The sequence below is a fragment of the Streptomyces sp. T39 genome, assembly GCF_008042045.1.
Taxonomy (GTDB): domain Bacteria; phylum Actinomycetota; class Actinomycetes; order Streptomycetales; family Streptomycetaceae; genus Streptomyces.
Window position 1 is genome coordinate 39,670 of record NZ_RDBP01000037.1, and the last position, 41,980, is coordinate 81,649.

At 73.8% G+C, this 41,980-nt stretch carries 30 protein-coding genes; 17 read left to right on the forward strand and 13 right to left on the reverse strand.

The annotated features are described in order from the left end of the window. Positions 1-65 precede the first annotated feature (65 nt). The 3 genes from EAO77_RS22690 to EAO77_RS22700 form a co-directional block, all read right to left on the reverse strand. Positions 66-890 (reverse strand): carbohydrate ABC transporter permease, encoded by an 825-nt coding sequence (locus tag EAO77_RS22690; protein WP_147990968.1) that lies wholly within the window; start codon positions 888-890, stop codon positions 66-68. A gap of 89 nt (positions 891-979) precedes the next feature. Further along, positions 980-1,924, reverse strand: coding sequence for a carbohydrate ABC transporter permease (locus tag EAO77_RS22695; RefSeq protein WP_147990149.1), 945 nt, complete (start codon positions 1,922-1,924; stop codon positions 980-982). Beyond that, positions 1,924-3,273 (reverse strand): ABC transporter substrate-binding protein, encoded by a 1,350-nt coding sequence (locus EAO77_RS22700; RefSeq protein WP_147990150.1) that lies wholly within the window; start codon positions 3,271-3,273, stop codon positions 1,924-1,926. Before EAO77_RS22700 ends, EAO77_RS22695 begins: the two co-directional genes overlap by 1 nt. Between EAO77_RS22700 and EAO77_RS40280 the strand changes: the two genes are divergently transcribed. Further along, positions 3,272-3,403, forward strand: a complete 132-nt coding sequence (locus EAO77_RS40280) for a hypothetical protein (protein WP_261994110.1) — start codon at positions 3,272-3,274, stop codon at positions 3,401-3,403. The genes EAO77_RS22700 and EAO77_RS40280 overlap by 2 nt on opposite strands. A 210-nt stretch (positions 3,404-3,613) precedes the next feature. Then, a complete protein-coding gene (locus EAO77_RS22705) occupies positions 3,614-5,554 on the forward strand; it encodes a DUF2264 domain-containing protein (RefSeq protein ID WP_147990151.1) in 1,941 nt (646 codons plus the stop codon). Between the two features lie 333 nt (positions 5,555-5,887). Here EAO77_RS22705 and EAO77_RS22710 read toward each other — a convergent pair whose 3' ends face one another. The 5 genes from EAO77_RS22710 to EAO77_RS22730 form a co-directional block, all read right to left on the reverse strand. Then, positions 5,888-6,949, reverse strand: coding sequence for a substrate-binding domain-containing protein (locus tag EAO77_RS22710; RefSeq protein ID WP_147990152.1), 1,062 nt, complete (start codon positions 6,947-6,949; stop codon positions 5,888-5,890). A 173-nt stretch (positions 6,950-7,122) separates the two neighbouring features. Next, positions 7,123-8,445, reverse strand: a complete 1,323-nt coding sequence (locus EAO77_RS22715; protein WP_147990969.1) for a serine/threonine-protein kinase — start codon at positions 8,443-8,445, stop codon at positions 7,123-7,125. A gap of 219 nt (positions 8,446-8,664) precedes the next feature. Beyond that, positions 8,665-9,390, reverse strand: a complete 726-nt coding sequence (locus EAO77_RS22720; protein WP_147990153.1) for a class I SAM-dependent methyltransferase — start codon at positions 9,388-9,390, stop codon at positions 8,665-8,667. Positions 9,391-9,993: 603 nt separating this feature from the next. Continuing rightward, complete coding sequence (locus EAO77_RS22725) at positions 9,994-10,425, reverse strand: VOC family protein (protein ID WP_147990154.1); 432 nt, start codon at positions 10,423-10,425, stop codon at positions 9,994-9,996. A gap of 339 nt (positions 10,426-10,764) precedes the next feature. Then, entirely contained in the window at positions 10,765-12,960 is a 2,196-nt protein-coding gene (locus EAO77_RS22730) for a PIG-L family deacetylase (RefSeq protein ID WP_147990155.1), read from the reverse strand. Positions 12,961-13,390: 430 nt separating this feature from the next. Between EAO77_RS22730 and EAO77_RS22735 the strand changes: the two genes are divergently transcribed. Further along, positions 13,391-16,375: a bifunctional [glutamine synthetase] adenylyltransferase/[glutamine synthetase]-adenylyl-L-tyrosine phosphorylase gene (locus EAO77_RS22735; RefSeq protein ID WP_147990156.1), complete on the forward strand. Its 2,985-nt coding sequence runs from the start codon at positions 13,391-13,393 to the stop codon at positions 16,373-16,375. 12 nt (positions 16,376-16,387) lie between these two features. Here EAO77_RS22735 and EAO77_RS22740 read toward each other — a convergent pair whose 3' ends face one another. Both EAO77_RS22740 and EAO77_RS22745 read right to left on the reverse strand, forming a co-directional pair. Then, complete coding sequence (locus EAO77_RS22740; RefSeq protein ID WP_147990157.1) at positions 16,388-17,299, reverse strand: phosphatase PAP2 family protein; 912 nt, start codon at positions 17,297-17,299, stop codon at positions 16,388-16,390. A gap of 74 nt (positions 17,300-17,373) precedes the next feature. Then, complete coding sequence (locus tag EAO77_RS22745) at positions 17,374-18,465, reverse strand: LacI family DNA-binding transcriptional regulator (protein ID WP_147990158.1); 1,092 nt, start codon at positions 18,463-18,465, stop codon at positions 17,374-17,376. 251 nt (positions 18,466-18,716) lie between these two features. On the opposite strand from EAO77_RS22745, the gene EAO77_RS22750 reads away from it, so the two are divergent. The 3 genes from EAO77_RS22750 (at position 18,717) to EAO77_RS22760 (ending at position 22,175) form a co-directional block, all read left to right on the forward strand. Next, the gene (locus EAO77_RS22750; protein WP_261994111.1) at positions 18,717-19,571 is read left to right on the forward strand and encodes a hypothetical protein; all 855 of its coding nucleotides are present in this window, start codon (positions 18,717-18,719) and stop codon (positions 19,569-19,571) included. A gap of 5 nt (positions 19,572-19,576) precedes the next feature. Next, complete coding sequence (locus EAO77_RS22755) at positions 19,577-21,715, forward strand: bifunctional serine/threonine-protein kinase/ABC transporter substrate-binding protein (RefSeq protein ID WP_410088720.1); 2,139 nt, start codon at positions 19,577-19,579, stop codon at positions 21,713-21,715. A gap of 109 nt (positions 21,716-21,824) precedes the next feature. Further along, the gene (locus tag EAO77_RS22760; protein WP_147990160.1) at positions 21,825-22,175 is read left to right on the forward strand and encodes a 5-carboxymethyl-2-hydroxymuconate Delta-isomerase; all 351 of its coding nucleotides are present in this window, start codon (positions 21,825-21,827) and stop codon (positions 22,173-22,175) included. On the opposite strand, the gene EAO77_RS22765 is transcribed toward EAO77_RS22760, so the two are convergent. Next, positions 22,160-22,876, reverse strand: a complete 717-nt coding sequence (locus tag EAO77_RS22765) for a TetR/AcrR family transcriptional regulator (RefSeq protein WP_147990161.1) — start codon at positions 22,874-22,876, stop codon at positions 22,160-22,162. The genes EAO77_RS22760 and EAO77_RS22765 overlap by 16 nt on opposite strands. Positions 22,877-22,937: 61 nt before the next feature. Continuing rightward, a complete protein-coding gene (locus tag EAO77_RS22770) occupies positions 22,938-24,539 on the reverse strand; it encodes a phosphodiester glycosidase family protein (protein WP_187283367.1) in 1,602 nt (533 codons plus the stop codon). Positions 24,540-24,938: 399 nt separating this feature from the next. Here EAO77_RS22770 and EAO77_RS22775 point away from each other — a divergent pair, with 399 nt between their 5' ends. The 4 genes from EAO77_RS22775 to EAO77_RS22790 are packed head-to-tail and all read left to right on the forward strand — an operon-like array spanning position 24,939 to position 31,739. Beyond that, a complete protein-coding gene (locus tag EAO77_RS22775; RefSeq protein ID WP_147990971.1) occupies positions 24,939-26,360 on the forward strand; it encodes a hypothetical protein in 1,422 nt (473 codons plus the stop codon). Beyond that, positions 26,357-27,760 (forward strand): VWA domain-containing protein, encoded by a 1,404-nt coding sequence (locus tag EAO77_RS22780; RefSeq protein WP_147990163.1) that lies wholly within the window; start codon positions 26,357-26,359, stop codon positions 27,758-27,760. Before EAO77_RS22775 ends, EAO77_RS22780 begins: the two co-directional genes overlap by 4 nt. Positions 27,761-27,783: 23 nt before the next feature. Next, on the forward strand, positions 27,784-28,905 hold the full coding sequence (locus tag EAO77_RS22785) for an ATP-binding protein (RefSeq protein ID WP_147990164.1): 1,122 nt from the start codon (positions 27,784-27,786) through the stop codon (positions 28,903-28,905). Then, positions 28,902-31,739, forward strand: a complete 2,838-nt coding sequence (locus tag EAO77_RS22790) for a hypothetical protein (protein WP_147990165.1) — start codon at positions 28,902-28,904, stop codon at positions 31,737-31,739. The genes EAO77_RS22785 and EAO77_RS22790 overlap by 4 nt, the downstream gene beginning before the upstream one ends. A gap of 340 nt (positions 31,740-32,079) precedes the next feature. Here EAO77_RS22790 and EAO77_RS22795 read toward each other — a convergent pair whose 3' ends face one another. Continuing rightward, complete coding sequence (locus tag EAO77_RS22795; protein WP_147990166.1) at positions 32,080-33,114, reverse strand: LacI family DNA-binding transcriptional regulator; 1,035 nt, start codon at positions 33,112-33,114, stop codon at positions 32,080-32,082. A 350-nt stretch (positions 33,115-33,464) separates the two neighbouring features. On the opposite strand from EAO77_RS22795, the gene EAO77_RS22800 reads away from it, so the two are divergent. The 7 genes from EAO77_RS22800 to EAO77_RS38790 form a co-directional block, all read left to right on the forward strand. Beyond that, positions 33,465-34,739 (forward strand): extracellular solute-binding protein, encoded by a 1,275-nt coding sequence (locus EAO77_RS22800; RefSeq protein WP_147990167.1) that lies wholly within the window; start codon positions 33,465-33,467, stop codon positions 34,737-34,739. 21 nt (positions 34,740-34,760) lie between these two features. After that, positions 34,761-35,771, forward strand: a complete 1,011-nt coding sequence (locus EAO77_RS22805; RefSeq protein ID WP_147990168.1) for a carbohydrate ABC transporter permease — start codon at positions 34,761-34,763, stop codon at positions 35,769-35,771. Then, positions 35,768-36,631: a sugar ABC transporter permease gene (locus EAO77_RS22810; protein ID WP_187283368.1), complete on the forward strand. Its 864-nt coding sequence runs from the start codon at positions 35,768-35,770 to the stop codon at positions 36,629-36,631. The genes EAO77_RS22805 and EAO77_RS22810 overlap by 4 nt, the downstream gene beginning before the upstream one ends. Positions 36,632-36,717: 86 nt before the next feature. Next, complete coding sequence (locus EAO77_RS22815; RefSeq protein ID WP_147990169.1) at positions 36,718-38,367, forward strand: glycoside hydrolase family 13 protein; 1,650 nt, start codon at positions 36,718-36,720, stop codon at positions 38,365-38,367. After that, positions 38,355-39,422, forward strand: a complete 1,068-nt coding sequence (locus EAO77_RS22820) for a LacI family DNA-binding transcriptional regulator (protein WP_147990170.1) — start codon at positions 38,355-38,357, stop codon at positions 39,420-39,422. Before EAO77_RS22815 ends, EAO77_RS22820 begins: the two co-directional genes overlap by 13 nt. A gap of 472 nt (positions 39,423-39,894) precedes the next feature. After that, positions 39,895-41,598, forward strand: a complete 1,704-nt coding sequence (locus EAO77_RS22825) for a carbohydrate-binding module family 20 domain-containing protein (RefSeq protein WP_147990171.1) — start codon at positions 39,895-39,897, stop codon at positions 41,596-41,598. A gap of 112 nt (positions 41,599-41,710) precedes the next feature. Beyond that, positions 41,711-41,980, forward strand: a 270-nt coding sequence (locus EAO77_RS38790; RefSeq protein WP_187283369.1) for a hypothetical protein, incomplete at its 3' end; no start/stop codon positions are given.

Genomic DNA, 41,980 nt, shown 5'->3' on the forward strand with positions numbered 1-41,980 from the left:
GGGCACGGGCTGCTCCCGGAGGGGGTTGTGCGCTGCGCGCGGCTGGGGTGCGCGGACGACGGGGGTCACTTGACCGCTCCGGCGGTCATGCCCGCCTTCCAGAAGCGCTGGAGCGCGACGAAGGCGACGACCAGCGGCACGACGGCGAGCAGCGATCCGGTCACCACCATGGGGTAGTACTCGGGGAAGGCGCGGGTCTGGGTGTTCCAGGCGTACAGGCCGAGGCTCACCGGGAAGAGCTCGGTGTCGGAGAGCATCACCAGCGGCAGGAAGAAGTTGTTCCAGATGGCCGTGAACTGGAACAGGCAGATGGTGACGAAGCCCGGCATCACCATCCGCAGCCCGATCGACCAGAAGGTGCGCAGTTCGCCGGCCCCGTCCACCCGCGCGGCCTCCAGCACCTCCCCGGGGATGTAGCCGCGGCAGAAGACCCGGGCGAGATAGACCCCGAAGGGATTGACCAGCGACGGCACGAAGACGGCCCAGAAGCTGTTGACGACACCGGCCTTGGAGGCGAGCAGGTACATCGGCAGCGCGAGCGCCGTCGTCGGCACGAGCACGCCCAGCAGGACCAGGCCGAACAGCTTCTCCTTGCCGGGGAAGCGGTACACGTGGAACGCGTAGCCGGCGGCGACGCAGACGAAGGCGCAGAGCACGGCGCCGACTCCGGCGTACAGCAGCGAGTTGAGGTACCAGCGGAAGTAGATCCCGTCGCCGGTGGCGGCCAGGTCGGCGAGGTTCCGCCCCAGATTCCAGCGGTCGGGGGTGAGGGTGCGGCCGCCGAGCAGGTCGCCGGTGTTCTTGGCGGCGGCGGTCAGCAGCCAGAGCAGCGGCAGGACCGTGTACAGCGTGGCCAGCAGCAGGACGCCGTTGACGGCGGCCTTCGACATGGACCGGTGGGAGCGCCGGCCGGTGTCGAGCGGGGGCGGGGGCGCGGCCCTGCGCTGCGGCCGGCGGGGCCTGGCGGGCGCGGCGGTGCTCATGCGTGTTCTCCCTTCGCGGAGCCGGAACGGCCGCCGGAGAACCGGGTGACCAGGAACGAGAGGGCGGCCGCGGCCAGCGCGAGCAGTACGGAGGAGGCCGCGGCGAGCCCGTAGTCGTTGCGTTCGAACGCGGCGTTGTAGGCGTACATGGTGGGCGTCCAGGTGGTGACGACGCCGGGGGCCGCGCCGTGCAGGATCATCGGTTCGGTGAACAGCTGGAGCGAGCCGATCACGGTGAAGAGGCCGACCATGGCCAACGACGGCCGGATCAGCGGCACTTTGATGTTCCAGGCGGTGCGCAGCGGTCCGGCGCCGTCGATGACGGACGCCTCCAGCACCTCGCGCGGGATCGCCTGGAGGGCGGCGAAGAAGATGATCACGTTGTAGCCGGTCCACTCCCACAGCGCGATGTTGACCACGGCGGGCACGGGGGTGCCGAGCATGTCGGCCTGGACGCCGGCCGCGTCCAGCGCCCCGATCACCGGGCTGACGCCCGGGGTGTAGAGGTACATCCAGATCAGCGCGGCGATGATGCCGGGCACCGCGTGCGGCAGGAAGAGCCCCAGCTGGAAGAAGCGCTTCGCGCGGGCGAGGGTGGAGTCGAGCAGCAGGGCCAGCAGCAGCGACAGTCCGGTCATCAGGGGGATGTAGAGCAGGCAGTACAGCGCGAGGTTGAGGAAGCCGTCGCGGAAGGCCGGGTCGCCGAGCGCGGCCGTGTAGTTGCCGAGTCCGCTGAAGATGCGTTCCACGCCGCCGAAGCCGAGCCCCGACCGCTGCTCGCTGTAGAGGCTGAGGCGGACGGCGTTGCCGAGGGGGATCAGCGTGCAGACGGTGAACAGGACGAGGAACGGGAGCAGCAGCACGGCCGGGGCCCCCGGCCGCCGGCGCCGCCGGGGGGCGGGGCGGGCGGCCGGGGAGCCGGTGCTCAGGGGCACGGACATCAGCGGGTCACCTTGATCCCGCGGTTCTCCAGTTCCTTCACCGTGGCGGCCTCGGCGCCGCGGACGGCGGTCATGATGTCGGCACCGCCGCTGTGGACCTCGGCGAAGGAGTCCTTCAGCGCGTTGTTGGTGGTGCCCATGACGGGGCCCCAGGTCCAGTCGGCGCGGATGGACCCGGCGGCGTCCGCGAAGAGGCCGTAGAGGTCCTGGTCGCCGAAGAGGGTGCTCTTGAAGGAGCTCTCGGCCACCGGGACCAGGGCGGGCGCGGCCGGGTAGGCCGACGACGTGCCGCTCCCGATACGGGCCTTCATGCCGTCCTCGGTGGTGGTCGCCCACCGGGCGAACGCCACGGCCGCCTCGGCCTTGTCGCTGTCCTTGGACACGGCGAACGTGGTGCCGCCGAGCATGCCGCTGGCGGGCTCGCCGTCGAAGGTGGGCATCGGCGCGGCCGCCCAGGTGCCGCTCTGGTCGGGAAGCGTGCCGCCGAGCACGCCGGCGCCCCAGCTGGCGCCCAGGTAACCGACGGTCCCACCCTTCTGGAGGGAGGCGGTCCACTGCTGCGAGAAGGACGGCGCGACCTGCACCAGGTCGTCGTCGATCATGCCCTGCCAGTAGTCGGCGGCCTTCTGCGTGCCCTCGTCCCGGAAGGCGACCTTCCAGGCGTCGTCCCCGGCCTTGAACCACTGGGCGCCGGCCTGCCAGGCCATGGCCTCGAAGGTGTTCGGGTCGTCGGGGAAGAAGGTCGCGATGCGTGCCCGGGGGTCGGCCTTCCGTATCTTCTCGGCGTCCGCACGGAACGCCTCCCAGGTCTTCGGCGGGGTGGTGATCCCGGCCTTCGCGAAGACGTCCTTGCGGTAGTAGAAGACCTGCGGCGCGGCGTCCAGCGGGAGGGCCCAGGTGGATCCGCCGAGGGTCGTCATCCGTATCGCCTGCGGCAGGTACTGCGCCTTCAGGTCGTCGGAGACGTGCTCGCCGATGTCCTGGACGGCTCCCCGGCTGACGAAGTCGGGGAGCTGCGGGTACTCGACGTTGAAGACGTCGGGGGCGTTGCCCGCCTTCACGGCGTTGGAGATCTTGGCGTAGCCGCCCGCGTTGCCGGAGGGGATCTCCTGGAAGGTGACGCGGATGTCCTGCTGGGAGGCGTTGAAGGCGTCCACGACCTCCTGGGTCCCCTTGGCCCAGCCCCAGAACGTGAGGGTGACGGGGCCGTCCTTCGCGGAGGCGTCGGCGCCCTGGCCGGACCCGCAGGCGGAGAGCGTGGCCAGGCACAGCGCGGTCGCCGCCGCGATCAGGCCCGAACCGTACGTTCTGCGGCGGGCGGCCCGGCGGGGGAGGGAGGAGGAAGGCATGGCGCGGCTCCTTGGAGAGGTCACGGGCACCGGAGTCCGCCCGGCGCTGCGAGGTCACGCTGAATCGACGGCCATCCTGAGCGGCGGTTCGATCGACGTCAAGACCTTTCGATCGAATGATCTGATGTGATCGAGTCGGCCTGCGGGTGCCGCCGCACCTAGCGTGCGTTCTGGACATGCGAAATGCGGCTCTTCCGTCCGCAGGTGCGGCCCTGCTACCGTGCGATCGATGTGATTACTTGATCAGAGCGGCGTCGTGTGCTGTCATCCGCGCGCCGCGCTCCGCATGTACGGCAGCCCGTCCGCCGCCTCCGGGCAGCCGCCGACGAAGGGCCCCGCCATGCAGCTCCCCGACGAGGACCGCACCCGCAGCCCCCGGACCGGCTGGACCAGGAGCCACTGGGAGGCGGCCGCCGACGCCCTGCTCGCGGCGGTGCGGCCCCACGCCGGTCCCCGCCACGCGCTGATCGACCTCCCCGGCCCCCGCCCCAGCGTCTCCGGCCGCCGCTCCGACGGCCTGGAGGGCTACGCCAGGACGTTCCAGCTCGCCGCCCTCCGAGTCGCCGGCGCCGACGGCGTCGACCCCCACGGCCTCATGGAGCGCTACGCCGAGGGGTTGGACGCGGGCACCCGCACCCCCACCGCCGAACGCGACCTCGCCGACGGCGACACCACCTCGTGGAGCGTCGTCACCGACCGCGGCCAGGCCATGGTCGAGGCGTCGTCCGTCGCCCTGAGCCTGCGCCTCACGCGCCCCTGGCTGTGGGACAGGCTCGACGACGACGTCCGCGAGCGGGCCGGGCGCTGGCTCGCGGGAGCCCTCCACCACCGGCCGCACGACAACAACTGGTGGCTCTTCCCCCTGACCGTCGGCGGCTTCCTCGCGGAGGCCGGCATCGAGACCGAGGCCGCCGGGGCCGCCGTCGACCGGGGGCTCGCCGCGATCGAGACGTGGTACCTCGGCGACGGCTGGTACACCGACGGGCGCCCGCGCGCCTTCGACCACTACAACGGCTGGGCCCTGCACCTCCTGCCCGTCCTCCACGCCCACCTCTCCGGCGACGCGGAGCTGACCGCCCGGTACGGCGACCGCCTCGCGGCCCATCTGGACGGCTACGCCTCGATGTTCGGCGGCGACGGGGCCCCGGTCCACCAGGGCCGCTCCCTGAGCTACCGGTTCGGCGCCGCCGCCGCCGTCTGGGCCGGCGCCCTCACCGGCCGCACCCCCCTGACACCCGGCACCACACGCCGGATCGCCTCCGGGGCACTGCGCTACTTCCTCGACCGGGGCGCTCTCGACGACCGGGGACTGCTCACCCTCGGCTGGCACGGCCCGTACGCCCCGCTGGTGCAGCCCTACTCGGGCCCGGCCTCCCCCTACTGGTCGGCCTGCGGCTTCCTCGGCCTCCTGCTGCCGCCGGACCACCCCGTCTGGACGGCCACCGAGGAGCCGGCGCCGGCCGAACGAAACGACCGCGTACGGGAGTTGCCGGGGCCCGGCTGGCTGCTCCAGACCACCGTGGCGGACGGCGTCGTACGCCTCCACAACCACGGCAGCGACGACCAGCCCCGCGACGAGGTCACGCCCGACGATCCGCTGTACGCGGCCCTCGCCCACTCCACGGTGACCGGCCCGACGGCCGATCTGCCGGACAACCGCTTCGGACTGGAGACGGGGCCGGACGGCGCGATCAGCGAACGCGGCCGGATCGAACCCCTCGGCGCGGGCCCGGGCTGGGCCGCCTCGGTCCACCGCCCCCGCACCGGCGGCCGCCCGGTGCCCGGCGTCACCGTCACCGCGCTGACCCTCGCCCACGGGGCCGACGAACTGCGCTTCCACGCCGTCTCGGGCGCCGCGCCGGGGACCGCCGTCGTGCACGGCGGCTGGGCGGTGACCGGCGAGAGCGTGGACACCCGGGTGGACACCGGCGACGAGCCCGCGGGGCTCGCCGTCACGGGCGCCGGACTGCGCTCCGAGGCCCGGTGCCTGTGGGGGCTCACCGAGGCGGCGGTGCGCCGCTCCGGCGCGGCCACGGCCTTCGGCCCGGTCGCGGCCGCGCCGGTGCTGCGGGGCGTCACGACGGACGGCGTCTGCCTGTTCGCCGGCGCGTTCCGCCTGGACGGGCCGGGCGCGACCCCCGGCGACGGCCGCGCCCGGGCCCGCGTCGCACCGCTCCCGGACGACGGCTGGTCCCTCACGGTGACCTGGCCGGACGGATCCGCCCACCACGCGGAACTGCGCCCGGAGCGGGTACGCGTGACGGCGTCGCCGCACGGGTGAGGGGCGTCGCGGCGGCCCCTCCGCGGGCGAGGCATGGGGCGGCGGCCGGGGCGGGTCCGGCGTGTCCGCGGGGGAGGCCGGCGGTSCGWCGCGGGCCGACGCGCCCGTTCCGTGGGCGCCCGGGCGGGGCCGCGCGCCGCCGGGGCCTGGTCGCCGGACACCCGCGCGCCCCCGGCGCCGCCCGTGCGGCTGCTCCCAGGGGCTCGGACGCCGGGCCGGAGAGTGGGCCCGCGTGTCCCGGCGGCGCGTCCCACGGGGCCGGGAGGGAAACCCGCCGGGGCGGGTCGCCGGGCCGGGCGAGGTCCGTTCCGGACGCTGCCCGTGCTGCCCGACTCAGGCGATCGGCTCGCCGCAGGACTTGCGGATCTTGAGCGTGGGGAGCAGCTCGGTCCGGTGGACCGGCAGGGTGTCGCCCTCCGACAGACGGCGCAGCAGCAGGCCCAGCGCCTCCGAGCCGACGGCCCGCTTCGGCGGGGCCACCGCGGTCAGCGGGGGTTCCGACAGGGCGGCGTACACGTCGTCGTAGGAGATCAGCGCCATGTCCTCGGGCACCGTGAGGCCGTGCGCGCGCAGCAGCGGCGGCAGCTGGATGGCGTCCTGGTCGTTGTGCACCAGCACCGCCCGCACCCCCGAGCGGGCGGCCTCGGCGATCCGCGCGGCCAGGTCTCCGTCGTCCCCGGGGGAGCGCGGGCCGGCGGGGGAGGGCACGTCGACCACGGGCAGCTCCGCGAGTCCGAGCTGCCCCACCGCCGCCGCGTATCCCGCGCGGACCTCGTGCGCGGTGCGGGTGTCGGCGCGGGCGGCGAGGAGCACCGACGTGTGGCCCAGCCCGGCGAAGTGGCGCAGGGCGAGCAGCACTCCGTGGCGGTGGTCGGAGCAGACCGCGTCCAGGCGGGCCGCCGGGCTCGCCGGGGCGGCCCGGCGCTCGGCCAGGACGGCCGGCACGGGCAGTCCGCCGAGCCAGTCGCTGCCCACCAGCCCTTCACCGGGCGTCCAGTTGGGGGTGAGCAGCAGCCCGTCGACGTCCGACTCCAGCAGCCGCTCGACCTGGGCGCGGTCGCTGTCGGCCCCGTACGGGGCGATGCCGAGGATCACCCGCGCCCCGGCCGCCGTCGCCGCGGCACTGGCGCCGGCCACGACCTCGTCGAAGTACTGGCCGACGGTCGGCACCAGCATGCCGATCAGCCGGCCCTGCCCGCCGCCGGCTCCGCCGGGCAGCGCGACCGAGCCGTGGGTGCGCTCCAGCCTGCCGTCGTCGGCGAGCGCGGCGACGTCGCGCCGGACGGTGACGGCAGGGATGCCGAGGCGCTCGGCGAGTTCCACGACCCGGATCGACCCGGCCTCGCGCACCACGTCGAGGATGCGGGTGCGCCGTTCCTGTGCCGAAGCGGCCATGGCTTCTCCTCTGGTGGATGTCGGGCGCCGGGAGGCCGACGGGACGCGGCCGTCCCGCCCGGTCGGAGCCGCCGGGGGCGGGCACCCCTCGGTCCGAACGTATCTGATCACGGGCAGGTCATCTGATCAAACCTGTGCACCGGGGAAGGCGGCCTCCGGTGCGACGGGACCTTCTACGCGAAGCACTCCAGGATCAGCGGCAGGTCCTCCAGCCACTCCTGGAGGCGTGATCGGCGGCGGGCGGCCAGCAGGCAGTGGTGGACGGCGCCGTTCCGGAGGCGGACCACGATCCGCAGGTGCTTGGGTCCCTCGGCCGCGTACTCGACGGTGCCGATCTCGGCCCAGGAGACCTGCAGATGCCAGTCGTCCGATCCCAGGGCGACGCCCGCGGAGTCGATCAGCACGGACGCCCTCGGGTCGGCAGCCGCGAACACGGGCTCCGCGCCGGCGGCCGCGTCGCCCAGGGGCGCCGGGGAGGTGGGCGCCTGATGGAGCGGCGCCGCCCCGTACGGCCCGCCGAACGGCGGTGTCCCGTACGCCGCGGGACCGGGAGGCGGCGTTCCGTACGCCGTGGCCCCGTACGGCGGAGTCCCGGCCGGCGGAGGCCCGAACTGCGGAGGCCCGAACTGCGGGGCCGCCGAGGGCGCGTAGGAGGGCGGCGGCGGTGCCGCCACCGTGGGCGGGTGCGCGGCGGGGCCGGGCAGGAACAGGTCCAGCAGGGCCTGAGGCGTGGGCCGCCGGCCCGGCTCCTTCTCCAGGCACGACGCCACGGCCGGCCGCAGTCCCGCCGGCACCGCGGCGAGGTCCGGCGGCTCGTGCACCGACCGGTACATCAGTCCCATCGGCGTCCCCGCGCCGAACGCGCTGCCGCCCGCCGCCGCCACGAGCACGGCGCCCAGCGCGAAGACGTCGGCGGCGCCGTCGACCTCCTCCCCCTGGGCCTGCTCGGGAGCCAGGAAACCCGGTGTCCCGAAGGCCGTCCCGGTCGCCGTCAGCCGGGTCGACTCCAGCGCCCGCGCGATGCCGAAGTCCAGGACCCGCGGGCCGTCCGCGGCCATGATGATGTTGCCGGGCTTCAGGTCGCGGTGCACCAGCCCGCAGGCGTGGATGGCCGCCAGCGCCTCCGCGAGGGCCGCGCCCAGCTGCCGCAGCCGTGCCTCGTCCATCGCCCCCTCGGCGGCGATCAGGGCGGACAGCGTCGGCCCGGGAATGTACGCCGTGGCCAGCCAGGGGGCCGCCGCCGCAGGGTCCGCGTCCACCACCGGGGCCGTGTGGAAGCCGCCCACGCTGCGCGCGGCGGCGACCTCGGCACGGAACCGCTCACGGAAGTGGGGGTCGGAGGCGAGCTCCGGCCGGGCCACCTTCACGGCCACGGCCCGCCCGCCGCGCGACCGCGCCAGATAGACGGTGCCCATCCCGCCGGCGCCCAACTCCCGCTCCACGGCGTACCCGCCGATACGCTCCGGCAGCCCCGCGCCGTCCGCCCCGTGCACCATCCGCTGCATGCCCCCTCGCACTGTGGCGCACAGTATGACGCACCGGCCGCCCCCGTCCGGCGGCCGTGCCGCGACCTCGCCGGGCGGGCGGCGTCGCAACGGCGTCCCCGCGGACCGCCCTGCGCGCCGCCGGGCATCACGGCCGCGAGGGCGGCGGGCCGTCCCGGAGCGGGACGGCCCGGAGCGCCCGGAGCGGGACGGCCCGCGGACGCCCGCCGCTCAGGCGGCCCTGCGGAACAGCGCCGTCCAGAGGAAGGGTTCGCCGAAGTGCGGCGATGCGTCGGACTCGTCGTGCATGCGCCGCAGCTCGACCTCCTGGAGGTCGCGGAAGATCCCGCGCAGCGACTCGGGGGTGTAGGCGAGACCGCCCTGGAGACGGCCCTCGCGGTAGAACTCCCGGTCCGGCAGCTCGGATCCCATGCCGCCGGCCGCGAAGCACGTCAGCGCGAGGTGACCGCCGGGGGCCAGGACCCGGTCGAGCAGCGAGAGGTAGCTGATCCGCCGGTGCGGCGGCAGATGGTGGAAGCAGCCCGAGTCGAGGACCAGGTCGTACGGGCCGTCGAGACCGGCCTCGAAGACGTCGGCGCGCAGGAAGCGGACGTCCGCCCCCGCCTGCCGGGCCCGCTCCCCGGCCCAGGCGATCGCCGTGGGGGAGAGGTCGACGGCGTCCACCGTGAACCCCGCCTCGGCGAGCCGGATCGCGTTGCGCCCCGGCCCGCAGCCGAGATCGAGCGCCCGGCCACGGGACGGGACGAGCCCCCGGTCCAGGTACGAGACCAGGCTCTCGTCCGGCTTCGAGACGAAGAACGGCACCGGTGTGTCGCGGTCGGCGTAGAAGCCGTCCCACCAGTCGGCCCCGCCCTCGCTCCACCGGTCGGCGTCGGGCGCGAACAAGCCGTCGAGAAGCGCGAGCACGTCCTCGACGGTGCGGATGCTGCGGTCCATCAGATCCCCTTCCCTCAGAGCGCAACGCTATGGTCCGAGGGATGGAAAGACCAGGTCAGAGGCCCATTGCTCCGGCCGTGGGCGCCTGCGCACGGGCCTGCGGCACTCCTGTCGAGGTCCCGCCTCCCCCCTGCCGGGCACGCCCGCCCACACCGCCCCCGAAGGCCCTCCCGGGGCCGTTCCGGGCGGGGCCGGAGCAGGTTTTCCCGCGAGTTCCGGCGACGCCCGCCCGGCCGCTGCCGCGGGCCTCCGGCGAGTTGGCGGCGACGGGGCCGGCCCGGGATCGCCGCGCCACCGCGAACGCAGCGGACTCCTTAGGGCCGAGCGCGACGTCGACGGCTGCCGCCGCTTCGCCGACGGCGGCGTCGTCACCGTGCACCGCGTCCGGCACCGGCCGGCGCTGCGGCCGAACGTCAGGACCGCGGCGGAACTCCTGCCGTGCGTGGGCGGGAACACGACCTGCGACGAGGCGCGCCCAGTGGTGCGGGAACAACTGGCGCGCCTCGACGAGCAGATCGGGCTGCTCAGCCGGCAGCGGTCGGGCCGGAGGTGCTCGCCCGGGGACGCGAGCCAGGGAGCGCCTGCCGCCTCCCCGGGAGCTCGTCAGCGCTCCGACAGGGGCGCGGGCGCCTCCTGGACGCACCAGGAGTTGCCGTCGGGGTCCTGGAAGAACATGAACGAGTTCCACTCCTGCCCCGGCCCGTCCTCCCACCCGGTCGCCCCCACGTGCTGGACCGCCGAGACCGGCACTCCGCGCGAGCTCAGCTCGGCGTGGGCAGCGGCGATGTCCGTGACGCACAGCTGGAGCGCGTGCAGCGATCCGGGCGCCATCTCGGGCTGTCCCGGATTGCGCGGCATGCCGCTCATCAGGACGACGGAACAGCGTGACCCCGGCGGGGTCAGCTGCACGATGCGCATGCCGGGGGCCACCTCCTGGTCGAGGTCGGCCTTGAAGCCCACGGCGTCGGCGTAGAAGGCCTTCGCGCGGTCCAGGTCGGTGACCGGGATCGTCACCACTTCGAGCGTCATGTCCACAGCGTCCTGCTCTCGGGTCGGTCGTGCTCGGGTCGGTCGTGCGCGCGGTTCGGCCGCCCGCCGCCGTGCGGGAACGCCGGCGGGTCCGGCCGAAGGGGCCGCCCTTCACGCTGCCGGAGGCCGTCCGCGGCGCCACCCGGAATACCAGGGCCGCGCCTCCGTCGCGGGAGAACACGCCGTCACCGGCCCCGAACGTCCAGCCCGCCCCGTACCGTTCGGCGTAGACCGACGCCGAGATCCTCACGGGGCCGGGCGCCTGCTGCGCCCGCGAGGACCCGGCGCCGGTGACGCGCTCGCCCCCGGGCCCCCGTGCCGTCGCCCGTGCCCGGCCCGGCGGGCTCAGCCGACCGCCGTCCAGGTGCCCGGCGCGCCCGGTGACGACCAGTACAGCCTGCCGTCCTGGCCCACCGCCCCGAGGCCCGTCCCCGCCCCCGAGGGGGCGCCGACGAACAGCGGACCGCCGGCGTGCCACTGCCCCGCGCCGCSSGCGGCGCGGCCCGCCGTCCCCACGCCACCGCTCCTGCCGCTCCCGCCGGTCTTGCCGGTCCCCGCCACGGGCAGGGACGACAGACCGGGGACGCCCGTTCCCGAGCGGGCGGCCAGCAGCGTGTGGCCGGGACCGGACGCGCTGACGGGGCCGAAGCCCGCGGGCCCGCCGAGCTCGGTCACGCCCGAGGCCACCGGGCCCGAGAAGCGGGCGGTGCGGACCGCTCCGGAGGCGGGCTTGCGGAACCAGAGACGCACGCCGTCGCCGTCCCCGGCCGCGCTCAGCGCGAGCGTCGTCGGCGGCAGCCCGGTCGCCGCGGGGCCGGTCAGCGGGGCGCCGGGTGCGGCCTGGGTCCAGGACCAGACCGTCGCGGGCGCGGCCGCGAAGACGTGCTGGCGGCCGGTCGCGTCCGAGGCCACCGCCGGATCGCCGTGCAGGTCACGGCCGCCCCGGTCGCGCCACGCGGTCCAGGTGCCGTCGGTGCGCTGGGCGAGGGAGCTCAGGGTGCAGCGGCTGGTGCGCAGGTAGACCGTGACCCGGCCCGCCCGGTCGACGGCCGCCGCGGGCGCGCTGATGTCGGACAGGCCGCTCGCGTCGTCGCGTTCCGGCGTGCCGAGGGACCGCCACGGGCCGAACGGCCCGTCCGGTGTGCGCTGGACGGCCGTGACCACGTCGCGGCCGTAGTCGCCGGGGCGCTCGCCCAGCGTGGTCCGGGTGGCGAAGACCGCGACGCGGCCGTCCTTCAGCCGCACGGAGGTCACCCCGCTGTCGAGGCCGGTGCCGGGCAGGAGCTCCGGACCGCTCCAGGCGCCCTGCGCGCCCGGCGCCCGGTGCCAGACCGCGAGGCGGGTGTCGAGCACGGAGAACGCCCACAGCCCGCCGTCGCGGCCCGGCTGCACCCAGGACGTCGACTCGCCGCGGGTGTAGCGGACGGAGTCGGTCCAGCCGTGGCCCCCGGGCCTCGCCGCCACCTTGCGGTCGCCGCAGCCGGCCGGCGACCCGCAGTAGTTCTCCTCGTCCATCCAGGCGTAGGTGTGCATGGTCCGCAGCTTCGCCGCGGCGGTCGCCGGGTCCAGGGTGTGCGGCAGCCCGCCGGTGGAGTACCCGAGGTAGTTCTGCACGCCGAACGCGGGACGGTCCGGCGTCCGCGCGTACCGGGCGAGGGCGGCCTGGGCGAAGCGCGCGCCGTAGAGGTGGTCCTGGTGGTCGGTGTACGGGCCGGTGCCGCCGACCCGTCCGGGCGTCGGGTCCTGCATCCGCACATGGGTGGGCCGGAACCGCTCCAGCAGCCCGGACACCGTCGCGACGACCTCCTCCTTGCGGTACGCGAAGTCCTGCCGCACAGGGGAACCGGAGGCGAGCTGCGAGGGGAGGGCCGCTACCCGGCCGTCCCAGAGCCCGTGCAGGCTGACGGGCCGGTCGCCGGTGATCGACCCCGCCTCCCGCAGCTGCACCCACACGAGCGCGATCTCCGGGCGGGCGGCGAGCCGGTCCAGCTCGGCGGTGGCGCCGCCGGCGGTGGGTATCTCGGTGCGCCGCCACGGGCTGGTGCGGTCGCCCGTCGCCATCTCGGCGTAGGCGGCCCGTATGCCGTTCTGCCGGGCCTCCGCGTAGGCGGCCTTGTCGGCGGCGGGTCGTTCGGCGGGGCGGTACGCGCCGCTGCGGGCCGCGTTGACGCCGTCCGACTCGCCCGCGGTGAGGTAGACGGAGGTCAGGCGGGAGCCGGAGACGACGGACTGCCGGGTGTCGGGGTTCATGAAGAACAGGTCGTCGTCGGGGTGGGCGACGATCTGCACCACCGACGACGGGCCGTGGGAGGCGCGCACGGGAGTTCCGCCGGTCGCCTCCTCGGGCGCCGAGGAGCGCGCCGGGGGCCGCGGCGCACTGTGCGCGGTCACCGTGTCCCCGGCCGGACGGGGGCCGGGCGACACGCCGCCGGCGGTGCCGGCGAACCAGCCGGCCACCGCGACCGGGGCGATCAGGAGTGCTGCCGTCGGGCCACGACGGGACAGCAGGGCGGAGCGGAGGCGGGGCCCGGACGAGCGCATGGCGGTGGTGCTTTCGGTGTTCAGGTGGAAACAGGTACGCGTCCCCGGCCGTGTGCGGCCGGCCGGACCGGGAAGGCGCCGGGAGCCGGTGCCGGGGCGCCCGGCTCCGGGGGACGCCGGACGGAGCCGGGCGGCACCGGGGTGCCGCGGCGGTCCGAAGGCCCCGAAAGGCGGCGAACGGCACTGTTCGCCACCGACCGGTCAGGAGGACGGAAACACCGATCATGCGGTTCACCGAGGCGTTTGTGCCAGGAACATGGCATATCTCACGCGCCGCGCACGTCACTCCCGCCCCATCGATGATCATGGGCCTGCCCTCGGGGGCTCCCGTCCGGATCGTGCACGGGCTCACGTGCTCGTCCCGGACGAAAGGCCCTAGTCTCGAACCGGAACCCGGTCCACGCGGGCAGGGCGGAACAGGAGTGACGGGATGACCCCGGGGCGCAGGAGCAGCACCTTCAGCCGGCTTCTCCGGCACGGCTTCACCGACCCGTCCGCCGCCGAGCGGCTCCTGGACCTCCCCGAGATGTCGACCGTCCGCGGCGACGCCGCGCTGCTCGACGCGCTGGGGGCCACCGCCGACCCCGACCTGGCGCTGCGTTCCCTCGTCCGGATCGCCGAGGCCCACGGGGACGCCGAACGCCGGCGGTTCCTCGACACCCTGATCACCGCCAAGCCGCTGCGCGACCGGCTGCTCGGCGTCCTCGGCGCGTCCGAGGCCCTCGGCGACCACCTGGCCCGCCACCCGCACGACTGGCAGTCCCTCTACACCTACGAGTCCACCGACCTGCACCCCGGCGTGGCCGACTTCGAACGCGGCCTCGCCGACGCGGACGACGCCGTCTCGCTGCGCGTCGCCTACCGCCGCTGCCTGCTCGCCATTGCCGCCCGCGACGTGTGCGGCACCACCGACGTGGCCCAGGCGGCCGCCGAACTCGCCGACCTCGCCACCGCCACGCTGCGCGCCGCGCTCGCCATCGCCCGTGCCGCGGCCCCCGAGGACGCCGCCCTGTGCCGGCTGGCCGTGATCGCGATGGGCAAGTGCGGCGGACACGAGCTGAACTACGTCTCGGACGTCGACGTGATCTTCGTCGGCGAGCCGGTCAGCGGCGCCGACGAGGCCAAGGCGATCCAGGCGGCGACCCGGCTCGCCTCCCATCTGATGCGGATCTGCTCCGAGACGACCGTCGAGGGCACCATCTGGCCCGTCGACGCCAACCTGCGGCCGGAGGGACGCAACGGCCCGCTGGTGCGCACCCTCTCCAGCCATCTGGCCTACTACCAGCGCTGGGCCAAGACCTGGGAGTTCCAGGCCCTGCTGAAGGCCAGGGCGGTCGCCGGCGACCTGCCGCTGGGCGAGGAGTACATCGAGGCCGTCTCGCCGCTCGTCTGGCAGGCCGCCGAACGCGAGAACTTCGTCGCCGACGTCCAGAAGATGCGCCGCCGCGTCGTCGACAACATCCCGGCCGCCGAGATCGAGCGCGAACTCAAGCTCGGCCCCGGCGGCCTCAGGGACGTCGAGTTCGCCGTGCAGCTGCTCCAGCTGGTGCACGGCCGCAGCGACGCCGGGCTGCGCAGCGGCACCACCCTGGACGCCCTCCAGGCGCTCGCCGCCGGCGGCTACGTGGGCCGGGCCGACGCCGCCCAGCTCGACGACGCCTACCGCTTCCTGCGCGCCATGGAGCACCGCATCCAGCTGTACCGGCTGCGGCGCACCCACCTGGTGCCCGAGCAGGAGGCCGACCTGCGCCGTCTCGGCCGCTCCCTCGGCCTGCGCACCGACCCGGTCACCGCCCTCAACCGGGAGTGGAAGCGCCACGCGTCGGTCGTGCGCAGGCTGCACGAGAAGATCTTCTACCGCCCGCTGCTCGACGCCGTCGCCCAGCTCGGTCCCGGCGAGGCCCGGCTCAGCGCCAAGGCGGCCGGCCAGCGGCTGGAGGCCCTCGGCTACGCCGACCCGGTGGCCGCCCTGCGGCACCTGGAGGCGCTGTCCTCCGGGGTCAGCCGCAAGGCCGCCATCCAGCGCACGCTGCTGCCCGTGCTGCTCGGCTGGTTCGCCGACTCCGCCGACCCCGACGCGGGCCTCCTCGGCTTCCGCAAGGTCTCCGACGCCCTCGGCAAGACGCCCTGGTATCTGCGGCTGCTCCGCGACGAGGGCGCGGCGGCGGAGAACCTCGCGCGGGTGCTGTCCGCCGGACGCCTCGCCCCCGACCTGCTGCTGCGCGCCCCCGAGGCGGTGGCCATCCTCGGCGACCCCGGCGGGCTGGCACCGCGCGGGCGCGACCACCTGGAGCAGGAGGTGCTCGCCGCCGTCGGCCGCGCCGACACCGCGGAGGCGGCGGTCGCCGCCGCCCGCGGGGTCCGCAGGCGGGAGCTGTTCCGTACCGCCGCCGCCGACCTCATCGGCTCGTACGGCACCGAGGAGAGCCCCGCGGAGGCCGACCCCGGCGCGCTCGTCGACCGGACCGGCACCGCCGTCACCGACCTGACGGCCGCCACGATCGCCGGGGCGCTGCGGGCCGCGGTCCGCGCCCAGTGGGGGGACACCCTGCCCACCCGGTTCGCCGTCATCGGCATGGGCCGCTTCGGCGGCGGGGAGCTGGGCTACGGCTCCGACGCCGACGTCCTGTTCGTGCACGAGGCGCGCGAGGGCGTCGACGAGCAGGAGGCGGCACGCGCCGCGAACACCGTGGTCGCGGAGATGCGGCGGCTGCTCCAGCTGCCGACCGCCGACCCGCCGCTGCTCATCGACGCCGACCTGCGGCCGGAGGGCAAGAGCGGTCCGATGGTCCGCACGCTCCCCTCCTACGAGGCGTACTACCGCCGCTGGTCCCTGGTCTGGGAGAGCCAGGCCCTGCTGCGCGCCCGCCCCATGGCCGGCGACCCCGAGCTGGCCGCCCGCTTCATCGCCCTGGTCGACCCGCTGCGCTACCCCGACCAGGGGCTCGGCGAGGACGGGGAGCGCGAGATCCGCCGGCTCAAGGCCCGGATGGAGTCCGAGCGGCTGCCGCGCGGCGCGGACCCGACCCTCCACGCCAAGCTGGGCAGGGGCGGCCTCAGCGACGTCGAGTGGACGGTGCAGCTGCTGCAGATGCGCCACGCCTGGTCGGTGCCCGCACTGCGCACCACGGGGACCCGCCAGGCGCTGGCGGCGGCCCGGGACGCCGGTCTGCTCGCCGCGGACGACGCGGCGGTCCTCGACGAGGCCTGGGTACTGGCCACCAGGGTGCGGGCGGGCGTGATGCTGGTCCGCGGCCGGGCGGGCGACACCTTCCCCTCCGACGGCCGCGAACTGGCGGCGGTCGGTCGGTACCTGGGCTACGGGCCGGGACACGTGGGGGACATGCTGGACGACTACCGCCGCGTCACGCGCCGGGCACGGGGCGTGGTGGAGGAGGTGTTCTACGGGGGGTGACCCCCGCGGGGCTCAGGCGCGGGTGCGGCGCAGGCGTCCGAGGCGGGTGCCGAGCGGCGTGCGCGGGGTGTTCAGGTCCGCGGGGACGTGCTGCGGCAGCCCCTGGGGGAGGGCCCGGTACCAGGCGTAGGAGACGCCGAAGCCGAACGCCAGGCAGATCATCCCGCCGACGGCGTCGAGCCAGAAGTGGTTCGCGGTCGCCACGATCACGACCAGGGTGAGCGTGGGGTACAGCGCGCCCAGGATCTTCGCCCACGGGGCCGTCGCCAGCGCGCAGATGATCAGACCGCACCACAGCGACCAGCCGATGTGCATCGACGGCATCGCCGCGTACTGGTTGGACATGTTCTTCAGGTTGCCGGAGGCCATCGACCCCCAGGTCTGGTGCACCAGCACGGTGTCGATGAAGTCCTGCCCGTTCATCAGCCGGGGCGGCGCGAGCGGATACAGGTAGTAACCGACCAGTGCCACACCGGTGGTGGCGAACAGGACGAGACGGGCCGCCGCGTAGCGGCCCGGATGCCACCGGTAGAGCCAGACCAGGACACCGATGGTCACCACGAAATGGAGCGTCGCGTAGTAGTAATTCATCGCCACGATCAGCCATGTCACCGAGTTCACGGCATGGTTGACCGACTGCTCCACCGCTATGCCGAGCGTCTTCTCGGCCTCCCAGATCCAGTCCGCGTTGCGCAGGGCCTGCTGCTTCTGCTCGGGCACCGCGTTGCGGATCAGCGAATACGTCCAGTAACTGACCGCGATCAGCAGGACTTCGAACCAGATCCGCGGACGGCGGGGCGCCCGCGGGGTGCGGGAGCGCCGGACGTCGTCCGTGCGCGTGGCGGAGACCGCGGCCTCGTCGTCCACGATGGGTGACGGGGTCGCCGTCCGGCTGTCGAGAGTCTTCACGGTCGCTTCACCCATGGGACGAGAGTCTGCCAGAAACACGGCCCACCCTGATCATCCCTCGGTCGGGTCATCGCCGCACCCGGTCCACCCTACGGACGAGGGGGCACCCGGGGGTCCGGCAGGGTGGCCTGCCGGGGGGCCGACGCGGTGGAACCGCGCACCACCAGCTCCGGCATGAACACGAATTCCCCGTGCACCGGGGCCCTGCGGCCGGCGCCCTCGCCCGAGTGCGCGTCGCCGATCTCCTCCAGCAGCGCGCGGACCGTGGCCTGTCCCATCGCGGGCACCGGCTTGCGCACGGTGGTCAGCGGCGGGTCCGTGAAGGCGATCAGCGGTGAGTCGTCGAAACCGACGACGGAGACGTCGTCCGGCACTTCGAGCCCCCGCTGCCGGGCGGCCCGTATCGCGCCCAGCGCCATCATGTCGCTGGCGCAGACGACGGCCGTGCACCCGCGGTCCATGAGGGCCGAGGCGGCGGCCTGACCGCCCTCCAGGGTGTAGAGCGAGTGCTGTATCAGTTCGTGCTCGACCGTGCGCGGATCGCAGCCGAGCTGATCGCCGACCGCCTGCACGAACCCCTCGATCTTCCGCTGGACCGGCACGAAACGCCTCGGCCCCACGGCCAGTCCGAGCCGTACGTGACCGAGCGACACCAGATGGGTCACCGCCAGATGCATCGCCCCGCGGTCGTCGGGCGAGATGAACGGCGCCCGCACATGCGGCGAGAAACCGTCGACGAGGACGAACGGCACGCCCTGGGCACGCAGCCGCTCGTAGCGCTGGGTGTCCGCGGTGGTGTCGGCGTGCAGACCGGAGACGAAGATGATGCCCGAGACGCCCCGCTCCACCAGCATCTCGGTCAGTTCGTCCTCGGTGGAGCCGCCGGGGCTCTGGGTGGCGAGCACCGGGGTGTACCCCTGGCGGGTCAGCGCCTGCCCGATCACCTGCGCGAGCGCGGGGAAGATCGGGTTCTCCAGCTCGGGCGTGATCAGGCCGACCAGCCCCGCGCTGCGCCGGCGCAGCCGGACGGGACGCTCGTAGCCGAGCACGTCGAGTGCGGCGAGTACGGACTGGCGGGTGGTCGCGGCGACTCCGGGCTTCCCGTTGAGAACCCGGCTCACCGTCGCTTCGCTGACCCCCGCCTGGGCGGCGATGTCGGCCAGGCGTGCGGGTGCGGTCACGATCGGACTGTACCCGCAGGCGCCCGCGGCTGCCCACACCGCCCCGTGCGCCCGGCGCGCCCGCGGCCCGCGGCCGCCGGGCGGTCCGACCGGAGGGCGAAGTGCGCGTCGACAGCGGGTAGTTCATCGGTGCCGTCCCCCGTACGCACACGCGGGCACCGTTCACCCCGGGCGCATACGCTCGCCTCGCACCGGTGCCGCGGGGGCGGCACGGCCGGAGGACCGGCGGGCGGGACCACGGGGGGAATGCCATGTCAGGAACACTGCCGTCACGGCTCGTAGCCGGGAAGCGGTGCCGGGTGCGCCGCGCCGCGAGGGCGGGCTGCGCGGCCGCCGCCGTCACGGCGGTCCTCGCCGGATGCGGCGGACAGGAGCGCACCGCGACCGGGGGCGCCACGCCCACGGCCTCCGCCGCACCGTCCCCGGCCGCCTCGCCGACGCCGTCGCCCACTCCGACGACCGGCGCCCTGCCGGACGCCTACGACTTCGCACCCGACCCGGCACGTGTCCCCAGGACCCCGGAACGGGCCCGCGAACTCACCCGCAACGCCTTGCTGGAGCCCGCCGACTGGACCCCGGGCATGGTCCGCCACGACCCGTACGAGAGCGCCGGGACGAGGCCGTTGCTCCCCGCGTCCTGCGTGTGGACCCGCACCGGGCTGCCGCCCGGGATGCTGGACAGCCGCACCCGGCGCATCGACCTGCCGGCCGAGGACGGCAAGGGCCGTGTCCAGGGCTCCCTCACGGTGACCGTGCACCGCGACGAGACGCTCGCGGACCGCGAGATGAAGGACACCGTGCAGGAGAGCTTCCGCTGCCCCGTGCAGCAACTCGGCGGCGGGCAGCGGCTCGACGGCCTGATGTCCATGCACCTGGACCCCGACGACGTGAAGAACGCCGACGCCACCCTCTTCGAGGCCGGCACCTGGACCGGCCCCGGCTCCGGCGGGCCCCAGGAATACGTCTGGAGCAAGTCCCGGATCGGAACCGTCACCACGGCCGTCTCCGTCAAGGGAGCCGAGGGACACACCGTCAGCGACCTGATCCGCTTCGCCGCGGAGGCGGGCGCCAAGATGCTCTACCGCGTCGAGTTGGAGCTGAGATGAGCCACCTGGAGCCGCCCGGACTGGGCGACCCCGCGCACGTCGCCGGCTACCGCGTCGTCGGCCGCCTCGGCGCCGGCGGCATGGGCGTGGTGCTGCTGGGCCGTTCCCCGGGCGGCGCCCTCGTCGCCATCAAACTGATCCGGGCCGAGTACGCGGGCGACGCCTCCTTCCGCACCCGCTTCCGGCGCGAGGTCGCCGTCGCCCGCCGGGTCACCAACCGGTACGCCGTGCCCGTCGTCGACGCCGACACGGAGGCCGCGGCGCCGTGGCTCGCGACGGAGTTCGTCCCCGGACCGGCGCTCGGCGACGCGATCGCCCGCACCGGACCGCTGCCCGCACCCAGCCTGCGGGCGCTCGGCGCGATGCTCGCCGACGCCCTGGACGCCGTGCACCGGGCGGGCACGGTGCACCGGGACGTGAAGCCGGGCAACGTGCTGCTGGCCCCCGACGGGCCGCGCCTGATCGACTTCGGCATCGCCCGCGCGCTCGACGACACCGTGCTCACGGCGACGGACATGGTCGTCGGCTCGCCCGGCTTCCTCTCGCCCGAGCAGGCCACCGGGGCCCGGGTCGGCCCGCCGAGCGACCTGTTCTCCCTCGGCTGCCTGCTCGTCCACGCGGCGACCGGGCAACGCCCCTTCGGCAGCGGCCCGGTCGAGGCCATGCTCTTCCGCACCGTGCACGACGAGCCGCGGCTCGACGACGTCCCCGACGACATCCGCCCCCTGGTGCGCGCCTGCCTCGACAAGGATCCCGCGCGCCGGCCGGACGCGGCCGCGCTGCGCGCCGCCTGGGCCGCCGACAGCGCGGACGGCGGCTGGCTGCCCGCGTCCGTCAGCCATCTCATCGCCGAGCGGTCCGCGCGGATGCTGGCCCTGCCCGACATCGAGGCCACCCACGTCCCGCCGCCCGMCCCGGACGCACCCCCCGTGACGCCCGCCCGCGGACCCGGATCGCCGCGAAGACGCCGGATGCTGGCCTGGCTCGGCTCCGGCGCGGCGGTCCTCGCGACCGGCGGCACGACGGCCTGGCTCATCGCCAGGGACCGGGACCGCGGCACGGGCGGGACCGCCCCGTCCGCCAGGCCCGTGCTCCGCCTCGGGCTCCAGGCCGACCTCAGCGGACCGGGACGGGCGGCGGGCACGGCCCACGAACGGGGCATGCGGCTCGCGGTCGAGGAGCACAACGCCCGCTCCGGGGAGCCGTTCACGCTCGCCCTCACCGTCGCCGACGACCGCGGCGACCCCGAGGCCGCCCGGAGCGCCGCCGGCCGGCTCGCCGCCGACGAACGGATCGCGGCCGTGGTGGGGGCGACCGGCACCGACGCCGCCGGCGCCGTGCTGGGCGCGTACGACGAGGCGGCGCTCACCCTGGTCAGCGCACTGGACGGCGACACCCGCCACATGAACCGCGTCTTCCTGTGCGCCCGGCCCAGCAACGCCCTGCAGATGTACCCGGTCGCCCAGTACCTCGGGCTGCACGGCCTCGACGACATCGCGCTCGTCGACGACGAGAGCGAGTACGGACGGCAGACCACCCGCTTCCTCGCCGAGGGGCTGCGCGGCGCCGGCGGGCGCACCGTCCTGGCGGAGACCGCCCCCGCGGGGGCCGCCGATCTCGACGCCCGGGCACGCGCCCTGGTCGCGGCACGGCCGGGAGCCGTGGTGCACGGCGGCGGCGCCGAGTCGGCCGCCGCCTTCGCCCGTGCCCTGGCGAGGGCGGGCTACCGCGGGCCGCGCATGGCCGGCCAGGCCGCGCACGATCCGGGCTTCCTCGCGTCGGCGGGGGCCGCGGCCGACGGCTGGATCGTGGTCTCCACCGCCACCGACCCGCTCGCCGCCCCCTCGGCCCGCGCTTTCACCCGCGCGTTCCGCACCCGCTGGGACGGCGCCGCGCCGCCGCCGTTCGCGGCGGAGGCGTACGACACGGTCCATCTGGTCGCCTCCTGCGTCCGCGCCCTGGGCAGGGAGCGCGTCACCCGCGGGGACCTGGTGCCGGTGCTGCGCAGGACCCGCTACGAGGGTGTCTCGAAGACCTACGCCTTCGAACCGGAGAACGGCGCCTTCGTCGGCACCGGCACCTTCTTCTACCGGGCCACCGGCGGCGCGTTCCGCTTCCTCGGCCCGGACCCGAAGGCGGTGTGACCGGCCGCCCGGTGGCCGGAGTGAACCGGTCATGGCAACCGGGCCTTGATGGAAAGGGCTTTCTGAGATCATGGGGGCGTCATCGTCCCCGCAGCCCCGGAGCCGCTCCGTGCCCCAGATCACCGTCGACTGCTCGCCCGGCGCCCGATCCGCCCTCGACCGGCGGAAGTTCGCGCTCGCACTCCACCACCTCGTCGTCGACACCGTCGAGACCCGGCTGGAGGCGTGCAAGACCCGATTCCGTCCCGCGGAGGAGACCGTCGTCGGCGACGGCGGGACGGACGCCCCGCTCGTCCACGTCGGCATCGCCCTGCTGCCCGGCCGCAGCGAGGAGGTCAAGGCGAGGCTGTCACAGGCCGTGGTGGACCTGCTCCTGGAGCACCTCGCCACCGCCGGCGGCGCACCGCCGCACGTCTCCGCCGAGATCCGCGACCTCGAACCGTCCTACCGCAAGCGCTGACCCGGCACCACCAGCGGACCCAGCCGCACCAGCCGGCCGACGAGATCACCGAACGGGCCGTCGGCCGGCTCCCGGGACAGGATGTCCGCCAGCACCCGCGCCATCTCCTCGTCGTACGCGGCGCTCACCGCCGCCAGCGCGGCGAAGTCGTGCACCAGCTGCAACTCCAGCTCGGCGCGCGGGACCAGCCGCCCGTCCAGCCAGATCAGCGCGGTCGACTCGGCGAGCGACACCCAGGAGCGGACCACCAGCGCGAGACGCGGCGAGGGCTCGGCGACGCCGAGGTGCGAGAGTATCTGCTCGTACGCGGCCTGCCGCACCCCGTCGATCATCGCGTGGGTGGTGGACGAACCGACCGCGGGTCCGCCGCGCATCAACGCGGAGAACCCGGGGCCGTGTTCGTCGACGAAGTCGAAGAAGCGCCCCATGACGCGCAGCAGCCGGGCGCCGAGCGGGCCGTCGTGCGGCTCCTCGAAACGCCCGGCGAGCTCCTCCGCCGCCCGGCGCAGCGCCGCCTCGTACAGGCTCTGCTTGCCGGGGAAGTAGTGGTAGACCAGCGGCCGCGAGATGCCGGCGGCGGCCGCGATCTCGTCGATGGAGACGTCGTCGGGGGAGCGGTGGCTGAACAGCTCCAGCGCCACGCCGATCAGCTGCTGCCTGCGTTCCTCGACGCCCATCCTGCGCCGTACCCCGGTCGTCATACGAACACCCTACCGAGTGCCGGCACCCCTCCGACCGGGGCCCGTCCGCGCCCCGGGCCGGTCAGGGGCGCAGCAGCAGCACCGTGCCGAGCGACCGCTGACCGGTCGAGTCGGAGGGGCGGTTGACGATCCCGGTGCGCGCCGTGGCCATGACGCTGGAGCCGCCGCCGTCGAGGTTCATCGCCTCGCGCGCGCCGAGCTGCCGCATCAACTGGGCCGCCTGCGCGACCCCGAGGCCCTCGCTGTACCCCGCCTGGCGGCCGTCGACGACCACGAGCAGCAGACGTCCCCGGTCGTCCACCCCGATCATCGAACGGGGGTTGGCCCGCACCGTCCAGTTGTACGTGAAGGTCTGGTCGGGCCCCTGGCGGACGATGCCGTCGCCCACGGCGTTGACCGACACCCGGCCGTCCCGGACCAGGGACGGCCCGACCTGGAGGATCGTCGTGTCCGGAGTGAGCGCCACCTTGAGGCCCCTGCTGTCCCGCACCTCCTCCGTGACGGTCGCGGTCCCGCCCTGCCGCACGTGCTCCAGCAGCCAGGCGGCGCTCGCACCGGTCGCCTGGATCGTGGAACCGCCCGCCGGGACGCGCGCCCCGCGCGAGGTGTTGACCGCGGTGACCGTGCCGTCGGCGTCCAGGACGGCCTCCGCGCCGGCGCCCGCCGGGGGCTGTCCCCACTCCGGGGTGAACCGCACCAGTTCGCTGTCGTCGGTGCACTTCACGTCGTGCTGCGGCTTCTCGGTCGGCAGGTCGCCGCCCACGCCGCCGCAGTTCCACACGTCGCCGGGCACCCGGTTCACGCCGTCGATCTCGGCGGTCGCGCCCCCCGCGCTCAGGGTCACCCGCGCCCGGAAGGTGTCCACGTCGAAGGTGCGGCCGCCGCCGGAGAAACGGATGCCCGCCCGGCCCTGGGTCGCCGAGCCTATGAGCCGGCCGTCCTTCACGTACAGGCCGCCCGGGGCGTTGTTGTAGAACCACTGGGCGTTGACACCGGCCGTGGCGCCCGCCGCCGCCATGAGGTCGGTGAGCTTCTCGGTGCCGTTCAGCGTGGGCCCGAAGTCCGTGTCGAGCGAGCCGCGGAAGGCCGCGAAGTCCACCCGCATCACATGCACCTTCTGCGGTGCCCGGAAGTCCGTCCCGTCCTGAGGGAGATAGCGCGTGCCGCCGGTGAAACCGGCCGCCTTGACGCGGGCGAGGTCCGCCGACGCGCCGGCTTCCTGCGCGTACCGGCCGATGCGGACGGTCCAGCCGAGCGAACCGGCGCGCAGATCCGCGTACGAGGGCGTCCAGACCTCCTCGACGCGCGGCTCGAACCCCTTGTCCCGCAGGGCGGCCGCCACCCGGTCGGCGGTGGCCCGGGGGCCGAGTGCGGTGTTCGCGGAGGAGAGGGGCCCGTCCGGGTCGACGGGCAGATAGACGTGCACCGTCCACGGGTCGTCGGCGGCCTGGCGGCCGAACGCCATGGAGGTCACCGTGACCCCGTGCGCCACGGTGGTGGTGACCGGCGGTGCGCTCTGCTGGAGCGGGCGGATCGCGGACGGGGGCTGGGGCCGGACGGCGGACGGCGGTTGCGGCACGGCCTGGGCGCCGGGCACGGCAGTCACCGCGCCCAGCACCGTCGCCGCTGCCGCCGCTGCCAGGGAAAGAGACGTGCGCTGCATGAGCGTCCTTCCGTCGTCGGAACGTAAGGCAAGGCAAGGCGCAGTCGATTGCGGGCAGATGTCTCGGAGTACAACAGCCGTGGCAGCCCGGTGGAAGCCTCCGGACCGGCCATGCAGAATGAGCCATTCCTGTCCGTGCGGGGCCGGCTGACGCGGCATCGGCAGCACACCGCCCCCGTGCGGGGCCGGCGCCCCGGGCGCGCCCACCGCGCGGGGGCGGCCGGGCCCAGGCGCGCGGGGCGCGGGAGCGCGGTCGGGTTCGCGCGGGGGAACGGAGCGCGTCGGGCCTCCGGCCGGGGGTCGCGGGGCGCCGGTGCCCGGGTGATGGCCCAGTTCCACCCGCCGGCCGACCGCCCGTCCGCTCCGGGCACGGTCGTGGCACGGGCCGAGGACTCCGCAGTGGTTCCCGCCGACGAGGGCGGTGGCCTGATGCGTGCCGATCTGCTGACCGACGCGGTCGACGGCCTCGACGAGGCGCTCGCGGCCGTCGACGCCTTCGACCGGGCTCTCCGCGGCGGGCTGCTGCGTCCGCAGCCTGCCCAGGCCGAGGGACTGGCCGCGCTCGCCGGCGCCGTCGCGGGGACACCGCTCGCCGAGCGGGTCGCCGAGGCCGCCGCGAAGGCCGGCGCCGGAGCGGCCGGCGAGGACCACCTCACCGCGCTCGCCGCCGCCCGCACCGCCCTGCTCGGCGCCGTGCACGACGCACTGCTCGCCCGCGCCGACGAGGCCACCGGACGGAGCCGGGCCGACGGCACCCCCGCCGCCGCGGCCGGCGCGCACGGGGCCAACCTGCGGGCCGCCGCCCGCGCCTGGCTCTGCGACCTCGCCCGCGCCGGCTGGCACGGCATCGACCACGACCTCGTCTCCCAGGCGGACACGGTCGTCGCCGCGATGCTGCCCGACCCCGCCCTGCGCCGCCTCGCGGCGCTCCTCGACGGCTTCGCCGCCGAACTCGCCGCCTCCTGCCCCGGAGCGAGCCCGGAGCGCGTCCCCGTGCGCCGCTGGGCCGACCTGTGGGCGCGTGCGCTGCTGCTGACACAGCAGGGCGCGCCCGCCGCCCCGGCGGCCGGCACCGCGACCGGGCGGCTGCTGCCGCTCGGCGTCGACCTCCAGGAACACCCGACCGCCGTCCAGGCCCAGGTGCACGCGGTGTTCGAACCGGCGGACGGCACGACGTCCCGCCTGGTGCGCGCCTCGGTGTCGGCGCCCAAGCCCGACACCATTGTGGGCGCGGGTCTGTGGCAGCTGCTCCGTCCCCGCACCGCCCTCCTGGCGGCCGCCGGGGACGGCCGGTCGATGGAGCTCGACGCGATGCCGGTCACCGCAGGCGGCGACCTGATCTGGGACGACGCGCACGCGAAGCCGGGTGGGACCGCCGACCCGTTCGCCACCGCCCGGGTGGCCCTGTCGACCGCCGCCGCAGCGGCGACCGCGCCCCTGGACCGGCATCCGGCCGTCATCGCCGAGCCCGTCCTGCTGGAGGGGTACACCGCCCGGCAGGACGACGACGGCACCCTCGTGTTCGACCTGGCCGGGCACCTCCTCGCCGTCGACGCCGACCGGATCCCGGTCGCCGGTCCGCTCACCCCCGAGGCCGTCGCGGCCTCCGGCGCCTGCATCGGACTGCTCCGCTGGGACGCGGGCGGGTTCCGCGTCCAGCCCCTCGCCGTGGAGACCACCGTGCGCCGCAAGGCGGTCGCGGTCCACGCCGGGGCATGGGCGGCGGGCACCGCGGACAAGGCCGGGGCCAGGGCCGAGAAGGCCGCCACCGACGCCGTCTCCGTGCTGCGCGAACGCGCGGGAAGGCTGCTGCGCGCATGACCGACACCCCGACCGCGCCCGGCACCCCGACCGCGCCCGGCGGCGCCGGGGCGGACGCGCCGACTGCGCCCGACCCGCACGACAGCCGTAGGCAAGTGCTGTACTGGCGCCTGCTCGCCCGCCTCTTCGACCACGAGGAGCAGCCGGCGCTCGAATCGGCGAGCCTCGCCGTCGTCGAGGACATCGGCCTGCCGTCCGCGCTGCTGGACCCCGGGGCGTCCGTCGACTCCGTCGTCCAGCGGCACCCCGGACTCGCCGCCGAGCTGGACGGGCTGATGAGCCCCGGGCCCGACGGCGACGGGACGCGGGACAGGGCCGCCGAGGTGCGCCGTGCCGCGCTCGCCTCGAAGGTGCTGCTCAACGTCTTCGCCACCGGGTCCGGCACGGTCACCGCGGGGCAGCTGGCCCGCTGGCAGTCCGACGCCGGATGGCTGGAGCGCGCGCTCGGCTGTCCGCCCGGCGGCCTGCGCGCCGGACGGTCCGGGGCCGCCGCCGGCGGCGGCGTCGCGGCCCTCGGGCCCGAACTGGGCTCCGTCGAGGCCGGTCTCGTCGCCCGGATGCACCTGCGGGAGGTCCTCGCCGATCCCGCGCTGGCCGCACAGCTGACGCCCAGCATGTCCCTGATCGAGCAGCTGCTGAGGGACAAGGACAACCTCTCCGGCGTCGCCCTGGCCAACGCCAGGTCGCTGATCCGCCGGTACGTCGACGAGGTCGCCGAGGTGCTGCGCACCCAGGTGGAGAAGGCCACGGCCGGCGAACTGGACCGCTCCGTTCCGCCGAAGCGCGTCTTCCGCAACCTCGACCTCGACCGCACCATCTGGAAGAACCTCACCAACTGGAGCCCGGAGGAGGAGCGGCTCTACGTCGACCGCCTCTACTACCGGCACACCGTGCGCCGCACGACACCCCAGCGGCTGATCGTCGTGGTGGACCAGTCGGGCTCCATGGTCGACTCGATGGTCAACTGCACCATCCTGGCCTCGATCTTCGCCGGACTGCCGAAGGTGGACGTCCAGCTGATCGCGTACGACACCCGCGCCGTCGACCTCACGCCCTGGGTGCACGACCCCTTCGACGTGCTCCTGCGCACCAACCTCGGCGGCGGCAACGACGGGCCCGTGGCGATGGCCATGGCCCGTCCGAAGATCGCCGAGCCGCGCAGCACCGTGATGGTGTGGATCTCCGACTTCTACGAGTTCGGCCGTTCCCAGCCCCTCTACGAGGGCATCGAGGCGGTCCACCGCTCCGGGGTGAAGTTCATCCCCGTCGGATCGGTGACCAGCTCCGGACGGCAGGAGGTCAACCCCTGGTTCCGGGAGCGCTTCAAGGCCCTCGGCACCCCGGTGATCTCCGGGCACATCGACAAGCTCGTCCACGAGCTCAAGACCTTCCTCACCTGAGACGTATTCGGAAAGGCCCTCCCATGACCGACCTGTTGCGCGCCCCCGCCGAGATCAAGTACGCCGAGGAGCTGGACTGGCTGGAGTCGGTGGACGACAGTCCCAAGCCCTTCTCCTGGCGGCTGTCCCCGAAGATGGTCCGCCTGTTCATCCTGGGGTCCGAGCGCTCCGACGGCCTGGACCGGGAGATCTCCCCGAAGTGGTTCGGCGACCGGAGCTTCGTCGAGCGCTCCATCGTCACCCTCGCCTCCGACCGCGGCCTGCTGCTCATCGGCGACCCCGGCACCGGCAAGAGCTGGCTGGCCGAGCTGCTGTCCGCCGCGATCAGCCGCAACTCCACCCTGGTGGTCCAGGGCACCGCCGGCACCACCGAGGACCACATCAAGTACTCCTGGAACGTGTCGATGGTCATCGCCAAGGGGCAGTCGCGCGCGTCGATGATCCCCTCGCCGATCATGACGGCGATGGAGACCGGCGCGATCGGCCGCTTCGAGGAACTCACCCGCTCGACCAGCGACGTCCAGGACGCCCTGATCTCCATCCTGTCGGAGAAGTACATCTCGGTCCCCGAACTGGACAGCGACAGCAGCGACAACATCGTCTTCGCCAAGCCCGGCTTCTCCGTCATCGCGACCGCCAACAGCCGCGACCGGGGCGTCAACGACCTCTCGTCGGCGCTGAAGCGGCGCTTCAACTTCGTCCGCATCCCGGTGGTCACCAACAAGAAGAGCGAGGCGGAGATCGTCCGTTTCCGCACCGAGGAACTGCTCCGCCGCCACGCCATCGACCTGGACGTGCCGCCGACCCTGCTGGACGTGCTGCTCCAGAGCTTCGCCGACCTGCGCGCCTCCGCCGCCGCGGCCGGCAGCGACGACGAGAAGCTGGAGTCGGCGCTCTCCACCGCCGAGCAGATCGGCGTGCTGGAGGACGCCGTGCTGCACAGCAACTTCTTCGGCGAACGGGCCCTCACCGCACGGACCCTGGCGTCCTCGCTCGTCGGCTCGCTGGCCCGCCGCGAACCGGAGGACCTCGCCATCCTCAACAAGTACCTGCACGGTGTCGTCGAGCCGCGCAGCAAGTCCGAGGGCGGCTCCTGGCCGGAGTTCCTGGAGGGCGGCCGCGACGCGATCGCCACCCTGTCATGAGCGGAGCACAGACCGGCGCACCGCCGTCCGCCGCCCCCGGCAGCACCTTCGAGGCGCTGCGCGGACAACTGCACCGGGCCGCCACCGCGTTCGCCGACGGCCCCGGCGCCCTGGAGGGACTCCTCCTCGGCATGGTCGACGACGTCGACCGGGCCGTGCGCGAGCCGCTGGAGATCTTCCCGGTCTGCCACCACTCGCCCGCGTCGGCCGTCGCCATGGCACGCCGGCTCCGGGAGAAGCGGCCCACGGTCGTCTACCTGGAGCTGTGCGAGGACATGGCGCCGCTCCTCACCGAGCTGCGCAACTGCCGGCTCCCGGTGGCGGTGCAGGCGTTCGCCAGCGAGGTCCGCGACTTCCCGGCCGAGTGGTCGCCGCTGTCGGTGGTCGCCCCGATCACCGAGGCGTCGGCCGAGTACCAGGCCATCGCCTACGCCCTGGACACGCCGGGCGTCGAGCTGGTCCTCGTCGACCGCTCATCGGACCACGTCTTCCAGTGGGACCGGCGCGGCGACGACCCCGGCGGGCCCGCCGCCGGGCCGCAGGGGGCGGCCGCCCCGCCCGCCGGGGAGGAGGCCGCGCTGCACGGCGAGGCGGTCGGCGTGGAGATCGGCGACCTGCGCCCGCGCTTCGCCGAGCTGGAGGAACACCTGCTGCACCACGGCCGGGTGCGCCACTGGTCGGAGTGGTGGCACCAGTACGTGGAGCTGCCGCTCGGCGACGGCGACCACGACACCTACCGGCAGGTCATGCTGCTCATCGGCAGCCTCTTCCGCCGCCTCGCCCCGGGCGACCCGCGGCGGATGCGGGTGGACGAGGACCGGGAGCGGTACATGTGGACGCGGATACGCGAACATCTGTCCGCCACCGGCACCGACCCCGCGGACTGCCTCTACGTCTGCGGCGCCTTCCACGCGGTCAGCCGGGTGGCCGAGTTCGGCGTCGCGGGCGCCGACACCTACGAGATCGGTCCGCGCACGGCCACCACCTGGCAGCACGGACTGATCCCGTCGAGCCATGCGGCGATCGAGGCCCAGTTCGGGCTGGCCCCGGGGTCGGTCTCGATCGCCGCCACGACCTGGGCCAAGAACCTCCGGCGCACGCGGGTGGAGCCGTACCGGCTCGCCGGGCAGGCGGGCGCGGCGAAGCCGCGGGCGAAGAGGGCCCCGGCCCCGCCGGCGCCGCCGGCCGAGAAACCGGCCGAGGACCGTCTCTCCGGGTTCCTGCGGCAGCCGCCCGTTCTCGACCACCTCGACGAGGCCGAACTGCTCGGCTGGTCGGTCGACATCGTGCGCGCGGCCCGCCGCAACGGCTACCTCGCCTCCACGGCCGACGCCATCGCCGTCTTCGAGACGTCGATCCTGCTCGCCGGCATGCGCGACCGGGCCAGGCCCACGCCGTACGACTTCCAGGACGCGGCGATCACCTGCATCGAGAAGGACGCGGTGCCCGGCCGCCGCGACGTGCGCCGCCTCGTCGAGATCATGATGGGCGGCGACCGGATCGGGCAGGTCGGCTACGACGCGCTGCCCCCGCTGGCGCGGGACGTGCACGACCGGCTCGCGCCGCTCGGCCTGCCACTGGAGAAGCGCGGTGTGCGGCGGGCGCTCCTCGACCTGGCGTCCCGGCCCGAACTGGCGGCCTGTTCGGACGTGCTGTGGATGCTGCGCCGGCTGATGCCGCACGGCGCCGCCCGGCCGATCATGGGGGAGCGGCGGCTCGGCGGGACGTCGATCCAGGAGTCCTGGGACGTGGCGCTCGGCACCCACCAGCGGGCACTCATCGAGCTCGGCTACGAGGGCGTCAGCATCGAGCAGGTCCTGGAGCAGCGGCTGCGCCGGGCCGCCTGGGACGCACAGGCCCGTACGGCGACGGTACTGGCCGCCGTCGAGGACGCCGTCCTCCATCTGCGCAGCCGCCGGCTCGCCGACGAACTGGGCACCCGGGCCCTGGAGGTGCTGAGCGCCGAGCGCAGCGTGGACGGGGCCCCGGAGGTGCTGCGACGGGTACGCGGTCTCCTGGCGTACTACCGCACCGGCGAGCCGGTGCTGCCGCCGTGGATCGAGTCCTTCGTCAGAACCGGCTACGCGCACTACTGCACGCAGCTGCCCACGGCGTTCGCCGACGAGGACGCGACCGTCGGCCAGGTGGCGGCCATGCTGGGCTTCCTCTTCAGCATGGAGAGCCTCGCCCTGTCGCTGGGCTGCGACCGTGCGCAGCTGGAGCTGGCGGTGGCCCAGTGCCATCCGCGCGACCCGTCGAAGACGGCGCTGCTGTGGGCGGCGCAGGTGCAGCTGGGCACCCTTTCCCGGCAGGAGCTGCGCGAGCGCTGCGACGCGCTGCTCGCCGACCCGATGGTGGTGCCGGCCTATCCGCGGTACCTCAGCGGCTTCGTCCATGCCCTGGAGCCGGTGCCGGCCCTGGCGGACGTCGTGGTGGAGGCGGTGTCGAACGCGTTCGCGCGGCTGCCCGATCCGGTGCTGCTGCCGTGGCTCCCCGGCCTGATCACGACCCTGCGTTCGACGGCCGCGGAGCTGGCCCCGCTGCTGATCCGCGAGGCGGGCCGGATCTTCCCGGGCCGGCTCGCGGCCCTGGACGCGTGGGTGCCGCCGTGGCGGGAGCGGCCCGGCACGGCACCCGTCGCGCCCGGCCGGGCCGGTGGCCCGCGCGGCTCGGCCCTGCTGCGGGCCCACCGGGCGACCGGTGACGCGGTGGCGGAGCTGCTGAGCTGGGAAGGGGCGTGGGAGCCGGCGCTCCGGGAGCCGCCGGGCGCCGCCCTGGTCGCCCGGCACCCGGTCACCGCGACGGCCCTGGAGGCGCTGCTGTCGGGGGGCTGAGGGCGGCACGGGAGGGTGCGGCCGGCGGAGGGCCGGGGCGGAGAGGCTGCCGGCTGGCACCTGACCACGACGGCCGGGCAGGGCGCTGCCGGTGGGGGAGCTCCGTCGCGCTTCCGCCGTCCCCGCCCGAGGACGCGCACGGCGACCTGCCGCCGGTGCGGCCGGTCGCCGTCGGCGTGCGCGGCGCGATGTCCCCGCCGGGGATGTGCGCCGCCGGGCGCGCGGGCCGAGTCGCCTGCCCCGTCTCGGCGGCGTGGGCGTCGGTGGCGTCCCGCCCACCGGGCGGCCGGAGCGACGACGGCGGACCGTCCGAGGCCCGGGCGGGCCGCCTCCCCGTCGCTCAGGCGTCGGTGGCGGCGCGGGTGGGGGAGGAGGCGGTCGAGCCGCGGACCACGAGTTCCGGCATGAAGACGAACTCGCTGTGGGGCGCCGGAGTGCCCCCTATCTCCTCCAGCAGGGCCCGCACGGACGCCTGCCCCATCGCCTGGACGGGCTGGCGGATGGTGGTCAGCGGCGGGTCGGTGAACGCTATGAGCGGCGAGTCGTCGAAGCCGACGACGGAGATGTCCTTCGGGACGTGCAGTCCCTGCTGCCGGGCGGCGCGGATCGCGCCGAGCGCCATCATGTCGCTGGCGCAGACGACGGCCGTGCAGCCGCGGGCGATCAGTCCGGCGGCGGCGGCCTGGCCGCCCTCCAGGGTGTAGAGGGAGTGCTGGATCAGCTCCTGCGACTCCTCCGCCCCGAGGCCGAGCCGCTCGGCCATCGCGTGCTGGAAGCCCTCGATCTTGCGGAGCACCGGCACGAAGCGGCGGGGCCCGAGGGCCAGGCCGATGCGGGTGTGGCCGAGCGCGGCGAGGTGGGTCACCGCCAGCTGCATCGCGGCACGGTCGTCGGGCGACACGAAGGGGGCCTGCACCTTGGGCGAGAAGCCGTTGACCAGGACGTAGGGCACCCCCTGGGCGCGCAGCCGGTCGTAGCGCTGCATGTCGGCCGTGGTGTCGGCGTGCAGTCCCGAGACGAAGATGATCCCGGAGACCCCCCGGTCCACCAGCATCTCGGTGAGCTCGTCCTCGGTGGAGCCGCCCGGGGTCTGGGTGGCGAGCACGGGCGTGTACCCCTGGCGTGTGAGGGCCTGGCCGATCACCTGCGCGAGCGCGGGGAAGATGGGATTGTCCAGCTCGGGGGTTATCAGCCCGACCAGGCCGGCGCTGCGCTGGCGCAGACGTACCGGTCGTTCGTAGCCGAGCACGTCGAGTGCGGCGAGAACGGATTCGCGGGTGGACGCGGCCACGCCGGGCTTGCCGTTGAGCACGCGGCTGACTGTGGCTTCACTGACCCCCGCCTGGGCTGCGATGTCGGCGAGCCGCGCGGTCATGGAAGTGGACTGTACCGGGCGGGCGCACGATTGCCCACCAGATGCGGAATTCAGCGGTTTCGGGCCTCCCGGGGCGAGAGTCGTGTCACATCGCTGCAAAGCCTTGCGAGGCTCTTGCCGGGGCCTTGCAGCAGGGAGCACTCTGGTTCCCGGCCGTGTCAAGGGATGTGTCGGCAACTCTCAGGACACGCGGATGTAACGATCCCCCGCCCTTGCAGAAATTTGCCGCAAGGTCTTTCCGTTGGTTTTCAGCCCTGTTACGTTCCTGGCAACCCGGCACCGCGAGGGAGCGGACGGCGGGGAGGCAGGTCTGCGCCTCCACCCTTGTCGGGCACATCGAAGGAGTTCACATGCGGCGTGGCATAGCGGCCACCGCTCTGGTCGCGGCACTGGCCGTGTCGGCGACGGCGTGCGGTGGGGACGACGGCGGCGACGGCGGCAGCAAGAGCTCGGGCGAGCTCAGTGGCACCGTCACCTGGTGGGACACCTCGACGGTCGGCAGCGAGGACAAGGTCTTCAAGAAGATCGCCGAGGACTTCACCAAGCTGCACCCCAAGGTGAAGGTGAAGTACGTCAACGTGCCCTTCGGCGAGGCGCAGAACAAGTTCAAGAACGCCGCGCAGTCCAACTCCGGTGCCCCCGACGTCATCCGCTCCGAGGTCGCCTGGACCCCCGAGTTCGCGGACCTCGGCTACCTCGCCCCGCTCGACGGCACCGCCGCCCTGAAGGAGGAGGACGACTTCCTCAAGCAGGCCGCCGCCTCCACCAAGTACGACGGCAAGACCTACGCCGTGCCGCAGGTCATCGACTCCATGGGCATCTTCTACAACAAGAAGATCTTCAAGGAGGCCGGTGTCGAGGTCCCCAAGACCATCGACGAGCTGAAGACCGTCTCCGCCGCCATCAAGGACAAGACCGGCAAGACCGGCCTCTACCTCCGCGGTGACGACGCCTACTGGTTCCTCTCCTTCCTCTACGGCGAGGGCGGCGACCTCGTCGACGCCAAGGCCAAGTCGGTCACCATCGACAGCCCCGCCGGCACGAAGGCCATGACCGTCGTCAAGGACCTCGTCGACTCGGGCGCCGCCAAGACCGACGCGACCGACGGCTGGAACAACATGCAGACCGCCTTCAAGGAAGGCGAGGTCGCGATGATGATCAACGGCCCGTGGGCCGTCGCCGACACCTACGCGGGCGCGCAGTTCACCGACAAGGCCAACCTCGGCATCGCCCCGGTCCCCGCGGGCTCCGCCGGCCAGGGCGCCCCGCAGGGCGGTCACAACCTCGCCGTCTACGCCGGTTCGAAGAACCTCGACGCCTCCTACGCGTTCGTCGACTACATGACCAACGCCGACAACCAGGCCAAGGTCGCCCAGGAGCTCAGCCTGCTCCCGACCCGCAACTCCGTGTACGCGCAGCCGGGTGTCGCGAGCAACGAGATCGTCGGCTTCTTCCGCCCGGTCGTCGACAAGGCGGTCGAGCGCCCCTGGATCCCGGAGACCGGCAGCCTCTTCGCGCCGCTGGTGACCGAGTACACCAAGGTCCTCACCGGCCAGACCACCCCCGAGAAGGGCGTCAAGGCCACCGCCGAGGAGTACCGGAAGCTCCTCAAGGACTGGAAGTAACCAAGGAAGGTTGACCGGCTGATGGCTGTGGACACCAGCAGCCAGTCGGTGGCGAAGGCCGCGGGCGAGACCGCCCGCGGCCGGAGCCGCCGTCCTGGCAAGCCCGAGGGAAAGGTCCGCCGTTCCCTCTCCACGCACTGGTACGCGTGGGCGATGGTCGCTCCGGTGACGATCGTGATCGCCGTGATCATCGGATACCCGCTCCTGCGCGGTATCTACCTGTCGCTCACCGACGCCAACGAGCGCAACGTCGCGCGGTCCATCGGCGTCAACGAGATCCCCGCGACATACGAGTTCGTGGGCCTCGACAACTACAAGGACGCGCTGACCGGATCCCAGTTCTTCGAGGCGCTCGGCTGGACGCTGGTCTGGACGGTCTCCTGCGTCGCCGTCACCTTCGCGCTGGGTCTCGCCCTGGCCAACATGCTCAACCGCCGCATAGCCGGGCGCTCCTTCTACCGGATGTTCCTCATCCTGCCGTGGGCGGTGCCGGGCTTCGTGTCCGTCTTCGCCTGGCGGTTCCTCTACAACGAGAACAACGGTCTGCTCAACCAGATGCTGGGCGGCGTCGGCATCGACGCGGTGCCGTGGCTCAACGACCCCACCTGGGCCAAGCTGTCGGTCATCGCCGTCAACGTCTGGCTCGGCATCCCGTTCATGATGGTCGCCCTGCTCGGCGGTCTGCAGTCCATACCCGGCGAGCTCTACGAGGCCGCCGAGATGGACGGCGCCGGCCCCTGGCAGCGGTTCCGCAACATCACCATGCCCGGCCTGCGCTCGGTGAGCACCACGGTGATCCTGCTCAGCACCATCTGGACCTTCAACATGTTCCCGGTGATCTTCCTGCTCACCCGGGGCGGGCCCGGCGAGGCCACACAGATCCTCGTCACCCAGGCCTACAAGTTCTCGTTCGAGATCAGCCCGCGCGACTTCGCGCAGTCCTCCACGTGGGGTGTGCTGATCCTGGTCCTCCTGATGCTCTTCGCCGCGGTCTACCGGCGAGTCCTCCGCAAGCAGGGAGAAGTCTGGTGACCACCGCAGTCGAGTCCCCGCGCCGCAACCGCGGCCGGGGCCACCGTTCGCCCCTTGCCTCCTTCGGTCTGCACGCCGCACTGCTCGTGGCGTCCGTGATCGCGGTCTTCCCCGTGCTGTGGGTCCTGCTGACCTCGCTCAAGCCGGCGAAGTACGCGACCACGACGGACTTCGTCAAGGAGACGACGCTCGAGAACTACACCGGCCTCCTCGAGGACACCCCGTTCCTCACCTGGTTCGGCAACTCGCTGCTCGTCGCCGCGCTGACCACCCTCCTCGGGGTGTTCATCGCCTCCACGACCGGCTACGCCGTCAGCCGCTTCCGCTTCCCCGGCAAGCGCGGGCTGATGTGGACCCTGCTGATCACGCAGATGTTCCCCGTCGCCGTCCTGATCGTGCCGATCTACAACATCATGGCGACGATGGGCCTGCTCAACGAGCCCGCCGGCCTGGTCATCACCTACCTGACCATCGCCGTGCCGTTCTGCGCCTGGATGATGAAGGGCTTCTTCGACACCATCCCGATGGAGATCGACGAATCGGGCCAGGTCGACGGGCTCACGCCGTTCGGCACCTTCTGGAAGCTGATCCTGCCGCTCGCCAAGCCCGGCATCGCGGTGACCGCGTTCTACTCGTTCATCACCGCCTGGGGCGAGGTCGCCTACGCGTCCGCCTTCATGGTCGGCGACGAGAACATGACGCTCGCCGGCGGTCTCCAGAAGTTCGTCAACCAGTACGGCGCCCAGTGGGGCCCGATGACCGCCGCCTCGGTGCTCATCGCCGTCCCCGCCGCGATCGTCTTCCTCTTCGCCCAGCGCCACCTGGTGACCGGCATGTCGGCCGGCGCCGTCAAGGGCTGAGCACCCGCGCGCATGAAGCCGCGGCGCCGGTCCGTGCCTGTACCCGGACCGGCGCCGCACCCGACCCCCAGACTTCCAGGGATGACATGACCCAGCACCTTGCTGCCCCCGCCGCCCCCACCTCCGGCACGGACACGGGCTGGTGGCGCGACGCTGTGATCTACCAGGTCTACCCGCGCAGCTTCGCCGACGGAAACGGCGACGGCATGGGCGATCTGGAGGGCATCCGCAACCGGCTGCCGTACCTGCGCGACCTCGGTGTCGACGCCGTCTGGCTCAGCCCCTTCTACGCGTCCCCGCAGGCCGACGCCGGCTACGACGTCGCCGACTACCGCGCCATCGACCCGATGTTCGGCAGCCTGCTGGACGCCGACGCCCTCATCCGCGAGGCCCACGGTCTGGGCCTGCGCATCATCGTCGACCTGGTGCCCAACCACTCGTCCGACCGGCACGAGTGGTTCCAGCGCGCGCTGAGCGAGGGGCCCGGCTCCCCGCTGCGCGAGCGCTACCACTTCCGTCCCGGCAAGGGGAAGAACGGCGAGCTGCCGCCCAACGACTGGGAGTCCATCTTCGGCGGTCCCGCCTGGACCCGCACCGACGACGGCGAGTGGTACCTCCACCTCTTCGCGCCCGAGCAGCCCGACTTCAACTGGGAGCACCCGGCCGTCCGCGACGAGTTCCGCTCCATCCTGCGCTTCTGGCTGGACATGGGCGTCGACGGCTTCCGGGTGGACGTCGCCCACGGCCTGATCAAGGCCGACGGCCTCCCCGACATCGGCGGACACGACCAGCTCAAGCTGCTCGGAAACGATGTCATGCCGTTCTTCGACCAGGACGGCGTGCACGAGGTCTACCGCAGCTGGCGCCAGGTCCTCGCCGAGTACGACGACAACCGGGTGCTCGTCGCCGAGGCCTGGACCCCCACCGTCGAGCGCACCGCCAACTACGTGCGCCCCGACGAGATGCACCAGGCGTTCAACTTCCAGTACCTCGGCACCCACTGGGACGCCGCCGAGCTGCGCAAGGTCATCGACGCCTCGCTGGAGGCGATGCGCCCGGTCGGCGCCCCCACCACCTGGGTGCTCTCCAACCACGACGTGACCCGCCACGCCACCCGGTTCGCCAACCCCGCGGGGCTCGGCACCCAGCTGCGCGAGGCCGGCGACCGCGAGCTCGGCCTGCGCCGCGCCCGGGCGGCCACGCTGCTGATGCTGGCGCTGCCCGGCTCGGCCTACATCTACCAGGGCGAGGAGCTCGGCCTGCCCGACGTGACCGACCTGCCCGACGAGGTGCGCCAGGACCCGTCGTTCTGGCGGGCCAGCGGCCAGGACGGCTTCCGCGACGGCTGCCGGGTGCCGATCCCGTGGACCGCCGAAGGCTCCTCGTACGGCTTCGGCAGCGGCGGCAGCTGGCTGCCGCAGCCCGCCGAGTGGGGCTCCCTGAGCGTCGAGACCCAGACCGGGGACCCCGGTTCCACGCTGGAGCTCTACCGCAGCGCGCTCGCGGTGCGCCGGGTCCAGCAGGGCATGGGCGCCGGGGACGGTGTCGAGTGGCTCGACGCCCCCGAGGGCGTGCTGTCGTTCGCCCGCGACGGCTTCGTGTGCACCGCCAACACCACCGGCGAGCCGGTGCGCGTCCCGGCCCACGGACGGGTGCTGCTCTCCAACGGCACCGTGCGCGTCACCGGCGCCGAGGCGGAGCTGCCCGCGGACACCACCGTCTGGTGGGCGGTGTGACGCTTCCCCTGCCTCGGGACGGCGCTCCCGCCGTCCCGAGGCTCGCCGATCTCGCCCTCCAGGCCGGGGTCAGCGAGGCCACCGTCAGCAGGGTGCTCAACGGCAAGGCCGGAGTGGCGGCGCCGACGCGCCACCGGGTGCTGGCGGCGCTCGACGTCCTCGGCTACGAACGGCCCGTGCGGCTGCGCCGGCGCAGCGCCGGGCTGGTCGGCCTGGTCATCCCCGAGCTGACGAACCCGATCTTCCCCGCGTTCGCCCAGGTCATCGAGCAGGTGCTGGCCGGGCACGGCTACACCCCCGTGCTGTGCACCCAGATGCCCGGGGGCGCCACGGAGGACGAGCTCGTCGAGCAGCTGGAGCAGCGCGGCGTCACCGGCATCATCTTCATGTCGGGGCTGCACGCGGACACCGCCGAGGACCCGGCGCGGTACGCGGCGCTGTCCTCGCGCGGGGTCCCGTTCGTGCTCATCAACGGGTTCAACGAGCGGATCGACGCGCACTTCGTGTCGCCGGACGACCGCAGTGCCGCCCGGATGGCGGTCCGTCACCTCGTGGACCTCGGCCACGAGCGCGTCGGACTGGCCGTCGGCCCGACCCGGTACGTCCCCTCGCGCCGCAAGGCGGAGGGGTTCACCGCGGCGGTGCAGGCGCTGCTGGGGCTGACGCAGGAACAGGCCGAGGAACTCGTGACCTCCACGCTCTTCACCGTGGAGGGCGGGCAGGTGGCGGCCGGTGCGCTGCTGGACGCGGGCTGCACGGGCATCGTGTGCGCCAGCGACCTGATGGCGCTCGGCGCGATCCGCGCGGTGCGCAGCAGGGGGCTCGACGTGCCGGGTGACATCTCGGTGGTGGGCTTCGACGACTCGCCCCTGATCGCGTTCACCGACCCGCCGCTGACGACGGTGCGTCAGCCGGTGCAGGCGATGGCCACGGCCGCCGTCGACGCGCTGATCGAGGAGATCGGCGGAAACCCGGTGCAGCGTACGGAGTTCGTCTTCCAGCCGGAGCTCGTCGTGCGCGGCTCGACGGGTGCGCCGGGGGCGCGGGTGCTCTGAGGGGGGCCGCACTCGCCGTGCGGTGTGGGGGAGGAGCCCGGGGCCGGGCCGGTCCGCGTGTCGTCGCGGCCGGTGCCGGCCCTTCGGCGTACCCGGCGCGGGGCGGTCGCGGGGTGGGCGACGCGTCCTCGTACGACCCGGGTGACCGGCCCGGCCGGCCGGGCGCGTGAGGTGCCGGCACTGACCGGAACCCCCGGCCGGCCGGACCGGAGTCGTTGTTGAACGTAACACCGCTGCAATGACTTGCGAAAGAGTTTGCGGACACGGAACGGATACGTTTCCCGGCCGTCATATAGCGGTCGACGAAGGTGTGTGCGAAGGGTTGACCGGGCGGCGGCCGCGCCGTACGGTCTCGACCGCAACAAGTTTCAGACTTCTTGCGTAAGAACTCTCAAAGGCCTTGCGGGCATGGCGCGTTGCCGTTCGAGGCTTCCCCCTCGTATCCCCACCTCCCTCTCGGCAGGAGGAAAGAATGGCCAGAAGAACCGTGGCCGCGGCACTCGCCGTTGTGGCAGGAGCCGCTGTCGCCGTCACGGCCCCCACCACCGTCGCCCAGGCCGCGCCGCCCGGCGACAAGGACGTCACCGCGGTGATGTTCGAGTGGAAATTCGACTCGGTCGCCAAGGCGTGCACCGACAGCCTGGGACCGGCCGGTTACGGCTTCGTCCAGGTCTCCCCGCCCCAGGAACACATCCAGGGCGCTCAGTGGTGGACCTCGTACCAGCCGGTGTCCTACCGGATCGCCGGACGCCTCGGCGACCGGGCGCAGTTCAAGAACATGGTCGACACCTGTCACGCGGCGGGCGTGAAGGTCGTCGCCGACTCGGTCGTCAACCACATGTCCGCGGGCAGCGGCACCGGCACCGGCGGATCGTCGTACACCAAGTACACCTACCCGGGCATCTATTCGGCGCCGGACTTCGACAACTGCACCACGCAGATCGGCAACAACTACGGCGACCGCGGCAACGTGCAGAACTGCGAGCTGGTCGGGCTCGCGGACCTGGACACCGGCGAGGACCACGTCCGCGGGAAGATCGCCGGCTACCTCAACGACCTGCTGTCGCTGGGGGTCGACGGTTTCCGCATCGACGCCGCCAAGCACATGGCGGCCGCCGACCTGGCGAACATCAAGTCCCGGCTGAGCAACCCGAACGTCTACTGGAAGCACGAGGCCATCCACGGCGCCGGCGAGGCGGTCTCCCCCTCCGAATACCTCGGCAGCGGCGACGTCCAGGAGTTCCGCTACGGACGCGGTCTCAAGCAGGTCTTCCAGAACGAGAACCTCGCCCATCTGAAGAACTACGGCGAGGGCTGGGGCTTCATGCCCTCGGGCCAGTCCAACGTGTTCGTCGCCAACCACGACACCGAGCGCGGCGGCGACACCCTGACCTACAAGAACGGCTCCGCGTACACGCTCGCGCACGTCTTCATGCTCGCGTGGCCGTACGGGAACCCGGACGTCCACTCCGGGTACGAGTTCTCCGACCACGACGCCGGCCCGCCCGCCGGCGGTCAGGTGGCCGCCTGCTGGAGCGACGGCTGGAAGTGCCAGCACGCCTGGCGCGAGATCTCGTCCATGGTCGCCTTCCGCAACACGGCGCGCGGCCAGGCCGTGACGAACTGGTGGGACAACGGGGGCGACCAGATCGCCTTCGGCCGCGGCGGCAAGGCGTACGTGGCGATCAACCACGAGGGCTCGTCCCTGTCCCGTACCTTCCAGACGTCGCTGCCGTCCGGCGCCTACTGCGACGTCCAGAGCGGCACAGCGGTCACGGTGAACGGATCCGGCCAGTTCACCGCGACACTCGGCGCGGGCACGGCCGTCGCGCTGCACGTGAACGCCCGGACGTGCAGCGGCGGCGGCACCGACCCCGACCCGGTGGCCTCCGGGGCGTCGTTCGCGGTCAACGCCACCACCGTGATGGGCCAGAACATCTACGTCACCGGCAACCGCGCCGAACTCGGCAACTGGAACCCGGGCAGCGCCCTCAAGCTCGACCCCGCCTCCTACCCCGTGTGGAAGCTGGACGTGAACCTGCCCGCCGGCACGTCCTTCGAGTACAAGTACCTCCGCAAGGACGCCGCCGGCAACGTCACCTGGGAGAGCGGCGCCAACCGCACCGCCACCGTCGGCACCAGCCGCGTCGCGCTGAACGACACCTGGCGCAACTGACCGTACGGGGGCGCCCCGGGCGCTCCCGTACGCCTCCCCGGCGCCGCCCCGCGTCCCTCCCCGGACGCGGGGCGGCGCACGCACCGCACCTCACCCTCAGGAGAGAACCGCCTTGACACGCCCTCGTATCCCGCTGCGCTCCGCAGCCGCCGCCGCACTGGCGACGGCGACGGTCGCGGCGCTGGTCTCCGCCCTGCCGGCGGCGGCCGCGCCACCGCCGCCCGCGCCGCCGTCGGACAGATCGCTGGCCGCCGAACCGGCCCGTCACGACCTGACCCGCGAGCAGTTCTACTTCGTCCTGCCGGACCGTTTCGCCAACGGCGACGCGCGCAACGACCGCGGCGGCCTGACCGGCTCCCGTCTCGCCACCGGCTACGACCCG

Excerpts from the sequence above, each read along its gene's own strand:
- EAO77_RS22795 (WP_147990166.1), bottom strand. The coding sequence starts at position 33,114 with ATGACCGCGCGGCTCGCCGACATCGCAGCCCAGGCGGGGGTCAGTGAA.
- EAO77_RS22750 (WP_261994111.1), top strand. The coding sequence starts at position 18,717 with ATGTCAGGAACACTGCCGTCACGGCTCGTAGCCGGGAAGCGGTGCCGG.
- EAO77_RS22720 (WP_147990153.1), bottom strand. The coding sequence starts at position 9,390 with ATGGACCGCAGCATCCGCACCGTCGAGGACGTGCTCGCGCTTCTCGAC.
- EAO77_RS22715 (WP_147990969.1), bottom strand. The coding sequence starts at position 8,445 with ATGGTGCACGGGGCGGACGGCGCGGGGCTGCCGGAGCGTATCGGCGGG.
- EAO77_RS22800 (WP_147990167.1), top strand. The coding sequence starts at position 33,465 with ATGCGGCGTGGCATAGCGGCCACCGCTCTGGTCGCGGCACTGGCCGTG.
- EAO77_RS22770 (WP_187283367.1), bottom strand. The coding sequence starts at position 24,539 with ATGCAGCGCACGTCTCTTTCCCTGGCAGCGGCGGCAGCGGCGACGGTG.
- EAO77_RS22705 (WP_147990151.1), top strand. The coding sequence starts at position 3,614 with ATGCAGCTCCCCGACGAGGACCGCACCCGCAGCCCCCGGACCGGCTGG.
- EAO77_RS22695 (WP_147990149.1), bottom strand. The coding sequence starts at position 1,924 with ATGTCCGTGCCCCTGAGCACCGGCTCCCCGGCCGCCCGCCCCGCCCCC.
- EAO77_RS22765 (WP_147990161.1), bottom strand. The coding sequence starts at position 22,876 with ATGACGACCGGGGTACGGCGCAGGATGGGCGTCGAGGAACGCAGGCAG.
- EAO77_RS22790 (WP_147990165.1), top strand. The coding sequence starts at position 28,902 with ATGAGCGGAGCACAGACCGGCGCACCGCCGTCCGCCGCCCCCGGCAGC.
- EAO77_RS22710 (WP_147990152.1), bottom strand. The coding sequence starts at position 6,949 with ATGGCCGCTTCGGCACAGGAACGGCGCACCCGCATCCTCGACGTGGTG.
- EAO77_RS22735 (WP_147990156.1), top strand. The coding sequence starts at position 13,391 with ATGACCCCGGGGCGCAGGAGCAGCACCTTCAGCCGGCTTCTCCGGCAC.
- EAO77_RS22785 (WP_147990164.1), top strand. The coding sequence starts at position 27,784 with ATGACCGACCTGTTGCGCGCCCCCGCCGAGATCAAGTACGCCGAGGAG.
- EAO77_RS22700 (WP_147990150.1), bottom strand. The coding sequence starts at position 3,273 with ATGCCTTCCTCCTCCCTCCCCCGCCGGGCCGCCCGCCGCAGAACGTAC.
- EAO77_RS22740 (WP_147990157.1), bottom strand. The coding sequence starts at position 17,299 with ATGGGTGAAGCGACCGTGAAGACTCTCGACAGCCGGACGGCGACCCCG.
- EAO77_RS22805 (WP_147990168.1), top strand. The coding sequence starts at position 34,761 with ATGGCTGTGGACACCAGCAGCCAGTCGGTGGCGAAGGCCGCGGGCGAG.
- EAO77_RS22825 (WP_147990171.1), top strand. The coding sequence starts at position 39,895 with ATGGCCAGAAGAACCGTGGCCGCGGCACTCGCCGTTGTGGCAGGAGCC.
- EAO77_RS22780 (WP_147990163.1), top strand. The coding sequence starts at position 26,357 with ATGACCGACACCCCGACCGCGCCCGGCACCCCGACCGCGCCCGGCGGC.
- EAO77_RS40280 (WP_261994110.1), top strand. The coding sequence starts at position 3,272 with ATGGCGCGGCTCCTTGGAGAGGTCACGGGCACCGGAGTCCGCCCGGCG.
- EAO77_RS22690 (WP_147990968.1), bottom strand. The coding sequence starts at position 890 with ATGTCGAAGGCCGCCGTCAACGGCGTCCTGCTGCTGGCCACGCTGTAC.
- EAO77_RS22815 (WP_147990169.1), top strand. The coding sequence starts at position 36,718 with ATGACCCAGCACCTTGCTGCCCCCGCCGCCCCCACCTCCGGCACGGAC.